Here is a 40,500-nt window from a genome sequence, read left to right as displayed (position 1 = left end):
AGCTCGAAGACCGGCTGGGCAAGCTCGACACCATCGTGTTCCACGAGAAGCTCGGGACGCAGGGCGAGCGGGTGCAGCGCACCGCAAAGCTCGCTAGGCATCTGACGGACTTTATTCAAGCCGATCCAATGCTCATCGAGCGGGCTGCCAAGCTCGCAAAAACCGATCTGGTCACCGAGATGGTCGGTGAATTTCCCGAACTTCAGGGTCTCATGGGCCGAAAGTACGCGGCCTTGCAGGGCGAGGATCCGAGCGTCGCCGCAGCGATCGAGGAACATTACAAGCCCGTTGGCCCGACTGATTGTGTGCCCACGGGGGCGGTTTCCGTCGCGTTGGCTCTGGCGGACAAGCTCGACATCCTAGCAGGGTTCTGGTCGATCAATGAGAAGCCGACTGGGAGCAAGGATCCCTATGCTCTTCGGCGTGCGGCGCTTGGAGTCATTCGGCTCATTCTCGAAAACGATCTACGCTTGCCGCTCGTCAAGGCCGTGTTCGACGAGGCGTTCCATGCTCACGGTCTTCGGAAGGTCGTGATTCTCGATATCGCCGGCCTTTCAGACGAAGACCTGGCACGCGCTCAGAAATCCGCGAGCGAGGAGTCCATCGTCGATCCGATGGAAGCCGATCTTCTCTCATTTTTCGCTGACCGCCTCAAAGTCTACCTCCGCGACCAAGGCGCCCGGCACGACCTCATCGACGCCGTCTTCTCCCTTCCGGGCCAGGACGACCTCCTCATGGTGGTCCGTCGCGTCGAAGTCCTCGGACAATTCCTCGACACCGACGACGGCAGGAACTTGCTCGCCGGCTACAAGCGCGCGGCCAACATCCTGCGCATCGAGGAGAAGAAGGACGGCCGAACCTACGAGGCCGAGCCGGACCGGGCTCTGATCGCGGATTCCGGCGAGACAGAGGAGCGCGCTCTGTCCGACGCTCTGACGGCCGCACGGGAGGCAGCGTCTGCGGCGGTGGCGGCGGAAGACTTTGCCGGCGCGATGCGGGCGCTCTCGACTCTGCGCGCGCCGGTCGATGCATTCTTCGGAACGGTGACCGTCAACGCCGACGACCCGCGCCTGCGCGAAAACCGCCTCTCCCTCCTCAACGCCCTACGCGCAGCGACGCGCGCAGTCGCGGATTTCTCGAAGATCGAGGGGTAGACCAGCCCCCTCTCCCCGCCGGGCGGGGAGAGGGGAAGCGCATTACCCTTCCGATCATCCGAAAGCCGCATGCGACGGCCCCTGGACGAATTCCGCAATCCGACGCGAGACAAACCGGAACGGTACGGGCTCTCGCGTCGTTACGGCGCAACATCCTGATGGAGAGATGCATGCGTTATTCAATCCTAGCCGTTGCCGTGTTGGCCCTCTCGGGCGTCTCCGCCGCCCAGGCTCAGACCACCGTCATCGAGCGTGGCGGCCCCGATCGCGTCGTCGTCGATCGGCCCTCGTCCGAGTCCAAGACCGTCGAGCGCCGCGAGACCAGCGATGGCTGCCGCACCAAGACCGTGACCAAGGAGAACGAGGTCGGCGACCGTAAGTCGGTCACCAAGGAAAGCTGCGATTGATCCTGTCAATCTCGTCCCTCTCCCCTGCTAGGGGAGAGGGCCTCTAGAGCGCCTTCTCGTAGCGCCAGGCTTCCATCCCGTCCTCGTAGTAATCCGGGATGACGGCGAAGCGGACGTAGCCGTGGCGCTCGTACAGTCGGATGCCGGCACCGTTGTCGGCGCGGACCTCCAGGCGCAGGGCCGTGCAGCCGTGGGAGCGGGCATCCGTTTCCGCAGCTTCGAGCATGATGCCGCCGAGCCCGGACCCCGTGCGGGTCGGCGAGACCGCGATCGACGAGAGACGCGAGCTGCGCGTGCCGCGCCGCCGCTCGAGCGTCGCCGCCGCCACAAGGATTTCCGAGCCCGGTCCGTCTTCCGCCAGAGCCACCAGCACCGTCATGCTGCCGGAGCGGATGGCGTGGCGGATCGCCCGGCGTTCGGCCTGGTCGCTGGCGAAGGCCGCGTATTCCAGTGCGACTAAAGCATCGAGGTCGTCCGGCGTCGCGAGACGGATCGTCGGTGCGGACGCGCGTGACGTGACCGGCAGCGTAGTCCTCTCCTTGGCGGCGGCGGAGCGGGTTTGCACGGTCATGGTCCTGGGCTCTGGTAACGGCCCCCGGGGGATCGCCGGGTCCCGGGATGGGGTCCCGGCTGTCATGGCGGCTTGATGACCCGTCCGACCTCGCTTGGGAAGGCCTAACCCGAAGGCGCGGCGTTTCTGCAACAGGCGACCCCGGGACGAGGATTTTTTGTGCTGAGCCGGCTGTTTGTCCTTGTGACGGAAACGGGCCGCCCGTATATCGCTCTTGCCCAATTTCGCACGTGCCTGTGGCCGCGTGTCGGTTGGTGGGCATCCGGCCAACTGCCGGACAGCCGCCAGGGGTCTTAAAGGATCGATGGTTGAGAGGGTGGATCCCCTCCGGCCGGCATCCAGGTGGCAACACCGGACCCCGACAACAACCGGCAGCCGGAGGCGAAACCGGCGAACCCCGCTCTCCACGGGGGACGCAGCTTAAAGCAACGACGAACGGGCTTTTTTGGTCTCGTCGGCCCTCCAAAGGCCGGCACCGAAGAGGCTTGTTTCTCTTTGCCCGGCGTGCGGTAGGGAACCCTTACCAATCCACGGCAGCTTCCGGGTGCTCTCGCGCCCGCGATCGACGCGTGTCTCCAAAGCACGCGACGCGTCGCGACGCAGCGCCCCCAGACGCCGGACGGCTGCGTGCCGTCCAGATTTCGACAACGCGTCCCGCGTGAGGGCGCCTGCGAACCTGTGGGTTGGAAACGTCATGACCGATCGCATCCGCGACTTCCTGCGCGCTCGCCGCGACATGGGCCAAGACGAAGGCCCCGTCATGGTTCTCGACCTCGATGTCGTGCGTGACAACTACACCGCTTTCAGCCGCGCTCTCCCCGACACGCGCGTGTTCTACGCGGTCAAGGCGAATCCGGCGCCGGAAGTGTTGCGTCTGCTTGCCGAGATGGGCTCCTGCTTCGACACCGCCTCCGTGGTCGAGGTCGAGATGGCCCTCGCCAGCGGCGCCACCGCCGACCGCATCTCGTTCGGCAACACCATCAAGAAGGAGCGCTGCATCGGGCGCGCGCTCAAGCTCGGCGTGCGCCTGTTTGCCGTCGATTGCGAGGCCGAGGTCGAGAAGGTCGCCCGCGCGGCTGACGCCGCCAACGTGGACCTCGCCGACGTTCAGGTGTTCTGCCGCATCCTCTGCGACGGCGCCGGGGCCGAATGGCCGCTGTCGCGCAAGTTCGGCTGCATACCCGAGATGGCCTTGGACGTGCTGGAGCACGCCTATCGGCAGGGGCTGACCGCCTATGGCGTCTCCTTCCACGTCGGCTCGCAGCAGGGGAACACCGGCGCCTGGGACGGCGCGCTCGCCTCCGCCGCCATGATCTTCCGCGAATGCGCCGATCGCGGCATCGCGCTCGCGATGGTCAATCTCGGCGGCGGCTTCCCGACCAAGTACCTCAAGGCGGTGCCCGGCGTGGAATCCTACGGCGACGCGATCTTCCGCGCGCTCACCAAGCATTTCGGCAATCAGCTCCCCGAGACCATCATCGAGCCGGGCCGCGGCATGGTCGGTAATGCCGGCATGATCGAGGCCGAGGTCGTGCTGGTGTCGAAGAAGTCCGACGCCGAGGACGAGGTTCGCTGGGTCTATCTCGACATCGGCAAGTTCGGAGGGCTCGCCGAGACCATGGACGAGTCGATCCGCTACGCGATCCGCACCGACCACGACGAGGACCGCATGAGCCCTTGCGTGCTCGCCGGGCCGACCTGCGATTCCGCCGACGTGCTCTACGAGAAGGTGCCCTACCCGCTGCCGATCTCGCTCTCCATCGGCGACAAGGTGCTTATCGAGGGTGCCGGCGCCTACACCACCACCTATGCGGCAGTGGCGTTCAACGGCTTCCCGCCCCTGCAGCAATACGTGATCTGACGCGATGCCCCCGCGGGCTTGCCCGCGGGATCGACCGAGCCCGGACGGACGGCCCCGGAACGGGCCGCCGCGCGGTTTGTTTCGTCTCCCGCCAGACCATGGGAAGGCTTGGGCCGTGATCGAGATCCGTCAGGAACAGTTCGGCGACGTCGTTGCCCGCGAGCGGCTCCTCGATGCCTGCTTCGGTCTGGGCCGAATCGCCAAGACCAGCGAGCGCCTGCGCGCGGGCCGGCTTCCGGCCGACGGCCTTGCCTTCTCGGCGGAGAGGAGCGGCCGCATCGTCGGCACATTGCGGCTCTGGCACGTGGAAGCCGGGCGCAGCCGTGCCGCGTTGCTCCTCGGGCCTCAGGCGGTCGATCCCGCGCTTCAGGGTTGCGGTCTCGGCACCAGGCTGATGTGGACGGCTCTGGCGAGGGCCGAAGCCCTTGGCCACGGTGGCGTATTGCTCATCGGCGACGCACCGTATTATGCGCGGTTCGGCTTTTCCGGTTCCCTGGTCGAGGGTCTGGCCATGCCGGGTCCGTTCGAGCGTGCTCGTTTCCTTGGACTCAACTTGCGCCGCGGCACCCTCGACGGCGCCACCGGCACCCTGCGGGCGACCGGAGCATGGGACGTCAGAACCGAGGAGCGGGTGGCGCGACGAGAAGCGGCCTGATTAGGCGGCGTCACCGCGCCGCCGCATCACACGCTCTTGGTGTCGATGCCAAGCGTTGAGGAGGGCGGCGGCGAGGGTGAGGATACCCGGGTCGCGATCGACGACCTCTTCGACAGGCTTCGGAAAGGTGGATGCAAGGACTGCCAGCATGGTCTGCTGCTGAGCGGGTTCCGGTTCGGTCACCGCTTTGTTGCAGTGCAATATCGGTCCATGACCCTCCGACCCGCAACCGCCCGACACCGCGGGACCGCCATGCAGTCGCTTCATAGACCGGTCGCGATTGCGTCGGCATCGGCGTGACCGCGGTTGACCGCCGGCGGCGGGGCCTCCACTGAGCCCGTCGCTCATTCGTCATTCCCGCCGGCTAAGTCGGCGAACTCCGGATTCGGAGAGAAGCAGAAGGATTGTCCGCGCCATGACCGACTCCACCCCCTCCTGGCCGGTGCATGGTCGCATCAGCGGCCCTATCGTGATGATCGGCTTCGGATCAATCGGCCGCGGCACCCTTCCGCTGATCGAGCGCCACTTCGAGTACGACAAGGCCCGCTTCACCGTGATCGAGCCCTCGGACGCGCACAGGGCGCTTGCCGACAAGCACGGCCTGCGCTTCGAGCAGGTGGCGCTCACCCGGGAGAACTACCGCGATGTCCTGACTCCGCTTCTCACCGAGGGCGGCGGCCAGGGCTTCTGCGTGAACGTGTCCGTCGATACCTCTTCCCGCGCCATCCTGGAGCTCTGCCGCGAGCTCGGATGCCTCTACATCGATACCGTAGCCGAGCCCTGGCCGGGTTTCTATTTCGACAAGTCGAAGAGCCAGGGCGACCGCACCAACTACGCCCTGCGCCAAGACATCCTCGACGCCCGCACCGCGGCACCCGGCGGGACGACCGCGGTGTCCTGCTGTGGCGCCAATCCCGGCATGGTGTCCTGGTTCGTGAAGCAGGGCCTTCTCAACGTCGCCGCGGATCTCGGCCTGTCGGCGCCCGAGCCGAAGTCCCGCGCCGAGTGGGCGGCGCTGATGCGCGAGGTCGGCGTCAAGGGCATCCACATCGCCGAGCGCGACACCCAGCGCGCCAAGACCCCGAAGCCACAGGGCGTGTTCGTCAACACCTGGTCGGTGGAGGGCTTCGTCTCCGAGGGCAACCAGCCGGCCGAGCTCGGCTGGGGCACCCACGAGACCTGGAAGCCCGACAATGCCCGCGAGCAAACGAGCGGCTCGCGCTGCGCGATCTACCTGCTCCAGCCGGGCGCCGACACCCGCGTGCGCTCGTGGACGCCGACTGCGCAGTCGCAGTTCGGTTTCCTCGTGACCCATAACGAGGCGATCTCGATCTCGGACTACTACACCGTGCTCGAAGGCGAGCGCGCCGCCTACCGGCCGACCTGCCACTACGCCTACCATCCGGCGGGCGACGCCGTGCTCTCGCTTCATGAGATGTTCGGCAATGCTGCGGTCGTGCAGGAGACGCACCACATCCTGGACGAGACCGAGATCGTCGACGGCATCGACGAGCTCGGCGTGCTCCTCTACGGCCACGCCAAGAACGCCTACTGGTTCGGCTCGCAGCTCTCGATCGAGGAGACGCGCCGCATCGCGCCCTACCAGAACGCCACGGGCCTTCAGGTGACCTCGGCGGTGCTCGCCGGCATGGTCTGGGCGCTGGAGAACCCGGAAGCCGGCATTGTCGAGGCCGACGAGATGGACTTCCGCCGCTGCCTCGACGTGCAGATGCCGTATCTTGGCCCGGTCGTCGGCGTCTACACCGACTGGACCCCGCTCACAGGACGTCCGGGACTGTTCCCCGAGGACATCGACGAGAGCGACCCCTGGCAGTTCCGCAACGTGCTGGTGCACGGCTGATCGACTTTGCGCACGGAGCCGTCCGCCGTTGCGGGCGGTTCCGGCCGTGATACCATGGCGGCCTGAACGGGAGCATCCGCGATGGCAGTGGCGGTTCCGCGCGAGACCCGGATCGAGGTGTTCGCCCGTCGCGACCCGCAGGGGCGGGACCGGGAGGTGGTCGGTCTCGATGGAGTCGTCGATTTGCCCGAACTCGGCGCTGCCGTCGCGGTCCGCGACGTGTACACAAATATCGTCTTGCGAGCCGCCGCTTCGCCCTGAACGCCTGCACCAGGTTCTGCCTTGCCACATTTCGAAGATGTCTATGCCGACAAGCTGCGCGGTTCCCTGGGCGTCACCGACGCCGAATCTGTGCTCGACCTGCGCGGCACCAATCGCCCGACGGCCGAGGCCTCGCTGAAAGAGATGATCGAGCGCAGCCGTTTCGCGAAAGGCAAGACCGTGGCGATCCGCCTCGATCCGCCTCCCGAGGGCGGCGGCGAGACCCTGTTCCAGCCCACGGGTCGCCTGCTCCTCGATGCCAAGCGCAGGGGCTGGGTCGAGCGTCTTCAGACCCTGCCGGCAGGGGATGGGCTCGGCTTCTACGTTTCGCTGGCCGGCAAGCCGCAACGCGCGGAAGACTAGGCGCCCGCGTTGACATCGCCCGATGCCGCGCCGATACCGCCGGCCGGGCGGCCCATGCAGCAGCGTACTTACAAACTGGCGGTGATGATCGCCCACGATCTTGTGGCGACCGCGCTGGCCGTGATCCTCACCTTCGTGTTCCGCTTCGACGGCGTCCTTCTCGCCGAGCGGCTGCACGCGTTGCCGCTGCTGCTTCCGCCTTTCGTCCTCTTCGCCGGCTTCGTCTACGCGCGGTTCAAGCTCTACCGGACGAAGTGGCGCTTCGCGTCGCTGCCGGATCTTGCCGGGATCGTGCGCGCAGCGAGCGTGCTCGCACTCACCCTCCTGGTGATCGACTACGTGCTCGTCTCCTCGACGATGTACGGATTCTACTTCTTCGGGAAGATCGCGATCGGGCTGTATTGGGTGCTGCAGGTCTTCCTGCTCGGGGGCATGCGGCTCGCGTTCCGATATTTCAAATACGCCCGCTCGCGTCAGGTACAGGCCCGCAACCCGTCGACGCCCACCCTCCTCCTTGGCCGTGGCTCCGACATCGAGATCATCCTCCGGGCGATCGAGGCCGGCTCGATCCGCCGCCTCGCGCCCAAGGGCATCCTGTCGCCGCGCGCCGACGAGGCCGGCCAGATCATGCGCGGCGTTCCCGTTCTCGGAGGGTTTAGCGATCTCGAAGGGGTCGTCGCCGGTCTGGCGGAGCGGGGGACGCCGGTCCGGCGCCTGGTGGCGACCCCGAGTGCCTTGGCACCGGAGGCAGAGCCCGACGACCTCATCGCCCGCGCCCGAAGGCTCGGCTTGCCCCTGTCCCGCGCCACCAGCCTGGGTGACGGCATGCGCGACACCGAACTCGCGCCCCTCGAGATCGAGGACCTGTTGCTGCGTCCCGCCGTGGAGATCGACCGGCCGCGATTGGAGCGTTTCCTGGCCGGCTCGCGGGTCGTCGTGACCGGCGGCGGCGGATCGATCGGTGCCGAGATCTGCGTCCGCGCCGTCGCCTTCGGCGCCAGCGCCGTTCTCGTCGTGGAAAGTTCGGAACCGGCGCTCCACGGCGTGCTCAACCAGCCCGCCATCCTCGATGCCGACGCCGAAGTCACGGGCGCGCTCGCCGATATCCGTGACGCCGAACGTCTGCACGACGTCTTGCGGGAGTTCCGGCCCGACTACGTCTTTCATGCCGCCGCCCTGAAGCAGGTGCCCTATCTCGAGCGTGACTGGACCGAAGGGATCAAGACCAACGTCTTCGGCTCGATCAACGTGGCGCAGGCGACGATCGCCGTCCGGGCGCGCGCCATGGTGATGATCTCCACCGACAAGGCGATCGAGCCGGTCTCGCAGCTCGGCGTCACCAAGCGCTTCGCCGAGATGGTGGCGCAGGCCTACGATGCCGCGCAATCGGCGCGGCCGGATGCAGAACCGACTCGCCTGATCGCGGTGCGCTTCGGGAACGTGCTCGGCTCGGTCGGCTCGGTGGTGCCGGTCTTCAAGGCGCAGATCGCCCGCGGCGGCCCGGTGACCGTAACTCATCCCGACATGGTCCGGTACTTCATGACCGTGCGCGAAGCCGCCGACCTCGTGCTCACGGCAGCGTCCCATGCCGACCACGAGGGGCGGGCGCTCGAAGCCGCGGGGCCGGACCAGCGCGCGGCCGTCTACGTCCTCAAGATGGGTCAGCCCGTGCGCATCCGCGATCTCGCCGAGCGCATGATCCGGCTCGCCGGCTTCGAGCCCGGAGAGGACATCGAGATCGAGGTCACGGGCACGCGCCGCGGTGAGCGCCTGAACGAGATCCTGTTCGCGCGGGAAGAGCCCCGCTTGTCGCTCGACGGCATCGATGGCGTCATGGCGGCCAAGCCCGTCTTTGCCGACCGACTCGTGCTCGACGGATGGATCGCGCGTCTGCACGCGGCCGTGAATTCGGGCGACCGGGCGGCGGCGGAGGCGGTCTTCGAGGAGGCGATCCCGGATTTTCGGCTCCGCGACACACCTGCCGCACGACCCGAGACGATCTCGTGCTCACCGCAGATCCGGGTCCAGGGGCCGGCTGCCGCCCCGGCCTGACCCGATCGGCATCGGGCTACCGGCCAGCCGCGGCGTCGTCGAGCGTCGAGCGGGCGAGGGACGCAAGACCGTCACGACTGGTTGTGCGCGGAACCCATCCGAGCGCCGAGAGGCCATCGGACCGGGCGACGAGGTCCGTCGCGATGCGGGCGAAAGCCTCGTGTCGTCCCGCGAGGCGACAGGCGATGTCGATGAGGGCCGTCGGGCAAGGTATCGTCCCGGGGCGTCGCCCGAGCCCCCTCCGCAGGGCCGCGACCATCTGCGGAAGGGTCAGGGGATCGGGCTCGGCGAGGATGAGCGGGCTCGACAGGCGTTCCGGTGCCCTCAGAACCGTCACGACGGCGTCGGACAGGCTGTCGAGCGAGACCAGCGACCGGCGTCCCGCGATGCTCCCGAGAGGTAGGGGATAGGGAGAAGCGGCCAGCCGCATGAGGGCGGCCATGTTGCCTTTCACGCCTTCGCCGTACACCAGCACCGGACGCAGGGCGACCCAATCGAGCCCGATCTCGGAGAGGGCCGTCTCGGCATCGAGCTTGGAGCGGCCATAGGCATCGGTGGGCGCGGCGACGTCGGTCTCAGCCACGATCCCCTGAGCGCTTGGGCCCGTCTGAGCCCTGATCGATGACAGAAAGACGAAACGGCGGACCCTGGCCCTGGCGGCAGCCTCGCCCAGCCGCCGCGTCGCATCGGTATTCGAGGCTCGGTAGTCGTCCTCGGGCGTGCCGGACATGGCATGGGCCAGTCCCGCGGAGTGGACGACCGCGTCGACATCGGCCAGCGCGGCGGCCATGTTCATCGGCCGGGTCAGATCACCGACGACAGCGCCGCTCGCGCCGGGCGGAAGCTCCACCGGCCGCCGCAGCAGCACGCGCACGCGGTATCCCTGCGCCGACAGGCTGCGCAGGAGATGGCGCCCGATGAAGCCGGTGGCTCCGGTGAGCGCGATGAACTGTCCGCTCAAAGCCGCATGCCCTCTTGCCGTCCGGGGGCGACATCGCGGGGCCGCGAGAATCCCCGCAAGACCAGCGCCACCGCGCCGGCGCCCGCGATCAAGGCCGCGACGGTGACGGGCCAGGACGGCCAAAACAAGGTCATGCCCGCAAGTGCCGCCAGCCACAGATTGAGGAGGAAGACCCGCGCCACCACCGCCATCACCGTCAGGCCGTTGACCGTGGCGCGTTGGTAGTAGTGGCCCCGGTGCGCCTCCCAGACCCGCTCGCCCCGCGCAGCCCGGCCCAGGAGGGTCAAGGTCGCGTCGGCAAGATAGTAGAGGGGCAGGAGGACGGCCGCCGCAAACGCGCCGTGCAGCGCGAGGCGATAAAGCAACCAGGCGACGAGGAGCCCGATCGGCAGCGACCCCACGTCCCCGAGGAAGAGTTTGGCCACGGGCCGATTGAACGGGGCGAACCCGAGCAGCGCCCCGAAGAGCGCTGCGGCGGCGAGGACCGGCAGCGGGTCGAGACCACCCCACAAGCCAAACAGCGCGAGAGCGGCCGAGACCGGAACGACTTCGGCGACCGTCATCCAGTCGAGCCCGTCCATGAAGTTGGTGAGGTTCACGAACCAGAGCCCCGCGAGCACGGCCAGCGCTCGTTCCAGCAGGAGCGGCATCTCCGGCAGGAGACGGCCGCCGACCGCGAGGACGAGACCCGTCACGACGAGTGCCTGGAAGCCGAGCCGCAACGAGGCGGGCAGCGGGCGAACGTCGTCGACCGCTCCGAGGACGGCAAGGGCAAGCGCCGCATGGGCGAGGACGAGGGCTTCCATCGTGGCAACGCCGGCACCCGCGAAGGCGAGGAGGGCGCCGGAAACGAGCACGGCGAGGACGATGGCGATGCCACCGCCCTGCGGCGTCGGCACCCGGTGGCTGGAGCGGGCATTCGGCCGGGCCAGGGCGTAGCGCACCAGCAGCGGGCGCAGGAGCAGGATGAGAAGCGCAGTCAGGCCGGCGGCCAGCGGAACAGCGACGAGCGGCGCGATGGGCATCGGGGACGGTGGTCCGCTTCACGTCCGGGACAAACGGGGAAAGCCCCTCCCCTCCGTGGGGAGGATGGATGGCTCTCAGAACACCTTCTCGACGCCGTCGCGCGGTGTCGAGCCCGCCACACCGGCCGCGGCGTCGGCGCGCTCGGCAGCCTGCTTGTCCAGCGCCCGCCCGACCACCTTGGCGATCCCGATCATGATCGTGTCGAGGATGTAGTCCTTCGGCGTGTAGACCGCCGTCACGCCCATGTTCTTGAGCACGAGTTCGTCGTCCGGCGAGATGATGCCGCCGACGACCACCGGCACGTGATCGAGGCCGGCCTCGCGCATGCGGGCTTTGACGTCGCGCACCAGCGGCACATGGGAGCCCGACAGGATCGAGAGGCCGACGACGTGGGCGCCGGTCTCCTTCGCCTTGGCGACGATCTCGGCCGGCGTCTGGCGAATGCCGTCATAGGTGACGTCGAAGCCGACGTCGCGGGCGCGGAGCGCGATCTGCTCGGCGCCGTTGGAATGGCCGTCGAGACCGGGCTTGCCCACCACCATCCTGGGCTGCTCGCCCAATCGGTCGCCGAGGTCGGCGATGAGGAGCTTGGCCTCCTCCGCCGCCCCCGACGAGACCGTTTCCCTGGTGACGCCGGTGGGCGCGCGGTACTCGCCGAACACCTGGCGCAGGCGCCCGCCCCATTCGCCGGTGGTGACGCCGGCCTTCGCGGCGGCGATCGAGACCGGCATGATGTTGGCGCCCGAGCGCGCCGCCGCCTCGAGGTCTTCGAGGGCCTTGTCGACGGCGCGGTTGTCGCGCTTTTTGCGCCAGGCGCGGATACCCTGCTCGGCCTCCATCTCGACGGTCTCGGAGACCGTGAAGATCGCCCCCTCCCCGGCCGTCAGCGGCGAAGGTTCGCCAGCCTGGAACTTGTTGACGCCGACGACGACCTGGTCGCCGGCCTCGATCGCCGAGATGCGCTTGGCGTTGGATTCGACGAGCGCGCGCTTGAGAGCTCCCGTCTCCACCGCCGCTACCGCGCCGCCGATGCCGCCGATATGTTCCAGCGCCGCCCGGGTCTGCGTCTTCAGCTCCTCGACCTTGGCGTCGATGACCGTCGAGCCGTCGAAGATGTCGTCGTATTCCAGGAGATCCGTCTCGAAGGCGAGGATCTGCTGCATGCGCATGGACCATTGCTGGTCCCAGGGCCGGGGCAGCCCGAGCGCCTCGTTCCAGGCCGGCAACTGCACCGCGCGGGCGCGGGCACGTTTCGACAGCGTGACCGCGAGCATCTCGATGAGGATGCGGTGGACGTTGTTCTCGGGCTGCTGCTCCGTCAGCCCGAGGGAATTGACCTGGACGCCATAGCGAAAGATGCGCTTCTTCGGGTCGGTGATGCCGTAGCGCTCCTGGGCGATCTCGTCCCAGAGTTCGGAGAATGCGCGCATCTTGCAGATCTCGGTGACGAATCGCATGCCGGCATTCACGAAGAACGAGATGCGGCTGAACACGTCGGCGAAGCTCGCCTCGTCGAATTCGGGATCGTCGCGCACGGTGTCGAGCACCGCGATGGCGATGGCAAGCGCGTAGGAGAGTTCCTGCACCGGCGTCGCCCCCGCCTCCTGCAGGTGGTAGGAGCAGACGTTCATCGGATTCCACTTCGGCACCTCCTTGGTCGTGAACAGGATCACGTCCTTGGTCAGCCGGAGGCTCGGTGCGGGCGGGAACACGTAGGTGCCGCGCGACAGGTATTCCTTGATGATGTCGTTCTGCGTGGTGCCCTGGAGCCCGGCGAACGGTACGCCCTGCTCCTCCGCGACAGCGAGGTAGAGCGAGAGCAGCCACGGCGCCGTGGCGTTGATCGTCATCGAGGTGTTCATCTGGCTGAGCGGGATGGCGTCGAACAATGCCCGCATGTCGCCGAGATGCGCGATCGAGACGCCGACCTTGCCGACTTCGCCCCGCGCCAGTTCGTGGTCGGGATCGTAGCCGGTCTGCGTGGGCAGGTCGAAGGCGACCGAGAGGCCGGTCTGGCCCTTGGCGAGGTTGCCGCGATAGAGCGCGTTCGACTCCTTGGCGTTGGAATGCCCGGCATAGGTCCGGATGATCCAAGGCTTGTCGCGCTTGACCTCCTCGTCGCGCTTGACCTCGGCGACGGTCGCGTTTGCGCTCATTCCAGGTAGCTCCGTCTGGACGAATTGTGGCGCAGGGCGGCCCTGCCGGATGTGCGGCACCCTAGCCAAGGTGTGACCGCCCGTCATCTGGCCCGGAAGGATCGAGCACGCTGCTGGCGACGGAAATCTTGGAAAAATTGTTCGCTGAACGATGAAGCGAATTGACGTTCTGTTGCTCCTGGATGGGCTTCTCCCTCTGGTCCAGAGGGGCAGATCGCTGAAATATTACATACCTTGCGGGAAAGGAGCGCGACACGGCATTCTATGCTGTGACAGGCGGGTTTCATCGACTTTCTAGGGTCTTGGAGCGCCTTCCGTTCGTCGATATAGGGTCGGCTCAGAACAGGGCAGGAGAGCCAAAATGTCGGCAGGTGCGGGGTTGAATCAGACCGGGGGCAAGGACCTCTACGAACTCGGCGAGATCCCGCCGCTCGGTCACGTGCCGGCCAAGATGTATGCCTGGGCGATCCGGCGCGAGCGCCACGGGCCGCCGGAGGAGTCCTTCCAGGTCGAGGTCCTGCCGACCTGGTCGATCGGCGACGACGAGGTGCTCGTCTACGTCATGGCCGCCGGCATCAACTACAACGGCGTCTGGGCGGGCCTGGGCGAGCCGATCTCGCCCTTCGACGTCCACAAGGCCGAGTACCACATCGCCGGCTCCGACGCCTCCGGCATCGTCTGGGCGGTCGGCGCCAAGGTGAAGCGCTGGAAGGTCGGCGACGAGGTCATCATCCACTGCAACCAGGACGACGGCGACGACGAGGAGTGCAACGGCGGCGACCCGATGTTCTCGCCGTCCCAGCGCATCTGGGGCTACGAGACCGGGGACGGATCCTTCGCGCAGTTCTGCCGGGTGCAGTCGCGCCAGCTCATGCCGCGCCCCAAGCACCTGACCTGGGAGGAAGGCGCCTGCTACACGCTCACCCTCGCCACCGCCTACCGGATGCTGTTCGGCCACGCCCCCCACACCGTGCGGCCCGGCCAGAACGTGCTGATCTGGGGCGCGTCGGGAGGCCTCGGCGTGTTCGGCGTGCAGCTCTGTGCGGCGTCGGGCGCCAACGCCATCGCGGTGATCTCGGACGAGTCGAAGCGCGACTACGTAATGAGCTTGGGCGCCAAGGGCGTCATCAACCGCAAGGATTTCGACTGCTGGGGGCAGCTGCCGAAGGTGAATTCGCCTGAATTCCACGCCTGGACCAAGGAAGCGCGCAAGTTCGGCAAGGCGATCTGGGACATCACCGGCAAGGGCAACGACGTCGACATCGTGTTCGAGCATCCTGGCGAGGCGACCTTCCCGGTCTCGGCGCTGGTGGTGAAGCGCGGCGGCATGGTGGTGTTCTGCGCCGGCACGACGGGCTTCAACATCACCTTCGACGCCCGCTACGTCTGGATGCGTCAGAAGCGCATCCAAGGCTCGCATTTCGCCCATCTCAAGCAGGCCTCGGCGGCGAACCAGTTCGTGCTCGACCAGCGCATCGACCCCTGCATGAGCGAGGTCTATCCCTGGGACAAGATCCCTCACGCCCACACCAAGATGTGGAAGAACCAGCATCCGCCCGGCAACATGGCCTGCCTCGTCAACGCACCCCGCGCGGGCCTGCGGACCCTGGAGGACGTGATCGAGGCCGGGCCGCTGAAGCGCTGAGCCGGCAGAAACGGAGTTGCGGAAAGGCCTTCGACCATCACGGTCGAAGGCCTTTTTTGGTTCGATGGCTCGCCGACCACAGAAGGTCGACGCAGACGAGCGAAGCCGGCCCCTCGTTCGGCAGCCTCTTCTCGCTCCGTGACAGTCCTGCCGGCTTCCTCGGTCAGGGGAGGATCAGGATGGCGCCCACGACACGGCGGGCCTCTGCGGCCTCGTGCGCCTCCGCCACGCGGTCGAGCGGAAAACGCTGGCCGATGTCGACCTGAACATGCCCTTTGGCGATGGCATCGAAGAGGTCGGCCGCGTTCGCGCGGAAGATCCCGGTATCGGCGTTATGGGGGAAGACCGAGGGCCGTGTCAGGAACAGGCACCCCTTCTTGTTCAGCATCTCAGGCTCGATCGCCGGTGGGGTACCCGAGGAGGCACCGTAGGAGACGACGAGCCCGAACGGGGCCGCGCAATCGAGAGACCTGACCAAGGTATCCTTGCCGATCGCGTCGTAGACGACGCGCGCCTTGCGTCCGCCCGTGGCCTTGAGGAACGCCTGCGGCCATTCGGGGTCGTTGAGGTCCACGACGGCCTTGCACCCGGCCGCGAGCGCAGCGTCGCGCTTTTCCGGAGATCCGGTCGTGCCGATGACGGTCGCGCCGAGCGCGGTGGCCCACCGGGTCAGGATCTGGCCGACGCCGCCCGCCGCCGAATGGACCAGCAGGAGGTCGCCGGCCTGGACCGCATGCGTCTTCCGGAGAAGGTACTGGGCCGTCATGCCCTTGAAGAGGAGCGAGGCGGCGGCCTCGTCGCCGACCGAGTCCGGCAGCACCACGAGCTTGTCCGCTAGGACGTTGCGCCGGTCGGCATAGGCGCCGACGCCGGCGTTCATATAGGCGACCCGATCGCCGACCTTGATGTCGGCGACGCCCGGTCCGGTCTCGTCGACGATTCCGGCAGCCTCGAACCCGAGCCCGGTCGGCAGTGGGAGGGGATAGGCGCCTCTGCGCTGGTAGATATCGATGAAATTGAAGCCGATCGCGGTCTGGCGTAGTTGAACCTCGCCTCCGCCGGGCGACGACAGGTCGTCGCTCACGACAGCCATGACTTGCGGCGCTCCGTGATCCTTGATCACGACCCTGCGTCTGGTCGACATGGAAGGTCTCCTTCGGTCCGCTCGTTTTTTGGGGCGTTCCGCCGAGCCAATACGTCACCTTCGAGGAGCTGTCCTCCCATATCGGCCGGCAGACCGAGACGGGCCCAGGGCTTCCACGTGGCGTGAAGCGAGAACGTCGCCTCCGACCCACCAGGATCGTGGTCGACGTGAGAGACGGTTCTGCCGAAGGTAAAGACGTATGAAAGATTTAGACAGCCAATAAGCGTGCGCATCGACGCCTTCCGGTTTAAGCTTAGCAAGTAAATCGTCGGGTTAAAACGACGTTTGCGGGGTCGTTGACTGAGGTATCCGGGGAACGATAGGCGGCGGGGGCGGTTGCCGTTGGTGCGGCGCAACATGGACGGCTCTTCTTCCCCGTTTGCGCGCAATCCCCGACTGGAAGCATCCCATGGCTCATCGCCCGCTCATGACTCATCCCGCAACCCTGGCCGGCCTGGGCGCCGCTGCCCTCGGCGTGACGGCTCTCGTCGTGAGTATCCGCGCCCGGCAGGCGGAGAAGGACAACCCACCGACCGGGCGGCTCATCGACGTCGACGGGGTGCGGGTCCATTACGCCGAGCTCGGACGAGGTGAGCCCCTGGTGCTCCTGCACGGCAACGGCAGCATGCTCCAGGACTTCATGTCGAGCGGGTTTGTCAGGGAAGCGGCGAAGAGCTATCGCGTCATCGCCTTCGACAGGCCGGGCTACGGCTATAGCGACCGTCCGCGCAGCACGATCTGGACGCCGGCCGCGCAGGCGGAGCTCCTGCGCTCCGCGCTCCACCAGATCGGCGTGGCCCGCGCCCTCGTCCTCGGTCACTCATGGGGCGCATCGGTCGCCATCGCGCTGGCTCTCGACCATCCGGAGATGGTCCGTGGGCTCATCCTGGAGAGCGGCTACTACTACGCCTCGGTTCGCGCCGACGTCGTCCTGATGTCGGGGCCTGCCGTTCCGCTCGTCGGCGACATCCTGCGCTACACGGTCTCGCCACCAGTCGCGCGCCTGATGTGGCCGGCCATGATCCGCAAGCTGTTCAGTCCCGCGCCGGTGGCGGCGACGTTTGCGGGCGTCCCGTCCGAAATGGCGATCAGGCCATCGCAGCTCAGGGCCAGCGCCGCGGAATCCGCATTGATGATCCCCGACGCCGTGGCGGTTCAGGGCCGTTACGGAGAGCTCGAAATGCCGATCGCCATCGTGGCAGGCTCCGGAGACAAGATCGTCGATGTCGACGATCAGGCCGTACGCCTCCATCGCGAACTTCCGACGAGCAGCCTGCATGTGGTCGAGGGCTGTGGGCACATGGTGCATCACACCGCCCCCCGCGACGTGATGGCGGCCGTCGACGCGGTCGCGCTCGCGGCTTGACCTCACGGGCGGGATCGCGACCGAGGCCCGGCCCCGACGCGATGTCGGAGGCGAATGCGCCGGCACGGCGCGGAAAACAGAATCCGGCCCGATCTCCTAACGGGCCGGCAACTCTCCCGGCATGTTTCGTCCTGCCCGGACCGCGATCGCCCAATTCGTTAACCGCCCGCTAACCACGACCCAGGCAAATTTTGCCGAGCGGTCCGGGTTCGTCCGAGCCGCCGTTCGGGGTGGGTTCGTCGCGTCGTGAAATCGGTCCTCGATCTGGTGACCAAGCTGGGACCGGCGCGGCTTGCGGCCATGGCGGCCGTGACGCTGACGCTGATCGGCTTCTTCGCCTTCGTGATCCTGCGCGTCTCGAAGCCCGACATGGGCGTCCTGTTCGCCGATCTCTCGATGCAGGATTCGAGCGCCGTCATCCGCGACCTCGATGCGCGCGGCATCAAGTACGAGACCAAGGGCGATGCCGGGCAGACCATCATGGCTCCGCGCGCCGACCTGCCGCGGCTGCGCATGGATCTCGCCGGCAAGGGGCTGCCGAGTGCCACCGGCGTCGGCTACGAGATCTTCGACAAGGGCGACGCCTTCTCGTCCACCAACTTCGTCCAGAACGTGAACCACCTGCGTGCGCTGGAGGGTGAACTGTCCCGCTCGATCCGCGCCATCGGCCGGGTCCAGGCCGCCCGCGTCCACCTCGTCATGCCCGAGCGGCGCCTGTTCGAGCGCGACCGCCAGGCTCCGAGCGCCGCCATCGTCCTCAAGCTCATGGGCGACCTCGACACCTCCCAGGTGCGGGCGATCCGGCATCTGGCGGCCTCCGCCGTAGAGGGGCTGAAGCCCGACCGCGTCTCCATCGTCGACGAGCGCGGACGGCTGCTCGCCGACGGCGCCCGCGGACCCGAAGCCGAGACCGGCATCGGCATGGAGGAGAAGCAGACCGGGATCGAGCGCCGGCTGCGCTCGCAGATCGAGGAGATCGTCGCCGGCATCGTCGGCGCGGGCCGCGCCCGCATCCAGGTCAGCGCAGAGCTCGACGCCAACCGTATCGAAAGCCGCTCAGAGACCTTCGATCCCGAGAGCCGGGTCGTCCGCTCGACCCAGACCCGGTCCGAGACCTCGCAGACCAGTGCCGCCGAGGGTGCCACCACCGTCGGCAACGAGTTGCCCGGAACCGACAAGTCGGGTGCCAACCAGGGGCCGAAGGACGCATCCAACAAGAACGAGGAGACCACCAACTACGAGATCTCCCGGGTCACCAAGACCGAGGTGGTCGAGGGCGGCCGCATCAAGCGCCTGTCCGTGGCCGTAGTGGTGGACGGCGCCTATGCGCCCGGCCCCGACGGCAAGCCGACCTACCAGCCGCGCCCGAATGCCGAGATGGACCGCATCGCCGCCCTCGTCCGCTCGGCGATCGGCTTCGACAAGGGCCGCGGCGATCAGGTCGAGGTCGTGAACCTGCGCTTTGCCGAGACGCCCCAGCCGGCCGAATTCACCGAGCCCTCGCTCTTGCAGACGCTGATGTCGCCGAGCAAGGAGGAGATCCTGCGGATCGTCGAGCTCGCCGTCCTCGCCCTCCTGACCATGATTGTCCTCATGGCGGTGGTCCGGCCGCTCGTCCGCCGTGTGCTGACGCCAGAGCCGGTTCTGCCGAAGCTCACCATGGCCGCCGCCCTGGCCGGTGGGGACGCCGGCGAGAAGCTGGTGCCGCGCGAGAACAAGACCGCCCAGCTCGTCGATTTCGCGCAGCTCAACGGCAAGGTCCAGGCCGAGACCGTTCAGCGAGTCGTCGACATGGTGCGCGCGAGCCCCGGCGAGACCGTGGAGGTCCTGCGCAACTGGATCCAGGACAATTGAGACCCATGGCGATGGCGTGGTCGGTGTTTCCGTTCGGTTGTGTGAGGAGTTGACGGCATGTCCTCGGGGTTGAACGTCACGAAGGAGCTGAGCTCGCTCGGGGGTGCCGGTTTCGCGGCGATGCCGGGCGCACAGCGCGCCGCTGCGCTCCTCCTTCTGCTTGGCGAAACCGAAGGGGCGCCGATCTGGCAGCTCCTCGAGGAGGAGGAGATCAAGAAGGTCTCGCACGCCATGGTCCAGCTCGGCTCGCTCGAAGCCGAGACCGTCGAGAATCTCATCGTCGACTTCGTCTCGCGTCTCTCCTCGGGCGGCGGCATCACCTCGAACTTCGAGCGCACCGAGTCGCTGCTCCTCAAGATCTTCCCGACCGACCAGGTCTCCTCGATCATGGCGGAGATCAAGGGCGCCTCGGGCAAGCGCGTCTGGGCGAGCCTGACCCAGATCGACCCCGAGATTCTCGCCTCGTTCCTGCGCAACGAGTACCCGCAGACGGTGGCGGTGGTGCTCTCCAAGGTCCGCGCCGAGTACGCCGCCAAGGTGCTCACGATCCTGCCGGAAGAGTTCGCGATCGACGTCCTCAACCGGATGCTGCGCATGGAGACGGTGCAGAAAGAGGCCCTGCGCCACATCGAGGAGACGCTGCGCGTCGAGTTCGTCTCGACCATCGCGCAGACCACGCGCCGCGACGCGCACGAACTCATGGCCGACGTCTTCAACGCCTTCGACAGGCAGACGGAGGGGCGCTTCCTGTCGGCGCTCGACCAGGCCAATCGCGGCTCGGCCAAGAAGATCCGCCAGCTCATGTTCACCTTCGAGGACCTGCTCAAGCTCGATCCGGGCTCCGTCCAGACGCTCCTGCGCAAGGTCGACAACGACACTCTCTGCCGCGCGCTCAAGGGCGCGGACGAGCGCGTGCGCAGCTTCTTCCTCGGCAACATGTCGACGCGGGCAGCCAAGAACATCACCGACGAGATGGGATCGCTCGGACCCATCCGCCTCAAGGACGTCGACGAGGCCCAGGCCAAGATGACCGAGCTCGCCAAGGAACTGGCCGAGAAGGGCGAGATCATGATCGCCAAGTCGAGCGGCGAAGAGGAGCTGGTCTATTGAACGCCCCTCGCTTCCTGTTCGACACCGACTTCCGCCGTCCCGACGGCGGAGCCCATGCCGCGAAGGAAGCCGCGGCGCTTGCGGAAGCCGCCGCTCAGGCCCATGCCCGCGGCGTCCAGGAGGGCCGCGCCCAGGCTGAGCATCAGGCGCAAGCGCGGCTCGCGGACGCGATCACGCGGCTCGGGCTCGCCGCCGCCGGCCTCCTCGGACAATCCGATGCCCGCGATGCCGAGCGCGAGGACGAGGCCATGGCCTTCGCGATGGCGCTGGCACGCAAGATCGCCGGCGACGCCCTCGACTCACAGCCCCTCGAGGCGATCGCGGATGCGGCGCGCGCCGCCCTGCAGCATCTGCGCGGCGTCCCCCACCTCGTCGTGCGGGTCCATGACAGCCTCCTCGACGATGCCGAGGCCCTGGTGAAGCGGCTCGCGCGCGAGCGCGGCTTCGAGGGCCGCCTCGTCGTTCTCGGCGAGCCCAATCTCGCGCCCGGCGATGCCCGGATGGAGTGGGCCGACGGCGGCGTGGTGCGCGACCGCGCCCGCATCGAGGCTGCGATCCTCGAAACCCTCGGCCATCCCGCGGGCTCCCCGCCCCCCGATTCCTGTCCCGTCTGAACCCGCGAGCCGCCATGTCCGCCGACGATTTCAGCCTGCCGCAGCTCAACGGTGCCGACGCCTCCTTCGACGGGCTCGGCACCGAATCGATCCGCGACGCGCCGACGACGCCCAAGAGCGCGTCGGACCTCGAACAGGTCTTCGACGTGCCGGTGGTCGTGTCGGCGGTGCTCGGTTCGTCGCGGATGCCGATCGGCGACCTGCTCCGGCTCCAGGCGGGTGCCGTGCTCGAACTCGACCGCAAGGTCGGCGAGGCCATCGACATCTTCGTCAATAACCGCCTCGTCGCCCGCGGCGAGGTCGTGCTGGTCGAGGACCGGCTCGGCGTCACCATGACCGAGATCATCAAGAGCGACGACTGACGATCCGGACGCCCTGCCGACCGGCAGGGTGTCGGAGCAACACGAACCCGGCCTCTGAGGCCCACGACCTGGAGTGACCGCGATGCGGCTTCTGATCATCGGACGGCTCAAGAGCGAGCTCGTCACCGCCTCCAAGATCGCCATGAACCGCGGGGCGGCGGTGACCCATGCCGACAGCGTCGAGCAGGGGCTCGCGGTACTGCGCGCCAAGGGCGCCGACCTCGTCATGATCGACGTGTCCTTGAGCATCCGCGACCTCGTCGCGGCGCTCGCCGACGAACGCATCCGCACCCCGGTCGTCGCCTGCGGGGTCGCCACCGACGCCAAGGCGGCGGTGGCCGCGATCCAGGCCGGCGCCAAGGAATACATCCCGCTTCCCCCCGACCCGGAGCTGATCGCGGCGGTGCTGCAGGCGGTCTCCGAGGACGGCCGCGCCTTCGTCTGGCGCGACGCCTCGATGGAGCGGGTGGTCAAGCTCGCCGAGCAGGTGGCGCGCTCGGAAGCCTCGGTCCTCATTACCGGCGAGAGCGGGACCGGCAAGGAGGTGCTCGCGCGGCACGTCCACCAGAAATCGAACCGTGGGTCGCGGCCGTTCGTTTCGGTAAACTGCGCGGCGATCCCCGAAGCACTGCTCGAATCCGAACTGTTCGGCCACGAGAAGGGCGCCTTCACCGGCGCCGTCGCCCGCCGGATCGGCCGGTTCGAGGAGGCCAACGGCGGCACGCTGCTTCTCGACGAGATCTCCGAGATGGACGTGCGCCTGCAATCGAAGCTGTTGCGCGCCCTTCAGGAGCGGGTGATCGACCGCGTCGGCGGTTCCGCCCCCGTGAAGGTCGACATCCGGGTGCTCGCCACCTCGAACCGCAACCTCCTCGACGAGGTCAAGAAGGGCACGTTCCGCGAGGACCTGTTCTACCGGCTCAACGTCGTCCACCTGCGGCTGCCGCCCCTGCGCGAGCGGCCCGCCGACATCCTCGAACTCGCGGGCCATTTCGCGAAGAAATACGCCGAGGTGAACGGCCTGCCCGTGCGCCCCTTGAGCCGCGAGGCAGAGGGGCTCGTGCGCGACAATCCCTGGCGCGGCAACGTGCGCGAGCTCGAGAACACCCTCCACCGGGCTGTCCTCCTCGCCTCCGGCCCGGAGATCGGCCCCGACTCCATCCTGACGCCCGAGGGCGATTCGATCTCCGCGGCGCTAGGGCCGGTGGAGCGCGCCGCCCAGGTCGCCGAAGCCGCCACCCGCGGTCTCGTCGGCCGCACGGTGGCGCAGGTCGAGTGCGACCTGATCCTCGATACCCTCGATCATTGCCTCGGAAACCGCACTCACGCGGCCAAGATCCTCGGGATCTCGATCCGCACCCTGCGCAACAAGCTCAACGAGTATGGCGATGCCGGGCTTGCGGTCGCGGAGCCGGGCAACGTGCGCATGGCCGCCTACGGCTGAGGCCTCAGCCCTGATCGTTCTCGCCCGCGTTCTGCGCGGCGAAGGCTCGCTCCAGCTTCTGCAACGAGACGATGCGGCCGATATCGAACTCGACGTCGCGGATGGTCTCCTCGACGAGGTGCTGCTGCAAGGCCGCACGCGGGTCGTTCGCCGAGAGACCTTCGCGATCCTGAAAGCTCCGGAGCGCGTCCTTGACGACGCGGTACACCGCGTCGCGTTCCTCGCGGGTCATCGAAGGGTTGACGGCACGGGCGACGAGGTCGGCGAAATCGGACATCTGCAGGATCAGGCTTGAGAGCGCGCTCGACGGTCTTTCAGAGTCGCTGGTCCTTGAGGCCGGCGGCGACCAGAGAGGTCGAGCTCCACAGGACCAGGAAGCAGAAGAACGCCACGGTCAAGGTATACCAGCGGCGGGGATAGAGCGAGGCGACCGGCAGGAACGGCGGCACGAAGGTCGACAGGAAGACGTGCTGCTTGCTCGACTCGATCCTGGCGCGGTCGAGCAGGAAATTCGCGGATTCGTTGAGCTTCTCGGAGATGATGCGCTCGACCTGCAGGCCTTCGTATTCGAGAAGCGCCTGGGTCATGTTCGTGGCCGAGCCGGCGGTGATCCCGTCGGTGGTCAACTGATCCTGCAACTGCCGGATCTGCTGGTCGATCGCCGCGATGTTGGCCGCCAGCACCTGGATGCTGCGCGACTTCTCGTCGAGGGAAGAACCGCGAAGGACCTGGAGGTCGGACTCGGCCTTGAGCTTGTCCTTCCGCAGGGTCATCAGGGTCATCACCGTCGATTCCGCCGCCTTGGCCGGATCGATGATCCCCCAGCGGTTCCGGAACGCCTGCAGGCCCACATAGGCGTTGCGCAACCGCTCCTGGGACTTGGCGGCGTCGGCTTCCGCCTGCCTGACCATATCGGCCTGGGCGCGGCGCGCGATGTCGTTGATCAGCAGCTCGGACCGCGCGACGACGTCCTTGCTGATGGTGAGCGCATCCTCGGGCGTGAAGGCGCGCACCGTCAGGGTGATGATGCCGGAGATGACGTCGATATGGGCCTCGACCTGCCGGTTCCAGTACTTGGTCAGGTACTCGATCGGCTGGGGCGCCCAGAAGCGCGCCCAGAGGTCGGCCTCCGGACGCGAGAACATGCGCGAGACCCCGAGCGACTTCTCGACCTGCTCGACGATGTTCTGGCTGCCGATGAATTCCTTGATGACGAAGCTGTCCTGGCTGTTGTGCTTCCTGATGAGAGACGTGAACTCGCCGAGCGAGACATCGCCCATCGGCTCGACATTGCCCCGGATGGCGAAGCGTGCCTCCGCCACGTACTGGTCGGAGGCAACGAGGAAGAGATAGGCCGCCATGATCGCCGTCGGCAGCACGACGAACAGGCCGATCTGCTTCATCAGCGACGCGCCCAGACTGACCGGCTTGGTGCTTCGCTGCGGCAGGCTCGGGATCTGCGACCAGTCAAGTCGCGCGCGCGCCTTGCGCAGCAGGATCGGCAGCCGCCGCTCCGCCGGCCGGGGGGCGATCTCGGCAGTCCGGTACAGATCCGGCGCACGCTGAACCTCGAGGTCGATCACCTCGCGGTCGCGCTCGTGCGGCTTGACCTCGTCGAGACTCATCGCTTCGATTTCCTGGCTTCGATTTCCTGAAGCTCCGCGGGATGCGAAGATCTCATGCCATGGATCGGGGCTGGCGGAATGCGAGCCACGTTCGGCAGACACGACGGGTTTCGTACGGCGGCAAGGGAGCCGCCAAGGTCGAGTGCCGTTTTATTCGGCCGTTTTTGTGGCGTCGGCTCAACGGCCCTTGTCGTTGGCCGGCAGGTGCTTGGCGTATTCCTCGCGCTCTTCTCGCTCCTTGATGAGGTCGGCATAGGCCTGCCGCATCTCCGGCGAGACGGAGACCACCCGGGCCCTCTCCTTCTTGCGCTTGGGCGCCTTCTTGAACTGGTTGTTCGTCTCGGTCATCGCCTGTCCCCGGTTCCGGCTCGGCCGCCATCATAAGGACTTGCGACGACGGCGGCGAGACAGCGGCTTCCGGCTCCCCTGCGCCCCTGCTAGAACGCGGGCGACCTGTGCCGGCACCCGGCGGCGACCACGACGTACGGACGAGAGATGGATAAGTTCACCACCCTGGACGGCGTCGCCGCCCCGATGCGGATCATCAACGTCGACACCGATCGCATCATCCCCAAGCAGTACCTGAAGACGATCAAGCGGACGGGGCTTGGCAAGGGCCTGTTTTCGGAGATGCGCTACCGCGACGACGGCTCGGAGAACCCGGACTTCGTCCTGAACAAGCCGGCCTACCGGAATGCCAAGATCCTCGTCGTCGGCGACAATTTCGGCTGCGGCTCGTCGCGCGAGCACGCGCCCTGGGCCCTGACCGATTTCGGCATCCGCTGCGTGATCTCGACGAGCTTTGCCGACATCTTCTTCAACAACTGCGCCAAGAACGGCATCCTGGCGATCGTGGTCTCGCCCGAGGATCTGGAGAAGCTGTTCGAGGATGCCGAGCGCGGCGCCAACGCCACGCTGTCGGTCGATCTCGAAGCCCAGACCATCAAGGGGCCGGACGGCGGCACCCTGCATTTCGACATCGATCCGGGTCGCAAGGAGAGCCTGCTCAACGGTCTCGACGAGATCGGCCTGACCTTGAAGCGCGCGCCGAAGATCGATGCCTACGAGGACAAGCTCGCCGCGCGCGGCTGGGCCTGAGCGCCGATCGTTACGGTTCGTTTACCATGCCCGCGCCTTAACGATGACGTGACGCTGAACCGCTCGGGAGACGGCCCCATGACTTCGCGTGCCACCACGTCCGCCCTCGCCTGTTTGGCCGCTATCCTCGCGGCGTCCTCCGCCCGCGCCGACTTCCAGTCCTGCCTGTCGGGGCTGCAGTCTCAGGCGGCGGCGCAGGGGGTCTCGGCCGAGAGCTTCCGCAGGGCCACGAGCGGGATCGCTTTCGACGACAAGGTCATCGAGCTCTCCCAGGCCCAGCCGGAATTCAAGACGCCGATCTGGGACTACATGGCGGCCCTCGTCGACGAGGAGCGGGTCGACGACGGCAAGGCGGCGATGCGCCAGCATGCAGGGGCGCTCGCCCAGGCCGAAGCCCGCTACGGGGTCGACCGCCACACCATCGCGGCCGTCTGGGGCGTCGAATCCAATTTCGGCAAGAACCTCGGCAAGATGCCGCTGATCCAGTCGCTGGCCACCCTCGCCTGCTCCGGCAACCGTCGTCGCGATTTCTTCCGTGGCGAGCTGATGGCCACCCTCAAGATCATCGAGCGCGGCGAGATCGAGCCCTCCCGGCTCACCGGCTCATGGGCCGGTGCCTTCGGGCAGACCCAGTTCATGCCGACCACCTACCAGCGCCTCGCGGTCGACCTCGATGGCGACGGGCGCCGCGACGTCGTTGATTCGGTGCCCGACGCCGTCGGCTCGACGGCGAACTTCCTGCGCGCCGCCAAGTGGTCGAACGGCCTCTCCTGGGGCTACGAGGTCCGCGTGCCGAAGGGCTTCAACGCGGGTTCGGCCGGCCGCAAGAACAAGCACGCGGTCGCGCACTGGGCTTCCATGGGCGTCACCCGGATCGATGGCCGGCCGCTCTCGGGCGAGGGACCGATCGGCATCCTGCTCCCCGCCGGCATCGACGGCCCGGCCTTCGCGGTGACGAAGAACTTCGACGCGATCTATTCCTACAACGCCGCCGAATCCTACGGTCTCGCGATCGCGGTGCTGTCCGACCGCCTCAAGGGCCGTGCCGGCATCCAGGCCGAGTGGCCCACCGACGATCCGCCGCTGTCGCGCGCCGAGCGCCGCGATCTCCAGACCCGCCTCACCGCCCGCGGCTACGATGTCGGCGAGCCCGACGGCCGCGTCGGATCGAAGACCCGCGATGCAATCAAGGAGGTGGAGCGCAGCCTCGGCATGCCACAGACGGGGCGTCCGGGCGCGAAGGTGCTCGAAGCCCTGCGGCGGGGATGAGCGAACGCCGGCTCATCACATCGGGCTCGCCCTTCGAGGCCGCCTACGGCTACTCGCGGGCGGTGGTGCAGGGCGGCTTCGTCTTCGTGGCCGGCACCACCGGCTACGATTACACGTCGATGACGATGCCGGAGGATGCGGCGGCCCAGGCCGATGCCTGCTGGCGAACCATCCGTAACGTCCTCGCCGACGGCGGTAGTTCCATCGAGAACATCGTGCGGGTGACCTACTACATCACGCGTCGCGAGGACGTCGAAGCCGTGCTTGCGGTCTGCGGGAGGGTGCTGGCGGAGGTCAGGCCAGCGGCGACGATGCTCGTCGAAATCGGCCTGCTCTTGCCCGAGATGAAGGTCGAGATCGAGGTGACGGCCACTCTGCGCTGATACCGGCGCGAAGTTCGGCGTATCCTTCGCCCCGTCGCAGGCGAATAGGGGCTCGTGAAAGGCAACACGCGATTCGCTGCCGCCTTGCCCACGAGGTCTTGCCCATGAAGTCGCACTCCCCATGAGCAAGCCGGCAACCGCCGCGATCGATGCTCGCGCTCGCCGGTCGCGGCCCGTCGCGGTCCTCATGTGGGTCTGGAGGCTGTATGCCGGCCTCATCCGGACTTTGGTGTCGGTCCTCGTCGGGATGGTGCTGCTCGTCTTCGCGCTGCTGTTCGTCAACTACGTCGTGCTCTCCACCGCGAAGAGCCGCGCCTATCGCAATCTCGATCCGACCGCGGAGCCGTGCCGGGACGGCCTCGCCCGGGGCTGGACGGTGCTGACCGAGGTCGGACGCGACACCCTGCGCACGTCCATGGAGGCCGCCGACGGCGGCTGGATGGATACCAGCAACGACGAGCTCGCGGTCGTGGCGAAGGACGACGTCTGGACGACGCGTCTTCGCTGCTCCCTGCAACGTCACGTCGTCCCTGCCACGGCCCCGAACGCCAAGGACATCTCATACAATCTCGGCTTCCTCGAATTTCAGGAGAACGGCGAACCCTACGCCCTGGTCTCGAGCGGCGTCGACGGCAGCGACCGCAAGGTCACCAGTGCGATGCTGCGGAACGCGATGGAAGGCGAGATGCACGCGCAGAATAAGGCGGCCTCCGCCGTCAAGCCCGTAATCACCCAGCTCGACGTCCTGACGAAGCATCTCGGGACCGGCTCGCATTACGTGATCGTCTTCATCCACGGCTGGCGCCACGACGCCCGGATCGGCGACAGGAACGTGGCCGATCTCCGGCTCTACGCTGCCCATGCCGCACGCTTCCTCGCCCAGCGCTGCCCCACCGAACCGAGCTACTGCGACATGGACGTCACCGGCATCTATGTCGGTTGGCGCGGCGCCCGCGTCGACGAGAGGGGGCTGAAGGATTATTTCGGCACCCCCGTCGGCGGTGTCCTCGGCGACCTCTCGGCGGGAATGACGCTGTTCGACAGGAAGCCCGTCAGCGAGGCCATCGCACCGGCGGCGATCTCGGCGCTCCGCACCCTCGAAGGCGTTCTGAACCCACCACCCCTGGCCGACGGAAGCGGTCCCGGAACCCATAACAGGATGATCGTCGCGGGCCACAGCCTCGGCGGGAACATGCTGGCCACGGGCCTGAAGGACGACCTGATCAAGGCGGTGAGGCGCCACAAGTTCGGGCAGGTCCTGCCCCCTGTCCTGGGCAACCTCGTCGTACTGATCAATCCCGCTTCCGAGGCGACCAAGTGGACCGCGGTCCAGCGGGAGGTCTGGAACAGGATCGCCTTCCACGCCGATGCGCACACATCGCCTTCCGACGTGAGCCGCGGACGGTTTCTTCCCGATCGAGCAGCGGCCCGTGATCATGTCGGTGACGGCGGCGCTGGCCTTTCCGGCCGGCAGATTGCGACCCGGCGATTGCGCCTGGATCGGACTCGATTCCGACGACCGGTTCAACGGCGCCCGCCAGCGGATTCGTCAACGGCTGACCAACACCGACAGCATGTTCGATGCGGGCGTCGACTACGATTGGGCCACCCACGACCTGTTCCCGACCTTCAAGTTCGATTTCCGGCCGGCAGCGGGCTATCTCGACCGTCTCGCAGCCCGATTCGAAGGTCGTCGACTGCCAGGCGAGAGCTGCTCTCAACCCCGCCACGTGAATGTGCTGGCGCGATTGATGACCTTGCCGATCCGGACCTTATCCCTCCTGGCGTCGACCTTCCCGTTCCAGGATTCCTCGCGAGAGCAGTCGCACACCATCGGTAATCTCGATCCGCCCCGCCCGGCTGCCGGCCTCCTCGCGGACGCCCTGGATTCGGCGGCACCGTTCGGGACGACCCACGAGCTTCTCTGCCTGAACTCGACGGGCGCCGGGGCCTATCACCCCTACGCGACGCTGGCGGATGCGCCGATCGACTGCCCCGTGACCAACCACTGGCTGACGCGGGCACGCACCCAGCGACGGGACCAGAACGGGCTGCTTTGGGACAGTGAAGACCTCGCTCCGTCGGTGTCCGGCGTGACCGGACAGGGAAGGCCCGCCGCGCAATTCCTGCATGGCCTTCATCTCACCGGCATCGCCCCCATTACCCGGGGCAACGATCCGTTCTGGAACGTCCGCGCCTTCGACAACGCCCTCTCGCGTCACGACGGCTACCGGCTGACCTCGTTCATCTGCGCGATGAACCAACTCGTCATGGACGATATCACCGAGGTTCCCTCCGCGATGAAGGGCGTCAGGGCGGAGCCGGGTAGCCCGGCTTTCAGTCCGAACCCCTGATCGGGTGCCGGCGCCGAGACAACAAAAAGCCTGCAGCGACAGATCGTGTCGCTGCAGGCTTTTTGCCGCCGACCTTCATGGCCGGACTTCGTTGTTTCAGACCGAAGCCGGACGAGCGGTCCGGTTCGTTCAGATGGGCTCGCGGCCTTCTCTGAAAGCGTAGGGAGAGTGCCGTAAGCCTAACCCAGCGACGATGGCCTCATTCGGCGGCGGCAGCCTTCGCGGCGGACTTGCTGGCCTTCTCGGCCTTGCGGGCGTCCTTGGTCGCCTTCGAGGCATCGGCCTTGGCGGCCTTCTCGGCGGGGCGGTCGGCGCGCTCGACGATACGGGCCGACTTCCCGCGGCGGTCGCGCAGGTAATAGAGCTTGGCGCGCCTGACCTTGCCGCGGCGGACCACCACGATCGAATCGATCAGCGGCGAGTAGATCGGGAAGACGCGCTCGACGCCCTCGCCGTAGGAGATCTTGCGGACGGTGAAGCTCTCGTTGATGCCGCCGCCCGAACGCGCGATGCAAACGCCCTCATAGGCCTGGACGCGAGTACGCTCGCCTTCCTTGACCTTGACGTTCACCGTCACCGTGTCGCCGGGCTGGAAATCCGGAATGGTCTTGCCGAGCGCAGAGATCTGCTCCTGCTCGAGCTGCTGGATGATGTTCATCGGTTATGCTCCGCCGTGTCGCGCCCGCGCTCCGGCAAGGAGCATTAGGCGTCAGGATTTCGGCATCCTGTTGTGAGTTGGCGCTGCCATTACAGGATGGATCGCGCCTTGTCGATGCGCCCGTCGTGGAAACGTCGCATGAGCCGTCTCCACAGGGACCGTCATGGCTTGGGTGGTCCCTGTTGAGAAAATCCCCCGCACGGTCCACATGAGCCATGGCGGCGGTTTCTCCCGGCGCCGTTCCCGGCCGGCCTTGAACCGGCGCAGCGGACGAGGATCGTAAGACACCATGTTCATCCAGACCGAAGCCACTCCCAACCCGGCCACCCTGAAGTTCCTGCCCGGTCGCGTCGTGCTGCCCGAGGGCACGTTCGAGGCGCGAGATGCCGAAGCGGCGGTTCGCTCGCCCCTCGCGCAGCGCCTGTTCGGCATTCCCGGCGTCAGCGGCGTCTATCTCGGCCACGACTTCATCTCGGTCACCAAGGCCGACGGCGACGATGCCTGGCCGCAGGTGAAGCCCGCCATCCTCGGCGCCATCATGGAGCATTTCCAGTCCGGCGCCCTGGTGATGGCCGAGGGTTCGTCGACCGCCGACGACGACGCCGAGGAATTCTACGACGAGGCCGACCACGACACCGTGGTGACCATCAAGGATCTGCTCGAGACCCGGGTGCGCCCGGCAGTGGCCAGCGACGGCGGCGACATCACCTTCCGGGGCTTCAAGGAGGGCATCGTCTACCTGGAGATGAAGGGGGCCTGTTCGGGCTGCCCCTCCTCCACAGCGACCCTGCGCAACGGCGTCCAGAACCTGTTCCGGCACTTCCTGCCCGACGTTCGGGAGGTTCGCGCCGTCTGATCGACAGGCCGGCATGCGGCTCGGGCGAAGCGCCCGTGCAACACTCCGGCCCGAACGTCGCGCAGGGGGCCTCCCCGCGCTGACGCACTTCCGTTTTTGCCTTAAGCTCCCGCCTCTGCGGCGGGCCGTCTTGCAAAGACCTGACGGATCTTCGCCCGATCGGGAGTGATGTTGCGTATCCTGGCCATCGACACGGCGCTCGATTCCTGTGCCGCCTGCATCGCGACCGACGAATCCGACGCGCTGCTGGCCGAGGAAGCCATGATCCTGGCCCGCGGCCATGCCGAGGCCCTGTTGCCTCTGGTCGAACGGGTCGTCGCGCGGATCGAGGGTGGATTCGAGAGCTTGGACCGGGTCGCGGTCACGGTGGGACCGGGAAGCTATACCGGCCTGCGGGTCGGGCTCTCGGCGGCACGGGCGATCGGCCTTGCCACCGGCATCCCCGTGGTCGGGGTCACCACGTTGTCGGCGCTCCTGGCGCCTCTGCTCGCCACCAACGGCGAGGGACTCATCGTCGCTGCCATCGATGCCCGCCACGGCTCAGTCTACCTTCAGGCCATGAGCCTGACCGAGGGCGTCATAGTACCGCCGAGCCTCGTCGCGCTGGAGGAGGCGGCCTCCCTGATCGCTGCGCGCGCGACCCTCGTCGGCTCGGGCGCGCCCGCCCTCTCGGCGATCATGGCCGCACGCGGATTCGAGACCGTCGTGGCGTCGACGGCAGCGCCGGAGATCGCCTGGGTCGCCTCCCTCGGGCTCCTGGCCGACCCGGCCCAGGCCCTGCCCCGCCCCCTCTATCTTCGCGGGGCCGACGCCACACCGCAGGATCATGCGAGGATCGCCCGTCGATGAACCGATCGCCGTCCCCGTTCTGGCCCCTCGACATGTGGATGGCCTGGTGGGATGCCTGGGGTGCCGAACCCTACGTCGCGCTCCTCAGGGATTCCGGGCAGGCCCCGGTGCTGTCGCGCCTCCACGCCACGGCCTTCGCCCGCCCCTGGGACGCGCACGAGTTCGAGCGTATGCTGTGCGAACGCTCGACCGAAGCCCACGCCCTGTGGCGTAGCGGAACGGTCCAGGGCTTCGTGCTCTCGCGAAAGATCGCGGACGAGGCCGAGATCCTGACGCTTGTTCTCTCACCGTCGGTCCGCGGCGGCGGCTTGAGCCACCGCCTCCTGCGCGAGCACCTCGCCCATCTGGCCCAGGCCGGCGTGCGCAGCGTCCATCTCGAGGTCGACGAGGGCAACGTCCCCGCCCTCAAGCTCTATGCCCGTCACGGGTTCAATCAGGTCGGCGAGCGCACCGGCTACTACGCCCGCAAGGACGGCAGCCGCGCCACGGCGCTGACCATGAAGGCGTCCGTTTCGTGAGGCGCCGCGGGCCGAGATGACCCGGTTCGGCACCGTCCTGCGGCTTCTCGTCTGCGTCCTGGTTTTCGTCGTCCTCGTCGGCCCGCAATGGCTGAGCCTGCGCTTCGGGCGCGGTCGGGTGGCGGCGCACCTGCCGACGTGGTTCCACCGGGTCTTCCTGCTGCTGTTCTCCGTGCGCGTCAGCCAGAGCGGGGCGCCGCCACGCCATGGCGAACCGGCCCTGGTGCTTTCCAACCACGTCTCCTGGCTCGACATCCTGGTGCTGGGGAGCCTGCGGCCGCTCTCCTTCGTGGCGAAGTCCGAGATCGCGGGCTGGCCCGTGGTCGGGCTGCTCGCCAGGCTGCAGCGCACCGTCTTCATCGATCGCGCCCGGCGCGCGGCGACCGCCGACGTCAACGCCGCCCTCGCCGAGCGTTTGGCGCAAGGCGACCTCATCGTCCTGTTCGCGGAAGGGACCACGGGCGACGGCACCCGCCTGCTGCCGTTCCGCTCCTCGCTCGTCGGAGCGGCCCGGGCCGCCATCGACTCGGAGACGAACCGGCACACCCGCATCCGGCTGCAGCCGCTGGCGATCGCCTATCCGCGCCGCAACGGGATGGCGGTGACGCGGGGCGAGCGCCCCGACATCGCCTGGTATGGCGACATGGAACTGGCGCCACACCTCTCCGTCTTCCTCTCCGGCGGCCCCATCGACGTCCATGTGGTCTGGGGCGAGCCGATTCCCTTCGAGACCGGGACCGACCGCAAGCGCGCCACCGCCATGGCCGAAGCCTCCGTGCGCACCGCCCTTCAGGAGACGCGCTACGGGCGGCCGCTGAGCGCGGAGCCGGCGGCACAGGAGGCGCGTTTCAACGAGGGCAGCCGAAGCGCCGCCGACTTGCCCGGCCCCGGTCTGCCGGCGGTCTGACGCGCGACCCGCTTCGGCGCGATCGGTCACGGCACGGGCTCGCGACGCGGACGCGGGATTGTGGTACTCGGCGGTCTCCATCACGCGCCAGCGAGCCGCGCTTCGGGACCCGAGCATTTTGAAGAAAGCCTTCGTCAAATCCTACGGCTGCCAGATGAACGCCTACGATGCCGGCCGCATGGCGGACGTGCTCGGCGCCGAGGGCTACGCCGCCACGGACATGGTCGAGGAGGCGGACGTCGTCATCCTCAACACCTGCCACATCCGTGAGAAGGCTGCCGACAAGGTCTATTCCGAGCTCGGCCGCCTGCGCGTGCTCAAGGCAACGCGGCGCGAGTCGGGCCAGGATACGCGGATCGTGGTGGCGGGCTGCGTCGCCCAGGCCGAGGGTGCCGAGATCCTGGCGCGCGCGCCGGCCGTCGACGTGGTCGTCGGCCCGCAGAGCTATCACAACCTGCCGGCCCTGCTCGCCGCCTCGCACACGAAGCGCGTGGTCGACACCGCCTTCCCGATTGAGGACAAGTTCGACCACCTGCCCGCGCGCCGCACCAGCGCGGTCGCGAGCTTTCTCACGGTGCAGGAAGGCTGCGACAAGTTCTGCGCCTTCTGCGTCGTGCCCTACACCCGCGGCGCCGAAGTCTCCCGCAGCGTGGCGGCGATCCGGGCGGAGGCCGAGGCCCTGGCCCGCGGCGGTACCCGCGAGATCACGCTGATCGGCCAGAACGTGAACGCCTATCACGGCCTCGGACAGGACGGGACGCAGGCGGCGCTGCCGGCATTGATGCGCGAACTCGCCACGATCCCCGGTCTGCTGCGCCTGCGCTACACCACCAGCCATCCCAACGACATGGACGGCGACCTGATCCGGGCGCATGCCGACATCCCGGCCCTGATGCCGTTCCTGCACCTGCCGGTGCAGTCCGGATCCGACCGCGTGCTGAACGCAATGAACCGCAAGCACGATGCGGACACCTATCGCCGGCTCATCGCGAGGGTGCGCGAGGCGCGTCCCGACATCGCGCTGTCCTCGGACTTCATCGTCGGCTTCCCGGGCGAGACCGACCAGGATTTCGCCGACACGATGCGTCTCGTCGCCGAGATCGGATTCGCGAGCGCCTATACCTTCAAGTACAGCCCCCGCCCCGGCACACCCGCCGCCGAGCGCGAGGACGCGGTAGCCGAGGCGGCGAAATCGGAGCGTCTCGCCGCCCTGCAAGCCCTGCTCGATGCTCAGCGGCATGCCTACAATGCCGGCTTCGTCGGGTCGGTGGTGGATGTGCTGGTGGAGAAGGCTGGGCGCGAGCCCGGCCAGGTCGTCGGCAAGACGCCGCATCTCCTGACCGTGCAGATCGATGCGCCCGCGACCGTGATCGGAACCTTGGTTCCGGTGCGGATCGTCCGGGCGGGGACGAACACCCTGTTCGGCGAGATCGCCCACGACGCCGCGGTGGCGGCGTGAGCGCGGCTCGACCGGCCCCGACCTCGAGGAAAATCGCATGCCCGCATCCGACGCCATGAACGGGCGCGGCGGCCCCTTGCGCGGGCGCGGCCCCGCCTCCCGAGTGGGCGAGATCGTGGAGAGCGTGGAGGTCTCGCTGACCTTCGACGACAACCGCCTCGCGAGCCTCGTCTTCGGCCAATACGACCAGAACGTCGCCCATATCGAGCGTCGTCTCGAGGTCGTCGCGACTGCGCTCGGCAACCACCTCGTGATCAAGGGGCCGCCCGACGCCGCCGAGAAGGCACGCCGGGTCTTCGAGCGGCTCTACGCCCGCGTGCGCAACGGCGGGCACGCCCTGACGCTCGGCGACGTCGACGGCGCGATCAAGGAGACGACGCAGCAGGGCGTGCTGTTTCCCGTGGACGAGATCAGCGCCGAACCGGACCGCCCGGTCTTCGACCAGATCGCCACGCGCAAGCGCGGCGCCGTGCGCGCCCGCAACGCCGCGCAGGACGCCTACATCAAGGCCCTGCGCAGCCACGAACTCGTCTTCGCCGAAGGCCCGGCCGGCACCGGCAAGACCTGGCTCGCCGTCGGCCACGCGGTCTCGCTGCTGGAGCAGGGCCATGCCGAGCGCCTGATCCTGTCGCGCCCGGCCGTCGAGGCCGGCGAGCGCCTCGGCTTCCTGCCCGGCGACATGCGCGAGAAGGTCGATCCGTATCTGCGCCCCATCTACGACGCCCTCTACGACTTCATGGAGGCCCGCCACGTCGACCGCGGCCTCCAGACCGGCCTCATCGAGATCGCGCCGCTCGCCTTCATGCGCGGGCGCACGCTGACCAACGCGGTGGTGCTCCTCGACGAGGCGCAGAACACCACCTCGATGCAGATGAAGATGTTCCTCACCCGTCTCGGCGAGAACTCACGCATGATCATCACCGGCGACCCGAGCCAGGTCGACCTGCCGCCGGGCCAGAAGTCGGGCCTCGTCGAGGCGGTGAACATCCTCGACGGCGTCGAGGGCATCGGCCGCATCGCCTTCCGCGATGTCGACGTGGTGAGACACGACCTCGTGCGCCGGATCGTGACGGCCTACGAATCGGCAGCGCACGGGACGGATCAGGGCGATCGCAACGCCAATCCGCGCCGGCGGCCGTTGGCATGAGATCGGCCGAGATCGACGTTGCCGTCGACGACCAACGTTGGGACGGTGTCACGCCCGACCTCGAGGAATTCGTGATTCGGGCGGTCGAGGCCGGCCTCGCCGTCGCTCCCGCTCCGTCCACACGGCGCGTTGAAATCAGCATCCTCCTCACCACCGACGCCGTCGTGCAGGACCTGAACAAGACCTGGCGTCGCCAGGACAAGCCCACCAACGTGCTGTCGTTTCCCGCCCCGCCGCAACCCGGCCATGCGGAGGGACCGGTGCCGCTCGGCGACGTCGTTCTTGCGTATGACACGATGCTGCGCGAAAGTGCGGAGCAGTCGAAGCCGCTTGCCCATCACCTCGCTCACCTCCTCGTCCATGGCACCCTTCACCTTCTCGGCCAGGACCACGAGACCGGAGATTCCGAGGCCGAGGCCATGGAAGCCCTGGAGGTCGTCGCCCTGCGCGGCCTCGGCATCCCCGATCCCTACGCGGATTGAGCGGCGCGCCGGACCGACCCGAGTCCCATTCCAGACCAGAGAGACATGACGAACGATCGAAGTCGCGGCGCGGCCCAGGCCGCGCTCAGTGCTACCGACGGCGAAGCCACTCCGCGCGAAGCGCCCGCGCGAGAACCCTGGTACGACCGCCTGCTCAACGTCTTCCACCTTCGGCCGCGTGATTCGCTGCGCGACGACATCGAAGATGCGTTGGCGGTGCCGGAATCCGGCGAGAACGCCTTCTCGCCCATCGAACGCGCGATGCTCAAGAACGTGCTCGGCCTGCACAAGGTGCGGGTCGACGACGTGATGATTCCCCGCGCCGATATCCTCGCGGTCTCGATCGAGACGAATCTCGGCGACCTCCTCAAGATCTTCCGCAGCGCCGGGCACTCGCGGCTGCCGGTCTATGGCGAGTCCCTCGACGATCCTCGCGGCATGGTCCACATCCGCGACTTCGTCGACCACATCGTCGCCCGAGCGGAGGCGAGCCCACGCCGGGCTCCCGCGACCCCGCCGGTCGGCGGCGAAGCGCCCCAACCGACGACGACGCGGCCGAGGCGCGGGAATCGTGCCCTGCGCGGGCTCGATCTCGGAAATGTCGATCTCACGGCGACGCTGGCCTCGACGCGGATCCAGCGCCCCGTCCTGTTCGTGCCCCCTTCGATGCCGGCGATCGACCTTCTCGTGCGGATGCAGGCGACCCGCACCCACTTGGCCCTCGTCATCGACGAGTATGGCGGGACCGATGGGCTGATCTCGATCGAGGATCTGATCGAGATGGTCGTCGGCGACATCGAGGACGAGCACGACGTCGCCGAGGGCCATCGCGTCCAGCGTGTCGAGGGCGAGCCGGACGTCTTCATCGCCGACGCCCGTGCCGGCCTCGCCGAGGTGTCGGCGGCGGGCGGCGTCGATCTCGTGGCCGCCGTCGGCGACATGGCCGAGGAGATCGACACGATCGGCGGCCTCATCGTCACGCTGGCCGGCCGCGTGCCCTCGCGCGGCGAAGTCATCGCCGGACCGGGCGATCTCGAATTCGAGGTGCTCGACGCGGATCCGCGCCGGGTGAAGCGGATTCGCCTGCAACCTGCGCGTACGCGGATCGGCTCCGTGGTGCCGCTCGCCCTGCCGCCTCCGAGCGCCCATCCTCCCGCGGACATGTCCGCTCCGTGACGACAACGCCATGAATCGTGCCTTCGAGGCGGCCGGACCCGTGCCGCATATCGGGCGGGCGGGAACGGGTCCGCTCGCGAGCCTCGCGCAATGGGTGATGCTCACGTCGGGCTGGCGTCGCCTTCTCCTTGCCTTCTGGAGCGGGGCCCTCGGCGCCCTTGCAATGCCGCCCTTCGGGCTCCTGCCCGCGCTCGTCGTGTCCTTGAGCCTTGCCGTCTGGCTGATGGACGGGGCCGCCACGGGACGGAAGGGCGGCCTGCGCACCGCGCTCGCCTGCGGCGTCATCGGCTGGGCCTGGGGGTTCGGCTATCTCACCGCCGGCTTGTGGTGGCTCGGTTCCGCGTTCCTGGTCGAGGCGCAGGATTTCGCCTGGGCGCTGCCGCTCGGCGTAGTCGGCCTGCCGGCCGTGCTCGGCCTATTCTACGGCGTCGGCTTCGCCCTGGCGCGGCTGGTCTGGTCGCGCGGGGCCGGGCGTGTCGTGGCGCTCGGCTTCGGTCTTGCCGCCTGCGAATGGCTGCGCGGCCACCTCTTCACCGGTTTTCCCTGGAACACGCTCGGCTTGGCGCTGGGCCAGAACCTCTGGCTGATGCAGGGGGCAGCCGTGATCGGCGTCTACGGCCTGACGATCCTCGCCATCGCCATCGCCGCCGCGCCCGCCACCCTCGCAACCGGCGGGAGCGCCGCGGGACGCTTGGGACCGAGTGCGGCCGCGGCTCTCACCCTGATCCTGCTGGCCGGCTTCGGCGCCACCCGACTGCCGGCGACCGCCGACCCGACCGTTCCCGGCGTGCGCCTGCGCCTGATGCAGCCGAACCTCGAACAGGACGCCAAGTTCCGCCCCGAGAACCGCGATGACATCCTCGACCGCTACATCGAACTCAGCGACCGCGCCTCGGCGCCCGATCGCATCGGGCTCTCCGACATCACCCATGTGATCTGGCCCGAATCGGCTTTCCCGTTCCTGATCCAGCGCGACCCGGCAGCGATCGCACGCATTGCCGCCGCGCTGCCGCAGGGCAAGCATCTCATCACCGGGGCCGCCCGGATGGGCGAGCCGATCCCGGACGAGCGCCCGCGCTTCTTCAATTCGATCATGACGCTCTCGGCCGGTCCGACGCTGGGCGACGTGTACGACAAGGTCCATCTCGTCCCCTTCGGCGAGTACCTGCCGGCGCCGCTCGACGCGGTCCTGCGGGCGGTCGGCCTGCGCCAGTTCGTGTCGATCCCCGGCGGCTTCACCGCCGGCAACCGCGCCGCGCAGCGGATCATGACCGTGCCGGGCCTGCCGCCGATCGCCGCCACCATCTGCTACGAGGCGATCTTTCCCGGCGCGATCGTCCCGGACGGTGCTCCCGGGACGCCAGCGCCGGTCCCAGGCTTCATCCTCAACCTCACCAACGACGCCTGGTTCGGCGATACGCCGGGTCCCCGGCAGCACTTCGCGCAGGCCCGCCTGCGGACGGTCGAGGAGGGGCTGCCGCTGGTACGCGATGCCAATACCGGCATCTCGGCGGTGGTCGACGCCCATGGACGCATCACCGCCAGTCTGCCTCTCGGCGTGGAGGGCGTTCTCGACGCCGCCTTGCCCGCGCGTTTGCCGGGGCGGACGCCCTACGCTTCCCTCGGTGATATTCCCTTCGCCCTGATGCTGGTGGCGAGCCTGGGTTACGCCATCGTGGCGAGGCGCCGCGACGCGTGAGCCCTCCCCCCGGCAAGGCCATCCATCCCGTCCTCATCGGGGTCGGGATGATGCTGGTCGCTTTCAACATGCGTCCCGCCCTGACCACGGTCGGTCCGCTTCTCACCGGGATCATGGCGCAGACCGGCCTCAGCGCGGCCGGCGCGGCCGTGCTGACGACTCTTCCGGTGCTGTGCCTCGGCCTGTCCTGCGCCCTGGGACCGCTGGTGATCCGGCGCCTCGGCCCGGACCGCGGCGTGCTCGTCGCAATTCTTGTCGTCGCCCTCGGCTCGGGCCTGCGCGGCCTCGGCGGATTGGCCGGAACGGGCGTGCTTCCCGCTCTCTTCCTCGGCGCCTGCCTCGCGGCGGCCGGCATCGGGCTCTCCGGCGTCCTCCTTCCCGGCCTCGTCAAGCGCGATTTCCCTGCGCGGGTCGGCCTGATGATGGGCCTCTACACCATGGTGCTCTGCCTTGGGGCCGCGACCGGCGCCGGGATCAGCGTTCCGCTCGCCCAGATCCTCGGTGGAGGCTGGCCGCTGGCGCTGACGATCTGGATTCTCCCGGCGCTGATCGCGATGCTGGCCTGGGCGCCGCTGGCCCTTCGCGGGGCGGGACTCGGCCGATCGGCCTTTGGTGACCGCGCGCTGTGGCGGGATCGTCTCGCCTGGCAGGTCACCGGCTTCATGGGCCTGCAATCGGCGCTGGCCTACATCGTCTTCGGCTGGCTTCCCGCCCTGCTGCAGGACCGTGGTCTCAGCGCCGTCGAGTCCGGCTTCATCGCGTCGATCATGAGCCTGGGCCAGGCGCCGAGCGCGCTGTTCGTACCAGCCCTGGCAAGCCGTTTTCGCGATCAGCGCGCCTTCGTCGTCGGACTCATTTTGCTTTGCGCCGCCGCTTTCACGGCCATGTCCCTCGGACCCTCGGCGCTGATTCCCGGCCTCGCGATCGTGCTCGGGGTCGGCCTCGGCGGCGTGTTCGGCCTCGGCCTCACCATCATCGTCCTGCGGGCGCGGGATGCGCAGAGCGCGGCCGGCCTCTCGATCATGTCACAGGGCGTCGGCTACACCTTCGCCTCGCTCGGCCCGCTCGGGTTCGGGCTCGCACACGATGTCAGCGGCGGCTGGGGATGGCCGACGGCACTGTTCGTCGCGATCGCGATGGGGAGCATCGTGTG

39 protein-coding genes are annotated in these 40,500 nt (G+C 68.0%); 30 read left to right on the top strand and 9 right to left on the bottom strand.

The features are described 5' to 3' along the window. Together glyS and ACFE7U_RS00190 are read left to right on the top strand one after the other, a co-directional pair. The coding region (glyS, locus tag ACFE7U_RS00195) for a glycine--tRNA ligase subunit beta (RefSeq protein ID WP_375407708.1) at positions 1-1,154 on the top strand (1,154 nt) is incomplete at its 5' end. A gap of 170 nt (positions 1,155-1,324) precedes the next feature. Continuing rightward, a complete protein-coding gene (locus tag ACFE7U_RS00190; RefSeq protein WP_375407707.1) occupies positions 1,325-1,561 on the top strand; it encodes a hypothetical protein in 237 nt (78 codons plus the stop codon). A 43-nt stretch (positions 1,562-1,604) separates the two neighbouring features. On the opposite strand, the gene ACFE7U_RS00185 is transcribed toward ACFE7U_RS00190, so the two are convergent. Then, positions 1,605-2,132, bottom strand: coding sequence for a GNAT family N-acetyltransferase (locus ACFE7U_RS00185; protein ID WP_375407706.1), 528 nt, complete (start codon positions 2,130-2,132; stop codon positions 1,605-1,607). Between the two features lie 694 nt (positions 2,133-2,826). Between ACFE7U_RS00185 and ACFE7U_RS00180 the strand changes: the two genes are divergently transcribed. From ACFE7U_RS00180 to ACFE7U_RS00155, 6 genes are all read left to right on the top strand, one after another. Next, a complete protein-coding gene (locus tag ACFE7U_RS00180) occupies positions 2,827-3,993 on the top strand; it encodes a type III PLP-dependent enzyme (protein WP_375407705.1) in 1,167 nt (388 codons plus the stop codon). 115 nt (positions 3,994-4,108) lie between these two features. Beyond that, positions 4,109-4,648, top strand: coding sequence for a GNAT family N-acetyltransferase (locus tag ACFE7U_RS00175; protein ID WP_375407704.1), 540 nt, complete (start codon positions 4,109-4,111; stop codon positions 4,646-4,648). A gap of 415 nt (positions 4,649-5,063) precedes the next feature. Beyond that, positions 5,064-6,509 carry a homospermidine synthase gene (locus ACFE7U_RS00170; protein ID WP_375407703.1) on the top strand — a complete coding sequence of 482 codons (1,446 nt, stop codon included), beginning with the start codon at positions 5,064-5,066 and terminating at the stop codon, positions 6,507-6,509. Between the two features lie 81 nt (positions 6,510-6,590). Next, positions 6,591-6,770: a hypothetical protein gene (locus ACFE7U_RS00165; protein WP_375407702.1), complete on the top strand. Its 180-nt coding sequence runs from the start codon at positions 6,591-6,593 to the stop codon at positions 6,768-6,770. 21 nt (positions 6,771-6,791) lie between these two features. Continuing rightward, positions 6,792-7,133, top strand: a complete 342-nt coding sequence (locus ACFE7U_RS00160) for a hypothetical protein (protein WP_375407701.1) — start codon at positions 6,792-6,794, stop codon at positions 7,131-7,133. Between the two features lie 54 nt (positions 7,134-7,187). Beyond that, positions 7,188-9,185, top strand: coding sequence for an SDR family NAD(P)-dependent oxidoreductase (locus ACFE7U_RS00155; protein WP_375407700.1), 1,998 nt, complete (start codon positions 7,188-7,190; stop codon positions 9,183-9,185). 16 nt (positions 9,186-9,201) lie between these two features. On the opposite strand, the gene ACFE7U_RS00150 is transcribed toward ACFE7U_RS00155, so the two are convergent. The 3 genes from ACFE7U_RS00150 to ACFE7U_RS00140 form a co-directional block, all read right to left on the bottom strand. Beyond that, on the bottom strand, positions 9,202-10,146 hold the full coding sequence (locus ACFE7U_RS00150; protein ID WP_375407699.1) for an NAD-dependent epimerase/dehydratase family protein: 945 nt from the start codon (positions 10,144-10,146) through the stop codon (positions 9,202-9,204). Further along, complete coding sequence (locus ACFE7U_RS00145; protein WP_375407698.1) at positions 10,143-11,171, bottom strand: glycosyl transferase; 1,029 nt, start codon at positions 11,169-11,171, stop codon at positions 10,143-10,145. The genes ACFE7U_RS00150 and ACFE7U_RS00145 overlap by 4 nt, the downstream gene beginning before the upstream one ends. A 75-nt stretch (positions 11,172-11,246) precedes the next feature. Further along, on the bottom strand, positions 11,247-13,328 hold the full coding sequence (locus tag ACFE7U_RS00140; protein WP_375407697.1) for a protein meaA: 2,082 nt from the start codon (positions 13,326-13,328) through the stop codon (positions 11,247-11,249). A gap of 361 nt (positions 13,329-13,689) precedes the next feature. Here ACFE7U_RS00140 and ccrA point away from each other — a divergent pair, with 361 nt between their 5' ends. Then, complete coding sequence (gene ccrA / locus ACFE7U_RS00135; protein WP_375407696.1) at positions 13,690-14,973, top strand: crotonyl-CoA carboxylase/reductase; 1,284 nt, start codon at positions 13,690-13,692, stop codon at positions 14,971-14,973. Positions 14,974-15,136: 163 nt separating this feature from the next. Here the strand turns inward: ccrA and ACFE7U_RS00130 are convergent, their stop codons facing one another. Then, positions 15,137-16,117 carry a quinone oxidoreductase gene (locus tag ACFE7U_RS00130; RefSeq protein WP_375407695.1) on the bottom strand — a complete coding sequence of 327 codons (981 nt, stop codon included), beginning with the start codon at positions 16,115-16,117 and terminating at the stop codon, positions 15,137-15,139. Between the two features lie 409 nt (positions 16,118-16,526). On the opposite strand from ACFE7U_RS00130, the gene ACFE7U_RS00125 reads away from it, so the two are divergent. The 6 genes from ACFE7U_RS00125 (at position 16,527) to ACFE7U_RS00100 (ending at position 22,867) form a co-directional block, all read left to right on the top strand. Continuing rightward, positions 16,527-17,483, top strand: a complete 957-nt coding sequence (locus tag ACFE7U_RS00125) for an alpha/beta fold hydrolase (RefSeq protein WP_375407694.1) — start codon at positions 16,527-16,529, stop codon at positions 17,481-17,483. 246 nt (positions 17,484-17,729) lie between these two features. Next, positions 17,730-19,337: a flagellar basal-body MS-ring/collar protein FliF gene (gene fliF / locus ACFE7U_RS00120; protein ID WP_375407693.1), complete on the top strand. Its 1,608-nt coding sequence runs from the start codon at positions 17,730-17,732 to the stop codon at positions 19,335-19,337. A gap of 57 nt (positions 19,338-19,394) precedes the next feature. Then, positions 19,395-20,447, top strand: a complete 1,053-nt coding sequence (gene fliG / locus ACFE7U_RS00115; RefSeq protein ID WP_375407692.1) for a flagellar motor switch protein FliG — start codon at positions 19,395-19,397, stop codon at positions 20,445-20,447. Continuing rightward, positions 20,444-21,061, top strand: coding sequence for a flagellar assembly protein FliH (locus tag ACFE7U_RS00110; RefSeq protein WP_375407691.1), 618 nt, complete (start codon positions 20,444-20,446; stop codon positions 21,059-21,061). The genes fliG and ACFE7U_RS00110 overlap by 4 nt, the downstream gene beginning before the upstream one ends. A 14-nt stretch (positions 21,062-21,075) precedes the next feature. After that, positions 21,076-21,423 carry a flagellar motor switch protein FliN gene (gene fliN / locus ACFE7U_RS00105; protein ID WP_375407690.1) on the top strand — a complete coding sequence of 116 codons (348 nt, stop codon included), beginning with the start codon at positions 21,076-21,078 and terminating at the stop codon, positions 21,421-21,423. A gap of 82 nt (positions 21,424-21,505) precedes the next feature. Further along, positions 21,506-22,867: a sigma-54-dependent transcriptional regulator gene (locus ACFE7U_RS00100; protein WP_375407689.1), complete on the top strand. Its 1,362-nt coding sequence runs from the start codon at positions 21,506-21,508 to the stop codon at positions 22,865-22,867. Positions 22,868-22,871: 4 nt separating this feature from the next. On the opposite strand, the gene ACFE7U_RS00095 is transcribed toward ACFE7U_RS00100, so the two are convergent. From ACFE7U_RS00095 to ACFE7U_RS00085, 3 genes are all read right to left on the bottom strand, one after another. Beyond that, positions 22,872-23,144 carry a hypothetical protein gene (locus tag ACFE7U_RS00095; protein WP_375407688.1) on the bottom strand — a complete coding sequence of 91 codons (273 nt, stop codon included), beginning with the start codon at positions 23,142-23,144 and terminating at the stop codon, positions 22,872-22,874. A gap of 37 nt (positions 23,145-23,181) precedes the next feature. After that, a complete protein-coding gene (locus tag ACFE7U_RS00090; RefSeq protein ID WP_375407687.1) occupies positions 23,182-24,492 on the bottom strand; it encodes a capsule biosynthesis protein in 1,311 nt (436 codons plus the stop codon). Positions 24,493-24,669: 177 nt separating this feature from the next. Then, positions 24,670-24,840 (bottom strand): hypothetical protein, encoded by a 171-nt coding sequence (locus ACFE7U_RS00085; protein WP_375407686.1) that lies wholly within the window; start codon positions 24,838-24,840, stop codon positions 24,670-24,672. A gap of 147 nt (positions 24,841-24,987) precedes the next feature. Between ACFE7U_RS00085 and leuD the strand changes: the two genes are divergently transcribed. The 5 genes from leuD (at position 24,988) to ACFE7U_RS00060 (ending at position 29,596) form a co-directional block, all read left to right on the top strand. Further along, a complete protein-coding gene (gene leuD / locus ACFE7U_RS00080; protein ID WP_375407685.1) occupies positions 24,988-25,590 on the top strand; it encodes a 3-isopropylmalate dehydratase small subunit in 603 nt (200 codons plus the stop codon). A gap of 78 nt (positions 25,591-25,668) precedes the next feature. After that, positions 25,669-26,859, top strand: coding sequence for a lytic murein transglycosylase (locus ACFE7U_RS00075; RefSeq protein WP_375407684.1), 1,191 nt, complete (start codon positions 25,669-25,671; stop codon positions 26,857-26,859). Continuing rightward, positions 26,856-27,242, top strand: coding sequence for a RidA family protein (locus ACFE7U_RS00070; RefSeq protein ID WP_375407683.1), 387 nt, complete (start codon positions 26,856-26,858; stop codon positions 27,240-27,242). The genes ACFE7U_RS00075 and ACFE7U_RS00070 overlap by 4 nt, the downstream gene beginning before the upstream one ends. 229 nt (positions 27,243-27,471) lie before the next feature. Next, positions 27,472-29,082, top strand: coding sequence for a hypothetical protein (locus ACFE7U_RS00065; RefSeq protein WP_375407682.1), 1,611 nt, complete (start codon positions 27,472-27,474; stop codon positions 29,080-29,082). After that, complete coding sequence (locus tag ACFE7U_RS00060) at positions 28,994-29,596, top strand: hypothetical protein (protein WP_375407681.1); 603 nt, start codon at positions 28,994-28,996, stop codon at positions 29,594-29,596. Before ACFE7U_RS00065 ends, ACFE7U_RS00060 begins: the two co-directional genes overlap by 89 nt. A gap of 199 nt (positions 29,597-29,795) precedes the next feature. Here the strand turns inward: ACFE7U_RS00060 and rplS are convergent, their stop codons facing one another. Continuing rightward, a complete protein-coding gene (gene rplS, locus ACFE7U_RS00055; protein ID WP_375407680.1) occupies positions 29,796-30,254 on the bottom strand; it encodes a 50S ribosomal protein L19 in 459 nt (152 codons plus the stop codon). 289 nt (positions 30,255-30,543) lie between these two features. Here rplS and ACFE7U_RS00050 point away from each other — a divergent pair, with 289 nt between their 5' ends. The 10 genes from ACFE7U_RS00050 to ACFE7U_RS00005 all read left to right on the top strand — a co-directional run. Continuing rightward, complete coding sequence (locus ACFE7U_RS00050) at positions 30,544-31,110, top strand: NifU family protein (protein WP_375407679.1); 567 nt, start codon at positions 30,544-30,546, stop codon at positions 31,108-31,110. A 171-nt stretch (positions 31,111-31,281) separates the two neighbouring features. After that, on the top strand, positions 31,282-31,959 hold the full coding sequence (gene tsaB / locus ACFE7U_RS00045) for a tRNA (adenosine(37)-N6)-threonylcarbamoyltransferase complex dimerization subunit type 1 TsaB (protein WP_375407834.1): 678 nt from the start codon (positions 31,282-31,284) through the stop codon (positions 31,957-31,959). Beyond that, the gene (locus tag ACFE7U_RS00040; protein WP_375407678.1) at positions 31,956-32,477 is read left to right on the top strand and encodes a GNAT family N-acetyltransferase; all 522 of its coding nucleotides are present in this window, start codon (positions 31,956-31,958) and stop codon (positions 32,475-32,477) included. The genes tsaB and ACFE7U_RS00040 overlap by 4 nt, the downstream gene beginning before the upstream one ends. 16 nt (positions 32,478-32,493) lie before the next feature. Continuing rightward, positions 32,494-33,384 carry a lysophospholipid acyltransferase family protein gene (locus ACFE7U_RS00035; RefSeq protein WP_375407677.1) on the top strand — a complete coding sequence of 297 codons (891 nt, stop codon included), beginning with the start codon at positions 32,494-32,496 and terminating at the stop codon, positions 33,382-33,384. Between the two features lie 118 nt (positions 33,385-33,502). Next, positions 33,503-34,843: a tRNA (N6-isopentenyl adenosine(37)-C2)-methylthiotransferase MiaB gene (gene miaB, locus ACFE7U_RS00030; protein WP_375407676.1), complete on the top strand. Its 1,341-nt coding sequence runs from the start codon at positions 33,503-33,505 to the stop codon at positions 34,841-34,843. A gap of 37 nt (positions 34,844-34,880) precedes the next feature. Then, the gene (locus ACFE7U_RS00025; protein ID WP_375407675.1) at positions 34,881-35,990 is read left to right on the top strand and encodes a PhoH family protein; all 1,110 of its coding nucleotides are present in this window, start codon (positions 34,881-34,883) and stop codon (positions 35,988-35,990) included. After that, positions 35,987-36,472: an rRNA maturation RNase YbeY gene (gene ybeY, locus ACFE7U_RS00020; protein ID WP_375407674.1), complete on the top strand. Its 486-nt coding sequence runs from the start codon at positions 35,987-35,989 to the stop codon at positions 36,470-36,472. The genes ACFE7U_RS00025 and ybeY overlap by 4 nt, the downstream gene beginning before the upstream one ends. 45 nt (positions 36,473-36,517) lie before the next feature. Continuing rightward, on the top strand, positions 36,518-37,648 hold the full coding sequence (locus ACFE7U_RS00015; RefSeq protein ID WP_375407673.1) for a hemolysin family protein: 1,131 nt from the start codon (positions 36,518-36,520) through the stop codon (positions 37,646-37,648). 10 nt (positions 37,649-37,658) lie between these two features. Continuing rightward, positions 37,659-39,347, top strand: coding sequence for an apolipoprotein N-acyltransferase (lnt, locus tag ACFE7U_RS00010; RefSeq protein ID WP_375407672.1), 1,689 nt, complete (start codon positions 37,659-37,661; stop codon positions 39,345-39,347). Further along, positions 39,344-40,500, top strand: a 1,157-nt coding sequence (locus ACFE7U_RS00005) for an MFS transporter (protein WP_375407671.1), incomplete at its 3' end; no start/stop codon positions are given. The genes lnt and ACFE7U_RS00005, both read left to right, overlap by 4 nt.

The sequence above is a fragment of the uncultured Methylobacterium sp. genome (assembly GCF_964251405.1).
Lineage (GTDB): Bacteria > Pseudomonadota > Alphaproteobacteria > Rhizobiales > Beijerinckiaceae > Methylobacterium.
The sequence above is the reverse complement of the archived record's forward strand: the minus strand, read 5'-3'. Positions and strand labels throughout refer to the sequence as shown.

Excerpts from the sequence above, each read along its gene's own strand:
- ACFE7U_RS00190 (WP_375407707.1), top strand. The coding sequence starts at position 1,325 with ATGCGTTATTCAATCCTAGCCGTTGCCGTGTTGGCCCTCTCGGGCGTC.
- ACFE7U_RS00185 (WP_375407706.1), bottom strand. The coding sequence starts at position 2,132 with ATGACCGTGCAAACCCGCTCCGCCGCCGCCAAGGAGAGGACTACGCTG.
- ACFE7U_RS00180 (WP_375407705.1), top strand. The coding sequence starts at position 2,827 with ATGACCGATCGCATCCGCGACTTCCTGCGCGCTCGCCGCGACATGGGC.
- ACFE7U_RS00170 (WP_375407703.1), top strand. The coding sequence starts at position 5,064 with ATGACCGACTCCACCCCCTCCTGGCCGGTGCATGGTCGCATCAGCGGC.
- ACFE7U_RS00165 (WP_375407702.1), top strand. The coding sequence starts at position 6,591 with ATGGCAGTGGCGGTTCCGCGCGAGACCCGGATCGAGGTGTTCGCCCGT.
- ACFE7U_RS00155 (WP_375407700.1), top strand. The coding sequence starts at position 7,188 with ATGCAGCAGCGTACTTACAAACTGGCGGTGATGATCGCCCACGATCTT.
- ACFE7U_RS00145 (WP_375407698.1), bottom strand. The coding sequence starts at position 11,171 with ATGCCCATCGCGCCGCTCGTCGCTGTTCCGCTGGCCGCCGGCCTGACT.
- ACFE7U_RS00140 (WP_375407697.1), bottom strand. The coding sequence starts at position 13,328 with ATGAGCGCAAACGCGACCGTCGCCGAGGTCAAGCGCGACGAGGAGGTC.
- ccrA (WP_375407696.1), top strand. The coding sequence starts at position 13,690 with ATGTCGGCAGGTGCGGGGTTGAATCAGACCGGGGGCAAGGACCTCTAC.
- ACFE7U_RS00130 (WP_375407695.1), bottom strand. The coding sequence starts at position 16,117 with ATGTCGACCAGACGCAGGGTCGTGATCAAGGATCACGGAGCGCCGCAA.
- ACFE7U_RS00125 (WP_375407694.1), top strand. The coding sequence starts at position 16,527 with ATGGCTCATCGCCCGCTCATGACTCATCCCGCAACCCTGGCCGGCCTG.
- fliG (WP_375407692.1), top strand. The coding sequence starts at position 19,395 with ATGTCCTCGGGGTTGAACGTCACGAAGGAGCTGAGCTCGCTCGGGGGT.
- fliN (WP_375407690.1), top strand. The coding sequence starts at position 21,076 with ATGTCCGCCGACGATTTCAGCCTGCCGCAGCTCAACGGTGCCGACGCC.
- ACFE7U_RS00100 (WP_375407689.1), top strand. The coding sequence starts at position 21,506 with ATGCGGCTTCTGATCATCGGACGGCTCAAGAGCGAGCTCGTCACCGCC.
- ACFE7U_RS00095 (WP_375407688.1), bottom strand. The coding sequence starts at position 23,144 with ATGTCCGATTTCGCCGACCTCGTCGCCCGTGCCGTCAACCCTTCGATG.
- ACFE7U_RS00090 (WP_375407687.1), bottom strand. The coding sequence starts at position 24,492 with ATGAGTCTCGACGAGGTCAAGCCGCACGAGCGCGACCGCGAGGTGATC.
- ACFE7U_RS00085 (WP_375407686.1), bottom strand. The coding sequence starts at position 24,840 with ATGACCGAGACGAACAACCAGTTCAAGAAGGCGCCCAAGCGCAAGAAG.
- leuD (WP_375407685.1), top strand. The coding sequence starts at position 24,988 with ATGGATAAGTTCACCACCCTGGACGGCGTCGCCGCCCCGATGCGGATC.
- ACFE7U_RS00075 (WP_375407684.1), top strand. The coding sequence starts at position 25,669 with ATGACTTCGCGTGCCACCACGTCCGCCCTCGCCTGTTTGGCCGCTATC.
- ACFE7U_RS00070 (WP_375407683.1), top strand. The coding sequence starts at position 26,856 with ATGAGCGAACGCCGGCTCATCACATCGGGCTCGCCCTTCGAGGCCGCC.
- ACFE7U_RS00060 (WP_375407681.1), top strand. The coding sequence starts at position 28,994 with ATGACCTTGCCGATCCGGACCTTATCCCTCCTGGCGTCGACCTTCCCG.
- rplS (WP_375407680.1), bottom strand. The coding sequence starts at position 30,254 with ATGAACATCATCCAGCAGCTCGAGCAGGAGCAGATCTCTGCGCTCGGC.
- ACFE7U_RS00050 (WP_375407679.1), top strand. The coding sequence starts at position 30,544 with ATGTTCATCCAGACCGAAGCCACTCCCAACCCGGCCACCCTGAAGTTC.
- ACFE7U_RS00040 (WP_375407678.1), top strand. The coding sequence starts at position 31,956 with ATGAACCGATCGCCGTCCCCGTTCTGGCCCCTCGACATGTGGATGGCC.
- ACFE7U_RS00035 (WP_375407677.1), top strand. The coding sequence starts at position 32,494 with ATGACCCGGTTCGGCACCGTCCTGCGGCTTCTCGTCTGCGTCCTGGTT.
- ACFE7U_RS00025 (WP_375407675.1), top strand. The coding sequence starts at position 34,881 with ATGCCCGCATCCGACGCCATGAACGGGCGCGGCGGCCCCTTGCGCGGG.
- ybeY (WP_375407674.1), top strand. The coding sequence starts at position 35,987 with ATGAGATCGGCCGAGATCGACGTTGCCGTCGACGACCAACGTTGGGAC.
- ACFE7U_RS00015 (WP_375407673.1), top strand. The coding sequence starts at position 36,518 with ATGACGAACGATCGAAGTCGCGGCGCGGCCCAGGCCGCGCTCAGTGCT.
- lnt (WP_375407672.1), top strand. The coding sequence starts at position 37,659 with ATGAATCGTGCCTTCGAGGCGGCCGGACCCGTGCCGCATATCGGGCGG.